Source organism: Streptomyces sp. NPDC034103, from assembly GCF_055575395.1.
Map to the genome: position 1 here is coordinate 111750 of NZ_JBVISS010000020.1, position 53568 is coordinate 165317.

General features: G+C 72.2%; 57 protein-coding genes and 4 pseudogenes (2 of these 61 running past the window's edge). 37 read left to right on the forward strand and 24 right to left on the reverse strand.

What is annotated here, in order from left to right:
* The 6 genes from ACZ56U_RS35890 to ACZ56U_RS35915 all read left to right on the forward strand — a co-directional run.
* Positions 1-326, forward strand: the end of a protein-coding gene (locus ACZ56U_RS35890; RefSeq protein WP_469088117.1) for a bifunctional aldolase/short-chain dehydrogenase. The gene continues 1714 nt to the left of window position 1, outside the view; 326 of the gene's 2040 nt are visible here — the last part of the coding sequence; the start codon falls outside the window, past its left edge; its stop codon occupies positions 324-326.
* A 5-nt stretch (positions 327-331) separates the two neighbouring features.
* Positions 332-1771, forward strand: coding sequence for a rhamnulokinase (locus ACZ56U_RS35895; protein WP_469088118.1), 1440 nt, complete (start codon positions 332-334; stop codon positions 1769-1771).
* A 104-nt stretch (positions 1772-1875) separates the two neighbouring features.
* Positions 1876-2631, forward strand: coding sequence for a (Fe-S)-binding protein (locus tag ACZ56U_RS35900; protein ID WP_469088119.1), 756 nt, complete (start codon positions 1876-1878; stop codon positions 2629-2631).
* Positions 2628-4106 carry a LutB/LldF family L-lactate oxidation iron-sulfur protein gene (locus ACZ56U_RS35905; protein ID WP_469088120.1) on the forward strand — a complete coding sequence of 493 codons (1479 nt, stop codon included), beginning with the start codon at positions 2628-2630 and terminating at the stop codon, positions 4104-4106. The genes ACZ56U_RS35900 and ACZ56U_RS35905 overlap by 4 nt, the downstream gene beginning before the upstream one ends.
* Positions 4103-4780 (forward strand): LutC/YkgG family protein, encoded by a 678-nt coding sequence (locus ACZ56U_RS35910; protein ID WP_469088121.1) that lies wholly within the window; start codon positions 4103-4105, stop codon positions 4778-4780. Before ACZ56U_RS35905 ends, ACZ56U_RS35910 begins: the two co-directional genes overlap by 4 nt.
* A 378-nt stretch (positions 4781-5158) precedes the next feature.
* On the forward strand, positions 5159-6313 hold the full coding sequence (locus ACZ56U_RS35915; protein ID WP_469088122.1) for an ABC transporter ATP-binding protein: 1155 nt from the start codon (positions 5159-5161) through the stop codon (positions 6311-6313).
* Positions 6314-6354: 41 nt separating this feature from the next.
* Here ACZ56U_RS35915 and ACZ56U_RS35920 read toward each other — a convergent pair whose 3' ends face one another.
* The 4 genes from ACZ56U_RS35920 to ACZ56U_RS35935 are packed head-to-tail and all read right to left on the reverse strand — an operon-like array spanning position 6355 to position 9266.
* Positions 6355-6948: a hypothetical protein gene (locus ACZ56U_RS35920; RefSeq protein ID WP_469088123.1), complete on the reverse strand. Its 594-nt coding sequence runs from the start codon at positions 6946-6948 to the stop codon at positions 6355-6357.
* Positions 6949-6985: 37 nt separating this feature from the next.
* The gene (locus tag ACZ56U_RS35925) at positions 6986-7921 is read right to left on the reverse strand and encodes an ABC transporter substrate-binding protein (RefSeq protein ID WP_469088124.1); all 936 of its coding nucleotides are present in this window, start codon (positions 7919-7921) and stop codon (positions 6986-6988) included.
* Complete coding sequence (locus ACZ56U_RS35930; RefSeq protein ID WP_469088125.1) at positions 7918-8589, reverse strand: ABC transporter permease; 672 nt, start codon at positions 8587-8589, stop codon at positions 7918-7920. Before ACZ56U_RS35930 ends, ACZ56U_RS35925 begins: the two co-directional genes overlap by 4 nt.
* Positions 8586-9266 (reverse strand): ABC transporter permease, encoded by a 681-nt coding sequence (locus tag ACZ56U_RS35935; RefSeq protein WP_469088126.1) that lies wholly within the window; start codon positions 9264-9266, stop codon positions 8586-8588. The genes ACZ56U_RS35930 and ACZ56U_RS35935 overlap by 4 nt, the downstream gene beginning before the upstream one ends.
* Positions 9267-9426: 160 nt before the next feature.
* Here ACZ56U_RS35935 and ACZ56U_RS35940 point away from each other — a divergent pair, with 160 nt between their 5' ends.
* Together ACZ56U_RS35940 and ACZ56U_RS35945 are read left to right on the forward strand one after the other, a co-directional pair.
* Positions 9427-10218 (forward strand): ABC transporter ATP-binding protein, encoded by a 792-nt coding sequence (locus tag ACZ56U_RS35940; RefSeq protein ID WP_469088127.1) that lies wholly within the window; start codon positions 9427-9429, stop codon positions 10216-10218.
* Between the two features lie 3 nt (positions 10219-10221).
* Positions 10222-11535, forward strand: coding sequence for an FtsX-like permease family protein (locus ACZ56U_RS35945; RefSeq protein WP_469088128.1), 1314 nt, complete (start codon positions 10222-10224; stop codon positions 11533-11535).
* 77 nt (positions 11536-11612) lie between these two features.
* Here the strand turns inward: ACZ56U_RS35945 and ACZ56U_RS35950 are convergent, their stop codons facing one another.
* Complete coding sequence (locus tag ACZ56U_RS35950; RefSeq protein WP_469088129.1) at positions 11613-12188, reverse strand: dihydrofolate reductase family protein; 576 nt, start codon at positions 12186-12188, stop codon at positions 11613-11615.
* Between the two features lie 181 nt (positions 12189-12369).
* On the opposite strand from ACZ56U_RS35950, the gene ACZ56U_RS35955 reads away from it, so the two are divergent.
* Together ACZ56U_RS35955 and ACZ56U_RS35960 are read left to right on the forward strand one after the other, a co-directional pair.
* The gene (locus tag ACZ56U_RS35955; RefSeq protein ID WP_469088130.1) at positions 12370-13227 is read left to right on the forward strand and encodes an AAA family ATPase; all 858 of its coding nucleotides are present in this window, start codon (positions 12370-12372) and stop codon (positions 13225-13227) included.
* On the forward strand, positions 13224-14576 hold the full coding sequence (locus tag ACZ56U_RS35960; RefSeq protein WP_469088131.1) for a vWA domain-containing protein: 1353 nt from the start codon (positions 13224-13226) through the stop codon (positions 14574-14576). Before ACZ56U_RS35955 ends, ACZ56U_RS35960 begins: the two co-directional genes overlap by 4 nt.
* Positions 14577-14653: 77 nt before the next feature.
* On the opposite strand, the gene ACZ56U_RS35965 is transcribed toward ACZ56U_RS35960, so the two are convergent.
* The 4 genes from ACZ56U_RS35965 to ACZ56U_RS35980 form a co-directional block, all read right to left on the reverse strand.
* Complete coding sequence (locus ACZ56U_RS35965; RefSeq protein ID WP_469088132.1) at positions 14654-15013, reverse strand: cupin domain-containing protein; 360 nt, start codon at positions 15011-15013, stop codon at positions 14654-14656.
* Between the two features lie 139 nt (positions 15014-15152).
* Positions 15153-16130 (reverse strand): pyridoxal-phosphate dependent enzyme, encoded by a 978-nt coding sequence (locus ACZ56U_RS35970; protein WP_469088133.1) that lies wholly within the window; start codon positions 16128-16130, stop codon positions 15153-15155.
* Between the two features lie 75 nt (positions 16131-16205).
* On the reverse strand, positions 16206-16931 hold the full coding sequence (locus tag ACZ56U_RS35975) for a helix-turn-helix transcriptional regulator (RefSeq protein ID WP_469088134.1): 726 nt from the start codon (positions 16929-16931) through the stop codon (positions 16206-16208).
* A 73-nt stretch (positions 16932-17004) separates the two neighbouring features.
* Positions 17005-17970 carry a pirin family protein gene (locus ACZ56U_RS35980; protein WP_469088135.1) on the reverse strand — a complete coding sequence of 322 codons (966 nt, stop codon included), beginning with the start codon at positions 17968-17970 and terminating at the stop codon, positions 17005-17007.
* 110 nt (positions 17971-18080) lie between these two features.
* On the opposite strand from ACZ56U_RS35980, the gene ACZ56U_RS35985 reads away from it, so the two are divergent.
* From ACZ56U_RS35985 to ACZ56U_RS35995, 3 genes are read left to right on the forward strand one after another with little or no spacing between them, the layout of a single operon-like run.
* On the forward strand, positions 18081-18560 hold the full coding sequence (locus ACZ56U_RS35985; RefSeq protein ID WP_469088136.1) for a MarR family winged helix-turn-helix transcriptional regulator: 480 nt from the start codon (positions 18081-18083) through the stop codon (positions 18558-18560).
* 8 nt (positions 18561-18568) lie between these two features.
* Positions 18569-19051 (forward strand): MarR family transcriptional regulator, encoded by a 483-nt coding sequence (locus tag ACZ56U_RS35990; RefSeq protein ID WP_469088137.1) that lies wholly within the window; start codon positions 18569-18571, stop codon positions 19049-19051.
* A 50-nt stretch (positions 19052-19101) separates the two neighbouring features.
* Entirely contained in the window at positions 19102-19455 is a 354-nt protein-coding gene (locus ACZ56U_RS35995; RefSeq protein ID WP_398835214.1) for a tetratricopeptide repeat protein, read from the forward strand.
* Between the two features lie 57 nt (positions 19456-19512).
* On the opposite strand, the gene ACZ56U_RS36000 is transcribed toward ACZ56U_RS35995, so the two are convergent.
* Positions 19513-20910: a PepSY-associated TM helix domain-containing protein gene (locus ACZ56U_RS36000; RefSeq protein ID WP_469088138.1), complete on the reverse strand. Its 1398-nt coding sequence runs from the start codon at positions 20908-20910 to the stop codon at positions 19513-19515.
* A gap of 139 nt (positions 20911-21049) precedes the next feature.
* On the opposite strand from ACZ56U_RS36000, the gene ACZ56U_RS36005 reads away from it, so the two are divergent.
* Positions 21050-21700: a peptide deformylase gene (locus ACZ56U_RS36005; RefSeq protein WP_469088139.1), complete on the forward strand. Its 651-nt coding sequence runs from the start codon at positions 21050-21052 to the stop codon at positions 21698-21700.
* A gap of 165 nt (positions 21701-21865) precedes the next feature.
* On the opposite strand, the gene ACZ56U_RS36010 is transcribed toward ACZ56U_RS36005, so the two are convergent.
* Complete coding sequence (locus ACZ56U_RS36010; RefSeq protein ID WP_469088140.1) at positions 21866-23293, reverse strand: dihydrolipoyl dehydrogenase family protein; 1428 nt, start codon at positions 23291-23293, stop codon at positions 21866-21868.
* Between the two features lie 121 nt (positions 23294-23414).
* Here ACZ56U_RS36010 and trxA point away from each other — a divergent pair, with 121 nt between their 5' ends.
* Complete coding sequence (trxA, locus tag ACZ56U_RS36015) at positions 23415-23801, forward strand: thioredoxin (protein WP_469088141.1); 387 nt, start codon at positions 23415-23417, stop codon at positions 23799-23801.
* Positions 23802-23826: 25 nt separating this feature from the next.
* On the opposite strand, the gene ACZ56U_RS36020 is transcribed toward trxA, so the two are convergent.
* Genes ACZ56U_RS36020 through ACZ56U_RS36030 form a run of 3 tightly spaced genes read right to left on the reverse strand, consistent with a single transcriptional unit; the run spans position 23827 to position 26799 of the window.
* A complete protein-coding gene (locus tag ACZ56U_RS36020; RefSeq protein WP_469088142.1) occupies positions 23827-25005 on the reverse strand; it encodes a 4-hydroxybenzoate 3-monooxygenase in 1179 nt (392 codons plus the stop codon).
* A 39-nt stretch (positions 25006-25044) separates the two neighbouring features.
* Positions 25045-26079: a LacI family DNA-binding transcriptional regulator gene (locus tag ACZ56U_RS36025; RefSeq protein ID WP_469088143.1), complete on the reverse strand. Its 1035-nt coding sequence runs from the start codon at positions 26077-26079 to the stop codon at positions 25045-25047.
* Between the two features lie 39 nt (positions 26080-26118).
* Complete coding sequence (locus tag ACZ56U_RS36030; RefSeq protein WP_469088144.1) at positions 26119-26799, reverse strand: TetR/AcrR family transcriptional regulator; 681 nt, start codon at positions 26797-26799, stop codon at positions 26119-26121.
* 99 nt (positions 26800-26898) lie between these two features.
* Here ACZ56U_RS36030 and ACZ56U_RS36035 point away from each other — a divergent pair, with 99 nt between their 5' ends.
* Positions 26899-27462 (forward strand): NAD(P)H-dependent oxidoreductase, encoded by a 564-nt coding sequence (locus ACZ56U_RS36035; RefSeq protein ID WP_469088145.1) that lies wholly within the window; start codon positions 26899-26901, stop codon positions 27460-27462.
* An 89-nt stretch (positions 27463-27551) separates the two neighbouring features.
* On the opposite strand, the gene ACZ56U_RS36040 is transcribed toward ACZ56U_RS36035, so the two are convergent.
* Positions 27552-28457, reverse strand: a complete 906-nt coding sequence (locus tag ACZ56U_RS36040; protein WP_469088146.1) for a LysR family transcriptional regulator — start codon at positions 28455-28457, stop codon at positions 27552-27554.
* 240 nt (positions 28458-28697) lie between these two features.
* On the opposite strand from ACZ56U_RS36040, the pseudogene ACZ56U_RS36045 reads away from it, so the two are divergent.
* A pseudogene (locus ACZ56U_RS36045) lies at positions 28698-28907 on the forward strand (hypothetical protein); the annotation flags it as partial.
* Here ACZ56U_RS36045 and ACZ56U_RS36050 read toward each other — a convergent pair.
* Both ACZ56U_RS36050 and ACZ56U_RS36055 read right to left on the reverse strand, forming a co-directional pair.
* Positions 28883-29764, reverse strand: coding sequence for an LLM class F420-dependent oxidoreductase (locus ACZ56U_RS36050; protein WP_469088147.1), 882 nt, complete (start codon positions 29762-29764; stop codon positions 28883-28885). The pseudogene ACZ56U_RS36045 and the gene ACZ56U_RS36050 sit on opposite strands and share 25 nt — an antisense overlap.
* 168 nt (positions 29765-29932) lie before the next feature.
* A complete protein-coding gene (locus ACZ56U_RS36055) occupies positions 29933-30895 on the reverse strand; it encodes a TerC family protein (RefSeq protein WP_469088148.1) in 963 nt (320 codons plus the stop codon).
* Positions 30896-31297: 402 nt separating this feature from the next.
* Here ACZ56U_RS36055 and ACZ56U_RS36060 point away from each other — a divergent pair, with 402 nt between their 5' ends.
* The 3 genes and pseudogenes from ACZ56U_RS36060 to ACZ56U_RS36070 all read left to right on the forward strand — a co-directional run bounded on the left by ACZ56U_RS36060 (position 31298) and on the right by ACZ56U_RS36070 (position 32863).
* Positions 31298-32488, forward strand: coding sequence for a CaiB/BaiF CoA transferase family protein (locus ACZ56U_RS36060; RefSeq protein WP_469088149.1), 1191 nt, complete (start codon positions 31298-31300; stop codon positions 32486-32488).
* Positions 32489-32504: 16 nt separating this feature from the next.
* Positions 32505-32609 (forward strand): annotated as a pseudogene (locus ACZ56U_RS36065) (hypothetical protein); the annotation flags it as partial.
* Between the two features lie 143 nt (positions 32610-32752).
* Entirely contained in the window at positions 32753-32863 is a 111-nt protein-coding gene (locus tag ACZ56U_RS36070) for a hypothetical protein (protein WP_469088187.1), read from the forward strand.
* A 173-nt stretch (positions 32864-33036) separates the two neighbouring features.
* Here the strand turns inward: ACZ56U_RS36070 and ACZ56U_RS36075 are convergent, their stop codons facing one another.
* From ACZ56U_RS36075 to ACZ56U_RS36085, 3 genes and pseudogenes are all read right to left on the reverse strand, one after another.
* On the reverse strand, positions 33037-33609 hold the full coding sequence (locus ACZ56U_RS36075) for a PadR family transcriptional regulator (RefSeq protein WP_469088150.1): 573 nt from the start codon (positions 33607-33609) through the stop codon (positions 33037-33039).
* Between the two features lie 18 nt (positions 33610-33627).
* A complete protein-coding gene (locus ACZ56U_RS36080; RefSeq protein ID WP_469088151.1) occupies positions 33628-34431 on the reverse strand; it encodes an SGNH/GDSL hydrolase family protein in 804 nt (267 codons plus the stop codon).
* 472 nt (positions 34432-34903) lie between these two features.
* A pseudogene (locus ACZ56U_RS36085) lies at positions 34904-35362 on the reverse strand (SRPBCC family protein); the annotation flags it as partial.
* 174 nt (positions 35363-35536) lie between these two features.
* On the opposite strand from ACZ56U_RS36085, the gene ACZ56U_RS36090 reads away from it, so the two are divergent.
* From ACZ56U_RS36090 to ACZ56U_RS36100, 3 genes are all read left to right on the forward strand, one after another.
* Positions 35537-35764, forward strand: coding sequence for a DUF6480 family protein (locus ACZ56U_RS36090; RefSeq protein WP_469088152.1), 228 nt, complete (start codon positions 35537-35539; stop codon positions 35762-35764).
* 591 nt (positions 35765-36355) lie between these two features.
* Positions 36356-36856 (forward strand): hypothetical protein, encoded by a 501-nt coding sequence (locus tag ACZ56U_RS36095; protein ID WP_469088153.1) that lies wholly within the window; start codon positions 36356-36358, stop codon positions 36854-36856.
* Complete coding sequence (locus tag ACZ56U_RS36100) at positions 36853-38028, forward strand: zinc-dependent alcohol dehydrogenase (protein WP_469088154.1); 1176 nt, start codon at positions 36853-36855, stop codon at positions 38026-38028. Before ACZ56U_RS36095 ends, ACZ56U_RS36100 begins: the two co-directional genes overlap by 4 nt.
* A 9-nt stretch (positions 38029-38037) precedes the next feature.
* Here ACZ56U_RS36100 and ACZ56U_RS36105 read toward each other — a convergent pair whose 3' ends face one another.
* Positions 38038-38721: a HemK2/MTQ2 family protein methyltransferase gene (locus ACZ56U_RS36105; protein ID WP_469088188.1), complete on the reverse strand. Its 684-nt coding sequence runs from the start codon at positions 38719-38721 to the stop codon at positions 38038-38040.
* A 353-nt stretch (positions 38722-39074) separates the two neighbouring features.
* On the opposite strand from ACZ56U_RS36105, the gene ctaD reads away from it, so the two are divergent.
* The 6 genes from ctaD (at position 39075) to ACZ56U_RS36135 (ending at position 44623) form a co-directional block, all read left to right on the forward strand.
* Positions 39075-40787: an aa3-type cytochrome oxidase subunit I gene (gene ctaD, locus ACZ56U_RS36110; protein WP_469088155.1), complete on the forward strand. Its 1713-nt coding sequence runs from the start codon at positions 39075-39077 to the stop codon at positions 40785-40787.
* Between the two features lie 153 nt (positions 40788-40940).
* Entirely contained in the window at positions 40941-41417 is a 477-nt protein-coding gene (locus ACZ56U_RS36115; RefSeq protein WP_469088156.1) for a DUF2243 domain-containing protein, read from the forward strand.
* On the forward strand, positions 41414-42253 hold the full coding sequence (locus ACZ56U_RS36120; protein ID WP_469088157.1) for a cytochrome c oxidase assembly protein: 840 nt from the start codon (positions 41414-41416) through the stop codon (positions 42251-42253). The genes ACZ56U_RS36115 and ACZ56U_RS36120 overlap by 4 nt, the downstream gene beginning before the upstream one ends.
* Positions 42254-42429: 176 nt before the next feature.
* Positions 42430-42555, forward strand: coding sequence for a hypothetical protein (locus ACZ56U_RS36125; protein ID WP_469088158.1), 126 nt, complete (start codon positions 42430-42432; stop codon positions 42553-42555).
* 64 nt (positions 42556-42619) lie between these two features.
* Positions 42620-44143 (forward strand): FAD-dependent oxidoreductase, encoded by a 1524-nt coding sequence (locus ACZ56U_RS36130; protein WP_469088159.1) that lies wholly within the window; start codon positions 42620-42622, stop codon positions 44141-44143.
* 30 nt (positions 44144-44173) lie between these two features.
* A complete protein-coding gene (locus ACZ56U_RS36135; protein ID WP_469088160.1) occupies positions 44174-44623 on the forward strand; it encodes a DUF6098 family protein in 450 nt (149 codons plus the stop codon).
* 94 nt (positions 44624-44717) lie between these two features.
* Here the strand turns inward: ACZ56U_RS36135 and ACZ56U_RS36140 are convergent, their stop codons facing one another.
* Both ACZ56U_RS36140 and ACZ56U_RS36145 read right to left on the reverse strand, forming a co-directional pair.
* Entirely contained in the window at positions 44718-45608 is an 891-nt protein-coding gene (locus ACZ56U_RS36140; protein WP_469088161.1) for an SDR family oxidoreductase, read from the reverse strand.
* A gap of 125 nt (positions 45609-45733) precedes the next feature.
* Positions 45734-46132, reverse strand: a complete 399-nt coding sequence (locus tag ACZ56U_RS36145; RefSeq protein ID WP_469088162.1) for an SseB family protein — start codon at positions 46130-46132, stop codon at positions 45734-45736.
* Positions 46133-46329: 197 nt separating this feature from the next.
* Here ACZ56U_RS36145 and ACZ56U_RS36150 point away from each other — a divergent pair, with 197 nt between their 5' ends.
* Positions 46330-46821: a DUF1360 domain-containing protein gene (locus tag ACZ56U_RS36150; protein ID WP_469088163.1), complete on the forward strand. Its 492-nt coding sequence runs from the start codon at positions 46330-46332 to the stop codon at positions 46819-46821.
* Between the two features lie 124 nt (positions 46822-46945).
* Here the strand turns inward: ACZ56U_RS36150 and ACZ56U_RS36155 are convergent.
* Positions 46946-47170, reverse strand: a pseudogene (locus ACZ56U_RS36155) (HoxN/HupN/NixA family nickel/cobalt transporter); the annotation flags it as partial.
* Between the two features lie 102 nt (positions 47171-47272).
* Here ACZ56U_RS36155 and ACZ56U_RS36160 point away from each other — a divergent pair.
* From ACZ56U_RS36160 to ACZ56U_RS36190, 7 genes are all read left to right on the forward strand, one after another.
* The gene (locus tag ACZ56U_RS36160; protein WP_469088164.1) at positions 47273-48211 is read left to right on the forward strand and encodes a metal ABC transporter solute-binding protein, Zn/Mn family; all 939 of its coding nucleotides are present in this window, start codon (positions 47273-47275) and stop codon (positions 48209-48211) included.
* The gene (locus tag ACZ56U_RS36165) at positions 48208-49059 is read left to right on the forward strand and encodes a metal ABC transporter ATP-binding protein (RefSeq protein WP_469088165.1); all 852 of its coding nucleotides are present in this window, start codon (positions 48208-48210) and stop codon (positions 49057-49059) included. Before ACZ56U_RS36160 ends, ACZ56U_RS36165 begins: the two co-directional genes overlap by 4 nt.
* Complete coding sequence (locus tag ACZ56U_RS36170; protein ID WP_469088166.1) at positions 49056-49934, forward strand: metal ABC transporter permease; 879 nt, start codon at positions 49056-49058, stop codon at positions 49932-49934. Before ACZ56U_RS36165 ends, ACZ56U_RS36170 begins: the two co-directional genes overlap by 4 nt.
* A gap of 116 nt (positions 49935-50050) precedes the next feature.
* Complete coding sequence (locus tag ACZ56U_RS36175) at positions 50051-50650, forward strand: acyltransferase (protein WP_469088167.1); 600 nt, start codon at positions 50051-50053, stop codon at positions 50648-50650.
* Between the two features lie 262 nt (positions 50651-50912).
* Positions 50913-52085, forward strand: a complete 1173-nt coding sequence (locus tag ACZ56U_RS36180; RefSeq protein ID WP_469088168.1) for a hypothetical protein — start codon at positions 50913-50915, stop codon at positions 52083-52085.
* Positions 52082-52852, forward strand: coding sequence for a WecB/TagA/CpsF family glycosyltransferase (locus ACZ56U_RS36185; protein WP_469088169.1), 771 nt, complete (start codon positions 52082-52084; stop codon positions 52850-52852). Before ACZ56U_RS36180 ends, ACZ56U_RS36185 begins: the two co-directional genes overlap by 4 nt.
* Positions 52852-53568: the 5' portion of a nucleotide sugar dehydrogenase gene (locus ACZ56U_RS36190; protein ID WP_469088170.1), read on the forward strand. The gene runs 543 nt beyond the window's last position; the window shows 717 of its 1260 coding nt (coding positions 1-717); it begins with the start codon at positions 52852-52854; its stop codon lies off the right edge, out of view. Before ACZ56U_RS36185 ends, ACZ56U_RS36190 begins: the two co-directional genes overlap by 1 nt.

Here is a 53568-nt window from a genome sequence, read left to right on the forward strand (position 1 = left end):
CCAAGGCCGACCAGGCCCACCAGGTCCGCCTGCTCGCCGCCGAACTCGGGGAGCACGGCATCCGCGTCAACGGGGTCAACCCGGACGGTGTGGTGCGCGGCTCGGGGATCTTCGCGGCCGGCTGGGGTGCCCAGCGCGCCGCCGTGTACGGGGTGGAGGAGGAGAAGCTGGGCGAGTTCTACGCGCAGCGGACCATCCTCAAGCGCGAGGTGCTGCCCGACCACGTGGCCAACGCCGTCTTCGCCCTGACCGGCGGGGAGTTGACCCACACCACCGGTCTGCACATCCCGGTCGACGCCGGCGTCGCGGCCGCCTTCCTGCGGTGACGGGCGTGAAAACGTACGCCGCGGTCGACCTCGGCGCGTCCAGCGGACGTGTCATGGTCGGCCGCGTCGGGCCGGACAGCCTGGAGCTGACCGAGGCGCACCGCTTCGCCAACCGGCCGGTGCGCACCCCCGAGGGACTGCGCTGGGACATCCTCTCGCTGTACGCCGGTGTCCTGGAGGGCCTGCGCGCGGCCGGGCAGATCGACTCGGTCGGCATCGACAGCTGGGCCGTGGACTACGGCCTCCTCGACGCGGACGGGGCGCTGCTCGGCAACCCGGTGCACTACCGGGACGCCCGCACCGAGGGCGTCGCCGAGAAGGTGTGGGCGACCGTGCCCGCCGAGGAGCTGTACGGGGCCACGGGGTTGCAGTACGCGCCCTTCAACACCCTGTACCAGCTCACCGCGGCCCGCTCGTCGGCGCAACTGGCGCATGCCCGGAGGCTGTTGCTCATCCCCGACCTCCTGACGTACTGGCTCACCGGCGAGCAGGGCACCGAGCTCACCAACGCCTCGACGACCCAGCTCATCGATCCCCGCACGCGCGCGTGGTCGTACGACATCGCCGCGCGGCTCGGGATCGACCTGGACCTCTTCGCGCCGCTGCGGCAGCCCGGTGATCCGGCCGGTGTGCTGCGGCCGGAGGTGCTGGAGGAGACCGGGCTCACCGGGCCCGTGCCGGTGACGGCGGTCGGTTCGCACGACACGGCGTCCGCGGTGGCCGCCGTGCCCGCCGCCCCCGGTGAGCGGTTCGCGTACATCTGCACCGGCACCTGGTCGCTGGCCGGTCTGGAACTGGACGCGCCGGTGCTGACGGAGGAGAGCCGGGCGGCCAACTTCACCAATGAGCTGGGGCTGGACGGCACGGTCCGGTACCTGCGCAACATCATGGGGCTGTGGCTGCTCCAGGAGTGCGTACGGGCCTGGGGCGAACCGGAGTTGGGGACGCTGCTGCGGGACGCGGCGAAGGCGCCGGCGTTGCGGTCGGTGGTGGACGCGGGGGACGCGGCGTTCCTCGCCCCGGGGCGGATGCCGGAGCGGATCGCCGAGGCGTGCCGCACCTCGGGGCAGCCGGTGCCCGTATCGCCCGGCGAGATCACGCGGTGCATCCTCGACTCGCTGGCCCTCGCCCACCGCAGGGCCGTCGCCGACGCGCGACGGCTCGCCGACCGTCCCGTCGACGTCGTGTACGTCGTCGGGGGCGGCACCCGCAACGCGCTGCTGTGCCAGCTGACCGCCGACGCCTGCGGGCTGCCGGTGGTGGCGGGCCCGACGGAGGCGGCGGCCCTCGGGAACGTCCTGGTCCAGGCCCGGACGCACGGGCTCGCCGGTGACCTGGCCGGCGCGCGCGGGCTCCTCACCCGTACCCAGCCGTTGACCCGGTACGAACCCCAGGGAGACACCGCGCCGTGGCGCGAGGCGGAGGCCCGGCTCGCCGTCCGGTGAGCGGGGTCTCCCCCGCTCCGCGCCGCCCCACTACTCCCCCACTACGCTGAACGCGTGGGGGAGGGCCCCCACACCCATCCGATGATCGAACGCAAGGAGCCGCGATGCGTGTCGCCCTGTTCCTGACCTGTGTGAACGACACGCTCTATCCGGACACCGGGCGCGCTGTGGTGAAACTGCTGACCAGGCTGGGCGTGGAGGTCGACTTCCCGATGGCCCAGACCTGCTGCGGACAGGCGCACTACAACACCGGCTACCGCCATGAGGCCGAGCCGATGGCCCGGCATTTCTCCGATGTCTTCGGGGAGTACGAGGCGATCGTCACGCCGTCCGGGTCGTGCGGGGCGATGGTGCGGGAGCTGTATCCGCGGATGGGCGAGCGGGCCCGGGCCGAGGGGCGGGGGGACGGCCTCGCGGCCACGCTGGCGCCCGTGGTCCCGAAGACGTACGAGCTGACCGAGTTCCTGGTGGACGTCCTCGGGGTCACGGACGTCGGCGCCTGCTACCCGCACAAGGTGACCTACCACCCGACCTGTCACGGACTGCGCGGTCTGGGACTCGGCGAGCGGCCGCTGCGGCTGCTGCGGGCCGTCAAGGGGCTGGAACTGGTGGAGCTGCCGGGGGCGGAGGAGTGCTGCGGGTTCGGCGGCACCTTCGCCCTGAAGAACGCCGATGTCTCCGCGGCGATGGGCGCGGACAAGGTGCGCAACGCCGAGTCGACCGGCGCCGAGGTGCTGTGCGCCGCCGACAACTCCTGCCTGATGCACATCGGCGGCACGATGGCCCGGCTGAGCACCGGCATGCGGCCGGTGCACATCGCGGAGATCCTGGCGAGCACGGAGGAGGAACCGGCCGTATGAGCGGGACGTTCGTAGGGATGCCGGCCTTCCCGAAGGCCGCGCACGAGGCGGTGGCCAACGAGACCCTGCGCGGGAATCTGCGCCACGCCACGCACACCATCCGCGCCAAGCGCGAGAAGGCCGTCGCCGAGGTCTCCGACTGGGCGGAGCTGCGCGAGGCGGGCAAGCGGATCAAGGACCACACACTCCGTCATCTCGACCGTTATCTCGTGCGGTTGGAGGAGTCGGTGACGGCGGCGGGCGGCACCGTCCACTGGGCCGCCGACGCCGACGAGGCCAACCGGATCGTGACCGAACTGGTCAGACGGACGGGCGAGTCGGAGGTCGTCAAGGTCAAGTCGATGGCCACGCAGGAGATCGGGCTCAACGAGGCGCTGGAGGAGGCGGGGATCCGCGCCTACGAGACCGATCTCGCCGAACTCATCGTGCAGTTGGGCAAGGACCGGCCCTCGCACATCCTGGTCCCGGCGATCCACCGCAACCGGGGCGAGATCCGGGACATCTTCGAGCGGGAGATGAGCGAGTGGGGCCGCCCCGCCCCCGAGGGGCTGACGGACACCCCCGCCGAACTGGCCGAGGCCGCGCGCCTGCACCTGCGCGAGAAGTTCCTGCGCGCCAAGGTCGGCGTCTCCGGCGCCAACTTCATGATCGCCGAGACCGGCACCCTGGTGGTCGTGGAGTCCGAGGGCAACGGGCGGATGTGCCTGACCCTGCCCGAGACCCTGATCTCCGTCGTCGGCATCGAGAAGATCCTGCCGACCTGGCGGGACCTGGAGGTCTTCCTCCAGACGCTCCCCCGGTCCTCGACGGCCGAGCGCATGAACCCCTACACGTCCACCTGGACCGGCACCACGGACGAGGACGGACCGCGCGCCTTCCACCTGGTCCTGCTCGACAACGGCCGCACCGACACCCTCGCCGACGAGGTCGGCCGCCAGGCCCTGCGCTGCATCCGCTGCTCGGCGTGCCTGAACGTCTGCCCGGTCTACGAGCGGGCCGGCGGCCACGCCTACGGCTCGGTCTACCCGGGCCCGATCGGCGCCATCCTCAGCCCCCAACTCCGGGGCACGGCAAGCGAGATCGACGCCTCCCTGCCGTACGCGTCCTCCCTGTGCGGGGCCTGCTACGAGGTGTGCCCGGTCGCCATCGACATCCCCGAGGTGCTGGTGCACCTGCGCGAGCGGGTCGTGGAGGGCGGGCCGGTGACCCGGGAGGGCAACAAGGTCGTGCTCAAGCCGGCCAAGGGGCACGCCGCCGAGCGTGCGGCCATGCGGGCGGCCGGCTGGGCGTTAGCCCGCCCCGGCGCCCTGCGCGCCGGCCAGCGGCTCGCCTCGCGCACCCGGCGGCTGCATCCGCGCAGGCTGCCGGGGCCGGGAAAGGCGTGGAGCGGCACCCGGGACCTGCCGCCGCTGCCGGCGGAGCCGTTCCGGGACTGGTGGCAGCGCACCAACGGCGGAAAGGACGGCGCCAAGTGAGCAGCAGGGAACGGATTCTGGGCCGGGTGCGGCGCGCGCTGGCCGACGTGCCCGGCGAGGACGCCCCGATCGAGCGCGCCTATCTGCGGGAGCACGGCGACCGCAGCGTCGAGGAGACCACCGACCTGCTGGCCGAGAACCTCGCCGACTACCGGGCGATCGTGCACCGCTGCACCGCCGGCGACCTCGCCCCGACGATCGCCGGGATGCTGGCCGCCCGGGGTGCGAGGACGGTACTCGTGCCGCCGGGCCTGGAGCCGTCGTGGCTCGCCGAGGCGGAGGCCGACCAGGTGCCGGACCGGGCGGAGAGCACCCCGCACGAACTGGACCGGGTCGACAGCGTGGTCACGGCGTGCGCGGTGGCGATCGCGGAGACCGGCACGATCGTGCTCGACGGCTCGCCCGACCAGGGCCGCCGCCGTATCACCCTCGTGCCCGACCACCACATCTGTGTCGTACGGGTCCCGGAGCAGGTCGTCTCCTCCGTCCCTCAGGCGCTCGAACGTCTCGACCCGGCCCGCCCGTTGACATGGATCTCCGGTCCTTCGGCGACCAGCGACATCGAGCTGGACCGGGTCGAGGGGGTGCACGGTCCGCGCACCCTGGAGGTGGTCCTGGTGGGCCCTCAGCCGAGCGCGGAGGCCAACTCACAGCTCCCGCAGGGCAGTCGGTAGGTCGTGACGCCGTCCGTGAAGCCCGCGTACCCACCCCCTCGACACGGGGCGTCGATGGGGATGCGCGGGGTCGCGGTGCTGTTGGCGGGAGCGGTGGCCGATCGCCTGGCTCGCGGTCCGTCCTCGACCACGCGCTGATCCTGGACGCGGTGCACCGGCCGAACCTCGGGCGCCGCGCGTCGACGCCGAGCGGGTTCGTGCGGTGCTCGACCGTGAGGCCCTCGACGGCGGTGCGGTCGCCGACGGGGGCGGCCGAGGCCACTCCGGCACCGTCGGCACCACCGGCACCACCGGCACCGTTCGCCCAGGCGCGGCACTGGCCGGCCAGGGGGACCTCGTGGGAAGGCGCCGTGCGGCACACGCCGTTAGCGTGTGGACATGATCCGGTTCGAGCAGGTCAGCAAGCGGTATCCGGACGGTACGAGGGCCGTGGACGAGCTGAGTTTCGAGGTGTCCGAGGGCGAGCTCGTCACACTCGTGGGCCCCTCCGGCTGCGGCAAGACGACCACCATGATGATGGTCAACCGGCTGATCGAGCCGACCTCGGGGCGGATCCTCGTCAACGGCGACGACATCGCGGACGTCGACCCGGTGCGGCTGCGACGGCGGATCGGTTACGTCATCCAGCAGGTCGGGCTCTTCCCGCACCGCACGATCCTCGACAACACGGCGACCGTGCCGGCGCTGGTGGGCTGGAAGAAGGCGAAGGCCCGGGCGCGCGCGGCCGAACTGCTCGACCTGGTGGGCCTGGACCCGAAGCGGTACGGGCCGCGCTATCCCGACCAGTTGTCCGGCGGGCAGCGCCAGCGGGTCGGCGTGGCCCGGGCGCTGGCCGCCGATCCGCCGGTGCTGCTGATGGACGAGCCGTTCGGGGCGGTCGACCCGGTGGTGCGCGAGCAGTTGCAGGACGAGTTCCTGCGGATGCAGGCCGCGGTGCGCAAGACGGTGCTGCTGGTCACGCACGACATCGAGGAGGCGGTGCGGCTGGGTGACCGCATCGCCGTGTACGGGCAGGGGCGGATCGAGCAGTTCGACACGCCCGGGACGGTCCTGGGGGCACCCGCGACGCCGTATGTGGCCGAGTTCGTCGGCGCCGACCGTGGGCTGAAGCGGCTGTCGGTCACCGACATCGAGGCCGACGACCTGGAGCAGCCGCCGCTGGCCCGCCTGGACGAGGCGGCCAGCGCCGCGGCGGAGCGGCTCGGTGCGGACGGGGCGCGCTGGGCGGTGGTCCTGGACGACGCCGGCGAACTCCACGGCTGGGTCGGCGTGGACGACCTCGGCGCGGGCGGCACGGTCGGCGACCACACCCACCGGATGAACGCCTGGGTGCCGGTGGGCGCGCCCCTGAAGCAGGCCTTCGGTGTGATGCTCCAGCACGACGCGGGCTGGGTCGCGGTACTGGACGGCGCCCGGTTCCTGGGCGTCCTGACCCCGGCGAAGCCCCACGAGGCACTACGGCGCTCGGTGGACGCGGACGCGCTGGGGGTGCCTCGGGATCAGGTGCGGTTCGAATCCGTGGCGGACGCGTAGGCCCGCCGGACGCCCTACCCCTCGCCCGCCCGGCCGTCACGTCAGCTGTAGACGATGGGGCAGCCGTGGCGCAGGGAGTACTGGGCGGCGCGCAGATGGAGCCCCACGTAGAACGCCGCGTCCAGGTCGTCGGCCCACGGGCCGGGCCGGGTGGCGGCGGTCTCTTGCGCCGAGCCGTCGAGCAGCCATCGGGTCAGACCCAGATGCGGGCTCTCCACCGGCAGCACGGGCGGCAGCCCGATCGCCCAGGCCAGCCGCTGGGCGAGGGCGAGTACCTGGGGCGCTCCCGCGATCACGGTCTCGTCCGTGTAGGCGGAGCCGATCGGCAGGCGTATCTCCTCGTCGAGCGAGATCGGCACCAGCACCGACCAGTCGCACAGCCGTTCCTCCTCCTCGCGCGTCAGGTGCGTGCCGCACAGCGCGACGAAGCCGTCCATGGAGGGGCTGAGCTTCTCCGAGAAGGCGAGGTCGTCGCTCTCCGGGGGCACCGACTCGTACGGCGGCAGCCCGCGCCGCCGCAGCTCCTCGTTCAGCCCCGAGGCGATGGCGCCGAACCCGGCGTCCTCCTCCTCGTCGACGTCCTCCCCCTCGTCGAACCACTCCTCGGCACCGACGCTCGTCAGGTAGATCCCCATGCCCGGAACCTACAACCCCCCACTGACAACGCCCGCCTCACGTCAGCAGGTCCTTGTCCTCCAGATAGGTCCGCGCCACGTCCTTCGCCAACCGGCGCCAGCTGTCGACCTGTTGGTTCATCGACGCCAGGTCGGCCGTCGTCAGGACGTCGTTGAGCCTGCCGAGCGCCTTGGTGACCCCCTCACCGCCGGCGCGGGAGCGGTTGACGACGGGGACGACGTAGTCGGCGTTCTGAAGGTGCTTGTCGTCGGCCAGGATGACCAGGCCGAAGTCGCTCAAGGTGGCGTCGGTGGTGGTGGTCAGCACCATCTGGTCGCGGCCGCTCTGGACCGCCCGCTTGGCCTGGGTGGTGCCGACCCCCTTGGGGTCGACGCCGGTGATGTCGATGCCGTAGGTCTTCCTCAACCCCGGTGCGCAGTATGGACGTCGAACGCACTCGTCGCCCGCGGCGAGCCGCACCTTCAGGCCGGAGGCGCCCAGGTCGCTGAGGGTCTTCAGGTCGTGCTCGCGGGCGTAGGAGGCGCTCACCGCGAAGGCGTTCTGGTCGACGGCTCGGCCCGGGTCCAGCACCGTGAGGCCGCGCGGGGTGGCCAGTCGGCGCAGCGCCTTCATCGTGGCGTCGAGGTCGGGTGAGCCGACCGGGGGCGCGCCGGCTCCGGCGGTCTTGGCGTTGAGCCAGTCGGCGAAGGTCGCCGCGTACTCGGGCACAACGTCGATCTGGCCGGACTCCAGGGCCGGTTCGTACAGTTCGCGGTTGGCGACCGTGAGCAGAGAGGTCTGGTAGCCGGCCTGGTCCAGCAGCAGCGCGTACATCTGGGCGAGCAGGTCGCTCTCGGTGAACCCGGCTGATCCGACGGTCAGTTGGTGGCTGTCGCCGGGCGCCGCGGTGACCGCGCCCTGGTTCTCCAGGGACGGACCCGTCGCACATCCCGTCAGCAGCAGCGCGAGGAGCACACCCAGGCGTCGCCTCATCGCGTGCCCCTCGCCCAGTGGGGCGCCAGCCGCTCGGCGATCTCGAAGACACCCTCGACGAGCAGCGCGAACGCGGCGACGAGCACCGCTCCGGCCACCACCTGGGGCGTACTGGCGAGGTTGAAGCCGGCCGTGATGATCCGGCCCAGTCCGCCGCCGCCCGCGAGCGCGGCGATGGTCGCGGTCGCGACGAGCTGGACGGCGGCGATCCGCACCCCGTTGAGCACCAGGGGCAGCGCCAGCGGCAGTTCCACGCGGAGCAGCGTCTGCCGCCCGGTCATCCCCATGCCCCGGGCCGCCTGGACGACGCCGCGGTCCACCTCGCGCACGCCGACGTAGGCGTTGGTGAGCAGCGGCGGTACGGCGAACAGCACCAGGGCGACGATCGTCGGGCCCTCCCCCCAGTCCCCGACCGGGGTGAGCAGCAGCAGGACCAGGACCGCGAAGGTGGGGACCGCCCGGCCGACGTTGGAGATGTTGACCGCCAGGGCGCCGCCCTTGCCCAGGTGGCCGAGGACGAGCGCCACGGGGAGGGCGATCAGGCAGCTGACGACCAGGCAGACGACGGTGAGGAGGAGGTGCTGGAGCAGCCGGTGCCAGATGCCGTCGTCGCCCGCCCAGTGGGCGGGGTCGGCGAGCCAGTCCCAGGCGTCGGTGAGGGGCGTCATCCGCGGCCCGCCCTCGTCCACGGGGTGAGCAGCCGCTGTACGCCCAGGAGCAGTACGTCGGCCACCACGGCGATCACGACGCACAGCACGGAGGCCGTGAGGACCTGCGCCTTGAAGTAGGTGTTCATGCCCGCGTAGATGAGGTTGCCGAGTCCGCCGAAGCCGACGATCGCGCCGACCGTCACCAGGGACACCGCGGAGACCGTGGCGATGCGCAGGCCGGCCATCGCGGCGGGCAGGGCGAGGGGCAGTTCGACGGTGAGCAGCAGGCGGACGGGGCCGTAGCCCATGCCGCGGGCGGCCTGCCGGGTGTCCTCGGGGACGGCCCGCAGCCCGGCGAGGATGTTGCGCACCAGCAGGGTGAGCGAGTACAGGACGAGTCCGGCGACGACCAGGGCCGCGGAGAGCCCGTACACGGGCAGGAGCAGGGAGAACATCGCGAGCGACGGGATCGTGTAGAGGACCGTCGTGAGGGCGAGGACCGGTCCGGCCGCCCAGCCCCAGCGGCGCGCCAGCACGGCGAGCGGCAGGGCGATGACGAGGCCGATGAGCACCGAGAGCGAGGTCAGTTGCAGATGTTGGAGGACCGCGTCCCACAGGATGTGCCGGCGGGTGCTCAGGTACGCGCCGCAGATCCACTCGTTGCGTGCGAGGCAGTCGTCCGGTGGGGCGGTCACGACTCCATTGCACCGGCCGCCGCGGGGGGTGGCGCGTTGGGGTGACCCGTACGGGGTGTCGTTGGGTACACCTGCCGATACGGGCTCTGGGCCCCATGTGCTCGCCCCGCCGTCTCCGTACCTTCGCTGTCAGGGCACAGGGAGTGCCGACGAAGAGGTGATGACGGTGTTTCGCACCCGTTCGCGACGTACGCACGACACGGGCCCCGCCGCCGAGGCACTGCGGCTGGTGAAGGTCTCCAAGACCTACGGCAGCGCCGACAGCGCGGTGACCGCCCTGGACGGGGTGACGTTCAGCCTGCCCCGCGCCACCTTCACGGCGGTCATGGGGCCGTCGGGCTCCGGCAAGTCGACGTTGCTGCAGTGCGCGGCCGGGCTCGACCGGCCCGACAGCGGGATCGTCGCCGTGGACGGTACCGAGCTGACCGGTGGCGGTGAGGCCGAGTTGACGAGGTTCCGGCGGGGCCGGATCGGGTTCGTGTTCCAGCAGTACAACCTGCTGGAGACGCTCACCGTCGCGCAGAACACGGTGCTGCCGCTGAAGCTCGCCGGGCAGCGCGTCGACCGGGGGCGGGCCCGGGAGGTCCTCGCCCAGGTCGGTCTCGGTGACCGGCTCGGCCACCGTCCCGACCAGCTGTCCGGCGGTCAGCGCCAGCGGGTGGCGATCGCCCGCGCCCTGGTCACCGAGCCGCGGGTGATCTTCGCGGACGAACCGACGGGCGCCCTGGACACCCGCAGCGCCCGCGATGTGCTGCGGCTGCTCCAGGAGGCGGTGCGGGTGCACGGGCGGACCGTGGTGATGGTGACGCACGACCCGGTGGCCGCCGCCTACGCCGACTCGGTGCTGTTCCTCGCCGACGGCCGGCTGGCCGGCGGGATGACCGCGCCCACCGCGGACGCGGTCGCCGAACGCCTCGCCCACCTCGGCGACGACCTGACAGCGGGGGTGTGAGCGATGCTCGTACTGGCCCTGCGGTCGATCCGGCGACGGCCCGGACGGTTCCTCGCGACGCTGCTGTCGGCCTTCCTGGGCGCGGCGATCATCATGACGTTCAACTCGCTGCACGACACGGCCGGGCGGAGCGGCGTCGACTCGGTGAGCGCGGGCACGCTGACGACGGCGGCGAGCGTGGTCGGCGGGTACGGCTCGTTGCTGGTGTTCTTCGCCGTGGCCTCCACCCTCACGGTGAACGTGCGCCGGCGCGCCGGCGAACTGGAGCTGCTGCGCTGCTCGGGGGCGACCCCGGCGCAGCTCAGGCGGATGGTCGTCGGTGAGGCGCTGGCCGTCGCGCTGGCCGGTGTGGTGCTGGCCGTCGGCCCGGCGGTGCTCGGCGGGCGGGCGCTGCTGGGGGTGTTCCACGACAGCGGCCAGGTGGCGGACACGGTCGATCACGTCTTCGGCCCGATCGCGCTGGTGTCGGGTCTCGCCATCACGCTGTCGGCGTCGGTGGGCGCCGCGTTCCTCGCGCTGCGGCGGGTGACGCGTGGCGCTCGGCGACGAGGCGACCGGGCGCGGCGGTTCCTGACGTACGCCGCTCTGGTGGCCGGTGCCGTGTCGGCGTGCTCCACTTTCGCCTTCTCCGCCACGGACGAGGCGCTGATGGCACCGCCGGCGTACGGGGCGATCCTGCTGTCGGTGGGGTTCGCGCTGCTGGCGCCGCGGTTGCTTCAGGGGGTGCTCGACCGGCTGCGGCTGTCGGGAGCGGCGGGGTGGCTGGCCGTGCGCAACCTGCGGGAGCGGGCCGGGGAACTCGCCGGGATCCTGATGTCGCTGATCCTGTTCACGGCGGTGTCGACGGTGACGCTCACCGTGCAGACCGTGGAGAGCGACGCCGTCGAGGCCTCGGGACTGGTGAAGTCGGTGGATGCCAAGAACCTGGAGACGCTGAACTTCACGGTCGTCGGGATCATCGTGGTGTTCGTGTGCGTGATGCTGGTCAACTCGCTGTACGCGGCGACCAGTTATCGCAGCCGGGAGTTCGGGCAGCAGCGGCTAGCCGGGGCGACGCCGGGCCAGGTGCTCGGGGTGGTCGGGGCCGAGACGCTGGTCCTGACGGTCACCGGGGTGTTCCTCGGGACCGTGGCCGCGCTGGCGGGCGTCGTCCCGTTCACCGTGGTCCGCACCGATGCCGTGCTGCCGGATCAGGCCTTCGGCGTCTGGCTCGCGGTGGTGTCGGTGGCCGCCGCGGTGACGCTGGGGACGAGCCTGGCGACGGCACGGAAGGTGCTGCGGACCCCGGCGACGGACGCGGTGGCGCTCGCCTCCTGACGAATGGCCTGACGAGCGGCCCGACAAGCGGGATGTGCGAGGAGGGGCGGCCGTTCCAGCGGCCGCCCCTGTCGTTCTCAGGACGCGGAGGGGCGCGCCACGCGGTAGCGGAGGTAGACCACCCTCGAACGGAAGGCCCGGGTCTCGACGCGTTCGAGGTCCACCCGGCGTTCGCCCCCGGGGAAGAACGGGATGCCGCCGCCGACCAGCACGGGGTAGATCCTCGGCCGGTACTCGTCGATCAGGTCCGCCGCGGCCGCCTGGGCGGCGAGGGTGGCCCCGCCGACCGCGATGTCGCCCTCCCCCGGCTCGGCTCGCAGCCGCTCGATCTCCTCCGCGAGGCTGCCGGACGCCAGGCGGGCGTTGCCGCGCACCTCGGAGAGCGTGGTGGAGAACACCACCTTGGGCAGCCCGTTCCAGAGCGCGGCCCACTCGAGCTGCGCCTCGTCGAGCGAGGGGTCCTGCTCGGCGTTCTCCCAGTACAGCATCGTCTCGTACAGCCGTCGCCCCAGCAGGTAGACGCCGACGCCGCGGGTCTCGTCGATGTGGGACCGGAAGACCTCGTCGTCGGGGCCTCCCCAGTCGAAGCCGCCGTCCGGTCCGACGATGTAGCCGTCGAGCGAGATGCTCATCGAATAGGTCACGCTGCGCATGCGGGTCCTCCTCGGTGCCGGGTTCGCCACTATGACCGCCGGGCGCCCCGCAACTCATCGTGACTCCCCGAACGAGGTCTCTTACGTCCCGGAACGCGTCGGAATCAGGGGTGACAGGGATGCTGAACAAGCGCTTAGATAGGTCGACTGTCCTCGCCGATACCGCCGCCTGGAGGCACTGTTGTTCACTTCCGTCGACGACGTCTCCGCGCGCCTGGCCGCGACCGGATACCTCGCCTCGCCCGCCGTCGCCACGACCGTCTTCCTGGCCGCCCGGCTCGGCAAGCCGCTCCTGGTGGAGGGCCCCGCCGGGGTCGGCAAGACGGAGCTCGCCAAGGCCGTCGCGCAGGTCGCCGGGGCCGAGCTGGTGCGCCTTCAGTGCTACGAGGGTGTCGACGAGTCGCGGGCGCTGTACGAGTGGAACCACGCCAAGCAACTGCTGCGCATCAGCGCGGGCCGCGACGAGACATGGGACGAGACGCGCACCGACATCTTCAGCGAGGAGTTCCTGCTCCCCCGCCCGCTGCTGACGGCCATCCGGGGCGACGACCCGAAGGTCCTGCTGATCGACGAGACCGACAAGGCCGACGTCGAGGTGGAGGGCCTGCTCCTTGAGGTGCTGAGCGACTTCCAGGTCACGGTGCCCGAACTCGGCACGATCACCGCCACCCGCCGTCCGTTCGTCGTCCTCACCTCCAACGCCAGCCGCGAGCTGTCCGAGGCCCTGCGCCGCCGCTGCCTGTTCCTCCACATCGGCTTCCCCGAGGAGGAGTTGGAGCGCCGGATCGTCGCGCTGAAGGTGCCCGGGCTCGACGCCGCGCTCGCCGCGTCGGTGGTCCGGGTGGTGGGCGCGTTGCGCGCGATGGACCTGCGCAAGGTCCCCTCGGTCGCGGAGACCGTCGACTGGGCGCACACCCTCCTCGCGCTCGGCGCCGACACCCTCGACGAGAGCGTGGTGCGCGACACCCTGGGGGTGCTCCTCAAGCACCAGGACGACATCCTCAAGGCGGCCGCGAAACTCGACCTGGACGCCCTGTGAGCACGTCGGTCGCCGAGCGGCTCACCTCGCTCGTCGCCGCGCTGCGCGCCCACGGCATCCGTGTCGGCACCGGCGAGACCCTGGACGCGGCCCAGGCGGTGGAGGTTCTCGGTCTCGCGGACCGGGAGCTGCTGCGCGAGGGCCTGGCGGCGACGCTGCTGCACGGCACCGCCCAACGGCCGGTGTTCGACCCGGTCTTCGACCTGTACTTCCCCCGCGCCGTCGGCGCACCCGAGGCCGGCCCCGCCGACCGCGACGACCTGCGGGACCGGCTCGCGGCGGCCCTGGCCGCGGGCGACGAGGCGCTGCTGGCCCGGTTGGCGGTCGAGGCCGTCGACGGCTTCGGCGGCTACGGTGCCTCCCCGGCGTCGGACGGCTGGTCGTCGTACCAGACCCTCGACCGCGTCCGCCCGCAGACGCTGCTCGCCCGGGTCCGCGCCGACGTCCGCGCGCAGGGCGGGAGTTCGGGGTTCGCGGACCGGCTGCTGGACGACGAGATCCGCCGCCGGATCGAGACCTTCCGCGCCCTGGTGGCCGGTGAGGCGCGGCGCCGGGTCGCCGAACGGCGCGGCCGGGACGAGATCGCCCGGCGCGCGGTGGCGCCGACGGCCGACCGGGTGGACTTCCTGTTCGCGGGCAGGGACCAACTGGCCGAGCTGCGCAGGACGGTTCAGCCGCTGGCCCGCAAGCTGGCCACCCGGCTGGCGGCCCGTCGCCGCCGCGCCACCCGGGGCACGATCGATCTACGGCGGACCCTGCGCGGCTCGTTGTCGACCGGCGGGGTGCCGATGCGGCCGGTGCTCCGCAGGCGCCGTCCCGTCCGGCCCGAACTGGTGCTGCTGTGCGATGTGTCGGGCTCGGTGTCCGGTTTCTCCGACTTCACGATGCTGCTGGTGCAGGCGCTGCACGACCAGTTCAGCAAGGTCCGCGTGTTCGCCTTCGTCAACCGCGTCGACGAGGTGTCCCGGCTGCTGGTGCACGGTACCGCCGACGCGGCCGGACTCGGCGCCCGCATCCAGTCGCAGGCGGAGCTCACGGGCTGGCACGGCAGCAGCGACTACGGCGTCGCGCTGGGCGAGTTCGCGGAGCGCTACGCCGACGCGGTCGGCCCGCGCACCACCGTGTTCGTCCTCGGCGACGCCCGTACGAACATGAGCGACCCGAACCTCGCGGCCGTCCGGCAGATCTCCGAACGGGCCCGCCGTGTCTACTGGTTGAACCCCGAGCAGCGCACCCAGTGGGGCACCGGGGACTCCGCGGCGCCGGAGTACGCCGGCCTCGTGGAGATGTACGAGTGCCGCAACGTCCGGCAGCTGGGCGCGCTGGTGGGACGGCTGCTGCCGATCTGAACGGTGCCGCGCCGGCGTATGGACGCGGTGACGTCGACCGATCCGGCCGCAGCCGAGCAGGCCCAAGTGGCAAGCGGTCAGTCGGGCTTGGCGAACTCCCTCGCCGTCTGTCCCTGGAAGTCGTAGAGGATGACCTGCTCGTCCCCCACCACCCAGGCGTCATGTCCGGGCGAGGCGACGAAGACGTCACCCGGTCCCACCTCGGCCTCGCCGCCGTCGTCCATGCGGATGTGCATACGACCTTGCAGGATGTAGCCGTTGTGGTGCATCTGGCAGCTGTCGGTGCCCGCGAGCGGGCCCACGGACTCGGACCAGCGCCAGCCCGGCTCCATCGTTCCCACGGCGAAGTCGAGGTCCGTCATGTGGACGGCTTCCAGGTGGCCGCGAGGGAAATCGCGCCGCTCGTCCGGCTTGTCGAGCGTCTTCACTTCCAGCATGACGCACTCCCTTCCGGCCGCGCCGACCGCGACCGGGGCCGGACCTCCCGGTGGTCCTGTGCACCACCGTCAGCGGTCGGCCCTTACCACTCCATCGTCCGCCCGGCCACCCGGCACCGCCATTCGACGGACCCCTGGCTCAGGGGCGCTCCCCGCAGAGCTCGGCGAAGCGCGCGGCGTCGATGTTGCCGCCGGAGACGATCACTCCGACCCGCCCCGACAGCTCCCCCACCCGGCCGGACAGCAAGGCCGCCAGCGGGGTGGCACCGCTCGGCTCGACGACGATCTTCAGGTGCTCGAAGGCGAACCGCATCGCGTCCCGGATCTCGTCGTCGGTGACCAGCGCGATCGCGTCGACGAGCCGCCGGTTCACGGAGAACGTCAGCTCACCGGGCGTGGGCAGTGCCTGGCCGTCGGCGATGGTGCGCGGCACGGGGACGGTGACGCGCCGACCGGCCTCCAAGGACCGCTTGGTGTCGTCCCCGGCCTCGGGCTCGACCCCGACGATCCGGATGCCGGGGTACAGCCCCTTGGCGACCGTGGCACTCCCGGCGATCAGCCCGCCACCGCCCACGGGCGTCAGCAGCGCGTCCAACTCACCGACGTCCTCCAGGAGTTCAAGCGCGGCGGTGCCCTGTCCCGCCATGACGTGCGGATGCTCGTAGGGCGGGATGACGGCGAGCCCCCGCTCGGCGGCCAGGGCTTCGGCGAGCGCCACGCGGTCGCCGGTGTAGCGGTCGTACGTCACGATCTCGGCGCCGTAACCGGCGGTGGCCTCCCGCTTGGAGCGCGGGGCGTCCTCGGGCATGACGATCACCGCGGTGCTGCCGAGTTCACGGGCGGCCAGGGCGACGGCCTGGGCATGGTTGCCGGAGGAGTACGCGACGATGCCCCGGGTCAGTTGCCCGGGAGTCAGCCGGGAGGCCGCGTGGTAGGCCCCGCGGAACTTGAAGGCGCCCATGCGCTGGAAGTTCTCGCACTTCAGGAGCACCTCGGCACCGACGCGGGCGTCGAGGGTGCGGGAGCGGAGCACGGGGGTGCGGTGCGCGACCCCCTTGAGCCGCTGGGCCGCGTCGCGGACGTCGTCGAGGGTGACGGGCGGGGGCGAGGTGGTCACTGGGGTTCCTCCGTCGGGAGTCGGCATCGGATGCGTGCCTCGGTGGTCGGCACGGGCGCCCGCGTTCGGCGGTTCTCACTCGGCGTGGGCGTCCGCGACCGCGGTCCCGTCCAGGGGGGTGTCCGAGCCGGTGGGCGCGTTCGAGCCCTCGGTCGTGGCGCGGGACCGGGAGAGGTAGTGGTAGGCGGAGGCGCGGGAGATGCCGAGGCGGGCGGCGACCTGTTCGACGGCTCGGCGCACGGCGAAGACGCCGCGGTCGTCGAGGCTGCGGAACAGTTCCAGGCGCCCGGCGCGGTCGAGGGCGCCCCACGGCTGGTGGCGGTGCGTGTCGAGGATGACATCGACGACCGAGTCGATGTCGTCGCCGAAGGTGGTCACGGGCAGTTCGGCGGGGGCGGCGGCGATCCCGGCCAGGGCGCCGAGCAGGGCGTGCGCCTCGCTCGCGGCGGTGACGTCGAGGTTGACGCACAGGGCGCCGAAGACCGCGCCCGTGGAGTCCCGCAGCACCATCGTGGAGGACTTGACCGTCTTCCCGGTCCCGGTGCGCGTGAGGTAGTTGAGCTCGTCGGCCGCCCCGTCCCCGCGTGCGACGATCCGCAGGCCGATCTCGCTCATCGCCCCGCCGACCGCGCGCCCGGTCACCGAGCCGGCGAGGGCGACGACGGAGTTCTCGGGGTCCCGGTAGTCATGCAGGACCACCTCGCACACGGGGCCGAACGTCGCCACCAGCCCGTCCACGACAGGCGTCAACGCGGCGACGATCGCGTCCCGCTCCGCTTCCAGATCCGGTCCGGACGGCATGCCGCACCCTCCCCGCTCGCATTCCCGGCGACCAGGGTATCTGGACCAGTGGTCCAGAGTCTAGACGTACGGTCTAGCGCGTCCGACCCCGCGGCTTCAGGGGCAACGGCGGCAGCTCCGGAGCCGGCAGGGGCGCGCCGCCGTAGCCCTTCACCTCACCGAAGCGGCTTCCGGTCATCCAGTCGCTACGGGCCTGCTCGATCTCCTCCTGGGACCGCCCGATCCAGTTCCAGAACATGATCAGTTCCTCCTCGAAGGGCTCACCGCCCAGGAGCATCAGCGAGGCGTCCGACGCGGCGCGCAGCGGGAGTTCGGTGCGGCCGCAGCCGAGGTAGAGCATGGAGCCGGGCAGGACCGGGACGCCGTCCACATGGGCCTCGCCGGACATGGACAGCACGGCGTACTCGAAGTCCGGCTCCAGGGGGAGACGTACGTCCGCGCCGTCGGTGAGGGTCAGGTCGGCGCCGACGATCGGGGTGTACGTCGTGCCGGGCGAGGTCGCTCCGTCGAGGTGGCCGAGGATCAGCGTGGCGGTCACACCTGGCGCGGTGACGAGGGGCAGCTCGGCGTGGTGCTCGAAGCGCGGGTCGGTGTGACGGTGGCTGTCGGGAAGGGCGACCCACAGCTGGGCGCCGTGCAGGAAGCGGGCGTGCGACTTCGGGCTCTCCTCGGAGTGGCTGATGGCCCGCCCGGAGGTCATCAGGCCCAGCTCGCGCGGGCGGATGGTCTGGAGGCTGCCGGTCGAGTCGCGGTGCAGCACCTCGCCCTGGTGCAGCCAGCTGACCGTCTGCAGGCCCATGTGCGGATGCGGCGGCACCTGCATGCCGGGCTCGTCGGCGATGTCGTCGGGGCCGTAGTGGTCGACGAAGCACCAGGCGCCGACCATGCGGCGCCCCAGGTTGGGCAGCAGCCGGCGGACCTCGGTGGCTTCGCCGAGCCTGACGGTGCGGGGGCTGAGGAGTTCGCGCACGGGTTCGGCCACCACGAAGCCGCGGCCGCCGCACAGGGCGGGAGCCGGCTCGCGATCAAGATTGCTCATGGCGCCCAACCTAGCCCCGCCGACGAGATCCCGTCAGTCCGTCCCCATGGCCGTCGCGAGGAGCCGGAATATAGTAGCCATGTACATAATAGCTATGTACCGTATCTGTCATGAGCAACGGTTCCGAGAAGGCGACACCCGGTTTCCTGGTGTGGCGGCTGTCGATGAAATGGCGCACCGCGGTGGACCGCGCACTGGCCCCGCTGGGCCTCACCCACGCGCAGTACTCGCTGGTGGCGTCCCTGTACGGCATGCAGCGCGAGGGCGCGCGCCCCAGCCAGCGCCGCCTCGCCGACCACACCGGACTCGAGCCGCTCTACGTCTCCAAGCTGGCCCGCTCACTGGAGACCGCGGGCCTTCTGGAGCGCACCCGGGATCCGCGCGACCCCCGCGCCGTGCAGCTGGCCCTCACCGAGGAGGGCCGCGTCTCGACCCGGCGGGCCATCCAGGTCGTCCAGGGACTGCTGGAGCAGTTGCTGGCACCGCTCGGCGGTCTCGACAGCCCCCGCACCCGGGAGTTCAGCCGCGAACTCGCGACCCTGCTCGACGCACCTCTCGACCCGCTCGCCGACGCCGGCGAGTCCGACTAGGAGCAGCCATGACCACCACCACCGCACCCCTGCTCAACCCCCGGACCATAGCCCTGGCCCACTACGCCGCCCGCGCGGTTCTCGAACAGGTGCTGGCCCGCCACGGGGTGACGTTCCAGCAGTCCGTCACCCTCCGCCCGGTCGCCGTCGCCGACGGCCCGATCGGGCGGGACGCGCTCGTGGGCAGCGTGGTCGGCTCGTTGAAGATCGACGCCGCCGAGGCGCACGCTGGGGTCGACGAGTTGATCTCCGCGGGGCTCCTGGCCCCCGAGGAGCCGTCCCTGATCCGGATGACGCGGGCCGGGCGCGAGCTGTACGACCGGACGACCACCGAGGCCGCCCCCCTCACCGCCCGCGTCTACGCCGACATCCCGGCGGAGGACCTGGCCACGGCCGGACGGGTACTGACCCTGATCACCGAGCGGGCCGACGCCGAACTGGCCGCCCTCACCGACTCGGCGGCCGCCACCACCACACCCTCCACCGAGTAGTGGAATATTGAACAACCCTTCCCCGTTGACGGCGTCGAAGGAGGTCACGAGTGGAGACGACGTACTACGACCACGGAACGCCGGCGGAGCGCTGGGAGCGCGCGCTGATGTTCTTCGACGCCAAGGACTACACCGCCGCGGCGCGTGTCCTGGACGGGCTGGTCGAGGAGGTGCCGGAGCAGACCGGGCCGCGGCTGCTGCTGGCGCGCTCCTACTACCACTCGGCCCAACTGCGGCGCGCCGAGACCCAGTTGCGCCTCATCGTGGAGCGCGACCCGGTCGAGCAGTACGCGCGTCTGATGCTGGGCCGCACCCTGGAACGGCAGGGCCGCGGCGAGGAGGCCGAGCCGCACCTGCGCCTCGCCTCCGCACTCGCGGGTGACTTCGACCTCGACGAGCGCTGAGCACCACGACAGGGGCCCGGTTCCGTGACGGAACCGGGCCCCCGCGCCGTCGTACGGTCAGGCCGCCGCGGCGGAGCGCTTGCCCCTGCGGTGGTCGATCTCCCCGAGGACCACGTCCAGGACGAGGAACGCGGCCAGCGGGATGCCGAGCAGCGGGACGTAGTAGCCGAGGGCGGCGACGGCCGCCACGCACGGCAGCAGGATCCGCGCCGGTACCTTCTGCCAGGCCCCGCGCGGGATCGGGCGGCCGAAGGCGGAGCCGCGGCCGCGCTGCCACCACATCCGGTAGCCCCACACGATCAGCAGGATCAGGGAGAGCGCGAGCAGCATCAGGGCGATCTGGTTGACCAGCCCGAAGAGGGTGCCGGTGTGCAGGTCGATGCCCCAGCGGGTCAGCTTGGCGAGGACCGGGTAGTCGGCGAACCGCAGCACGTCGGTGACCTCCCCGGTGGTGGGGTCGATCGCCACCGAGTCCTGCTTCTCCGGCCAGCTGCGCTGCACCTGCTTCACGACGTACGTCGACGAGGCGTCCGCGGGCGGGACGATCTCGACCGGGTCGCCGAGCCCCTCGGCCCGGGCCGCCGCGAGCACCTTGTCGAGGCCGACGCCGTGCTCGGCGTCCCCGGCCGATGCGGACGCGCCGTGCCCGGAGTGGTCGCCGCCCGCGGCCGCGGAGACCGAGGGGGTGGACTGGCCCAGCTCGCTGCGCAGGACGTCGATGTTGGCACCGGCGTAGGTGGACCAGGTCAGACCCGTCACCGACAGGAAGAGGAACCCGGCGGCGGCCCACGCGCCGACCCCGCCGTGCAGGCCGAGGGTGCGGCGCCGCCCGCTGGTGCCGCGCAGCTTGCGCCGGGCCCGGCGGCGGGTGAACCACAGCACCAGGCCGGCGCTCGCTATCACCCACAGCCAGCTCGCGGCGAACTCGCTGTAGAGGCGTCCGGTCTCACCGAGGTGCAGGTTGCGGTGCAGTTCCGAGATCCAGGTGCGCAGCGGCAGCGCGCCGGTGGAGCCGTACTGCTCCAGGGCGCCCTCCACCTTGGCGGTGTAGGGGTCGACGAAGACGGCGAGGGTGTGGTCGGCGTCGACGCCCTCGACGCCGGAGAGCAGGACCCGGGTGGTCGCGTCGGCCTGCGGGGAGGGGCGGACCGCGGCGACGGTGCCCTCGGGGTGGGCCTCGCGGGCGGCGTCGACCTGCTGGGAGATGGGCAGCTTGGCGTCGCCGACCTCCGAGACGGTCATCTCGTCGGCGTAGAGGATCTTCTCGGCCTGGAAGGAGGCGGCGTACAGCAGTCCGGTGCAGGCGGCCACGAGCAGGAACGGCGCGACGAACAGCCCGGCGTAGAAGTGCAGGCGCAGCACCAGCGGGCGCAGGGGCGCCCAACTGCTGCGTGACGGCTTCGGATCGACGGCTTTCGGGGCCTCGTCCGTGGTCGTCGTGAGAGCGGAGGTCATCGGCGGTTCTTCTCCGGGGCAGGGGACGGTTCTCGGCGGTACCGGTCCAGTAGTCGGGCGAGGAGGCCGCCGAGTTCCCGGCGTCGGAAGTGGCCTGCGTCACACAGGGGCGGAGTGGGGTGCATGGCATCCTGACGCGATGGCAACTCCCCGTCATCACACGCCCCTTGCGGAACTGGTCGAGGAACTCCTGGCGGCCGGGGGACCGCTGCCGATCGTCGCGGCCGGCGAGCCGGTGCTGCGGCGCGGCACCGAGCCGTTCGAGGGACAGCTGGACGCGGCGCTGCTGGCCCGGTTCGTCGAGGCACTGCGCGTCACCATGCACGCGGCACCCGGCGTGGGTCTGGCCGCGCCGCAGGTCGGTGTCCCCTTGCGGATCGCGGTGATCGAGGACCCGGCGCCGGTGCCGGAGGAGATCCGGCTGGCGCGCGGCCGGGTGCCGCTGCCGTTCCGGGTGCTGGTCAATCCGGTGTACGAGCCCGTGGGTGCCGCGCGTGCCGCGTTCTTCGAGGGCTGTCTGAGTGTGCCGGGCTGGCAGGCGGTCGTGGCCCGGCACGCCGAGGTGCGGCTGCGGGGCGAGGACGAGCACGGGCGAGAAGTGGACGAGGTGTTCGCCGGCTGGCCGGCGCGGATCGTGCAGCACGAGACCGACCATCTCGACGGGACGCTCTACCTCGACCGGGCGGAGCCGCGGTCCCTGTCGTCGAGTCAGGCGATGGCGGAGCGCTGGGCGCAGCCGACGCCGGAGCGGGCCGCCGAGTCCCTGGGCTTCGAGCTGCCCGGGCAGTGAGGCGAAGGCGCCGGCACCGGCGCCTTCCCTGTCTCCCCCGGCGGCCGCGTCTCGTGACGGCGCCGCGCCCGGACCGTGCCCTGCCGCGGCCCGCTGCCCGCTGCCGGCGTCCGAGAAGGACCCGTGGCACGAGGAACCACCCCGAGCTCCTCGTGCCCGCGTGCGTCAGTTGTCCCGGTAGCTCTCCAGCAGCCGCAGCCAGACCTCGCTGATCGTCGGATAGGACGGCACGGCGTGCCAGAGCCTGCTGATCGGGACCTCGCCCGCGACGGCGACGGTGGCGGAGTGGATGAGCTCCCCCACCCCCGGGCCGACGAACGTGACCCCGAGGAGGATCTCGCGCTCCAGGTCGACCACCATGCGGGCGCGCCCGCGGTAGCCGTCGCCGTACAGGCTCGCGCCGGCCACGTTCGCGAGGTCGTAGTCGACCGCGCGGACCCGGTGGCCGGCCTGTTCGGCCTCCGCCAGAGAGAGACCGACAGAGGCGGCCTCCGGGTCGGTGAAGACGACCTGGGGAACCGCCGAGTGGTCGGCGGTCGCGGCGTGCGCGCCCCAGGCGTCGGTCTCCAGCAGGGGGGTGCCGGAAGCGCGGGCGGCGATGGCGGCGCCCGCGATCCGGGCCTGGTACTTGCCCTGGTGGGTGAGAAGGGCGCGGTGGTTGACGTCGCCGACCGCGTAGAGCCAGTCGCTGCCGGTCACGCGGAGGCTGTCGTCGACCTCCAGCCAGGAGCCGGGTTCGATGCCGACGGTGTCCAGACCGATGTCGTCGGTGCGCGGGGCGCGGCCGGTGGCGAAGAGGATCTCGTCGGCCTCGATACGCTCCCCCGCGTCGGTGACGACCACCACGGCGCCGTTCTCGCGGGTCACCGACTCGACCGCGGTGCCGGTGCGCACGTCAACGCCCGCCTCGCTGAGGGCCTCGTGGATCAGCTCGCCGACGAAGGGCTCCATGCGGTTGAGCAGGCCCTTGCCTCGGACCAGGAGGGTGACCCGGGAGCCCAGGGCCTGCCAGGCGGTGGCCATCTCGGTGGCGACCACGCCGCCGCCGACCACGACCAGGCGGCCGGGCGCGGCCTTGGCGCTGGTGGCCTCCCTGCTGGTCCAGGGCTTGACGGTGTCGAGTCCGGGCAGGTCGGGCAGGACGGCGCGGGTGCCGGTGCAGACGGCGACGGCGTGCCGGGCGGTGAGGACCGTGTCGCCCACGGTGACCGTGCGGGGGCCGGTGAGGCGGCCGTGGCCGCGGTAGAGGTCGGCGCCGACGCCCTCGATCCACCGGACCTGGCCGTCGTCCTTCCAGTGGGAGGTGAACTCGTCCCGGCGGGCGAGGACCGCGGCCGCGTCGAGGGGGCCTTGCACAGCGGGTGCGAGGCCGGGCAGGCGTCGGGCGTCGGCCTGGGCGATCACCGGGCGCAGCAGGGCCTTGCTGGGCATACAGGCCCAGTAGGAGCACTCACCGCCGACCAGCTCGCTCTCCACGACCGCGGTGGAGAGACCGGCCGCACGGGTGCGGTCGGCGACGTTCTCCCCCACGGGCCCGGCACCGAGCACCACTACGTCGTAGGTGCTGTACACAGTGGATTCCGTTTCCGTCATGGGGTCAGTCTGGTGGGTGGTGTGCGCTCGGGCCACATGGGTACGCGCGCGGAATACCCACTAGGTCCGCCGTGTTTGTTCCGACGGCTTCGCCCCGACATCAGGAAGAGGGATTCACGCCATGAGCAAGACCGTGGAACTCACCAAGGAGAACTTCGACCAGACGGTCACGGACAACGACTTCGTCCTGATCGACTTCTGGGCGTCCTGGTGCGGGCCGTGCCGTCAGTTCGCGCCCGTCTACGACAAGGCCGCCGAGGAGAACCCCGACCTGGTCTTCGGCAAGGTCGACACCGAGGCGCAGCCGGAACTGGCCGCCGCTTTCGGCATCCAGTCGATTCCCACGCTGATGATCGTCCGTGACCGGGTGGCGGTGTTCGCGCAGCCGGGCGCGCTGCCGGAGGCGGCGCTGGCGGATGTCATCGGGCAGGCCCGGAACCTGGACATGGACGAGGTCCGCAAGTCGGTCGCCGAGCAGCAGGCCAACGCCGAGCAGGACGGCCAGTAGGCACAAGGGACGTGGCCTGGAGGGCTCACCACTCCAGGGGAAGTCCCGTGTAGTTGGCGGCCAGTTCGGCGGCGGCGTGCCGGGACGCGGTGATCCGGCGGAGCCGGGCGAGCTGGAGGCGGTGCTCGAAGGGGTCGGCGTCGGGCCGGGTGTGCAGCATGGTCGTCATGTCGTACGAGAACCGGGTGGCCTGCCAGACGCGGGCGAGGCTCGCCCGCGGGTAGGTGTCCAGGAGCCGTTCGGAGCCGGTGCGGTGCAGTTCGGTGAAGGCACGGCCGAGGAGGCAGACGTCGGACACGGCGAGGTTGAGGCCCTTGGCGCCGGTCGGCGGGACGATGTGGGCGGCGTCGCCGGCGAGCAGGAGCCGGCCGTGCCGCATGGGTTCGTGGACGTGACTGCGCATCGGGGTCACGGACTTGGCGGTGATCGGGCCGCGGCCGAGGTTCCAGTCGGCGTCGATGGCGAAGCGGGCGGCGAGTTCGTCCCAGATACGCTCGTCCCCCCAGTCGGCCGGATCGGTGCCGTTGGGGACCTGGAGGTACAGCCGCGACACCCGGGGCGAGCGCATGCTGTGCAGGGCGAAGCCCCGCTCGCCACGGGCGTAGATCAACTCGTCGCAGGACGGGGCGACATCGGCGAGGATGCCGAGCCAGGAGTACGGATAGTCGTGCTCGTACGTCCGGCTGATCGCGGCCGGGACGGCGGTGCGGGAGATGCCGTGGAAGCCGTCGCAGCCCACCACCCAGTCGCAGCTCAGCGTCTGCTCGCTCCCCTCGTGCACGAACCGCACAAGGGGTGTGTCCGACTCCGGTCTCTCGACGGCGAGCGCCTCGGCCTCGAACAACAGCGGTGGGTCGTCGGCAAGTTGGAGGGCGACGAGGTCCTTGACGATCTCGGTCTGGGCGTAGATCGTGACGGTGCGGCCGCCGGTGAGGGCCGGGAAGTCGATGTGGTGCCGTTCCCGGTCGAAGCGCAGTTCGATGCCCTGGTGGACCAGTCCCTCCGCGTCCAGACGCCGGGCCGCGCCGCAGGCGCGCAGGGCGTCGACCGTGCCCTGCTCCAGCATCCCGGCGCGCTGGCGCTGTTCGACGTACTCCCGGGTCCTCGCCTCCAGCACGACGCAGGCGATGCCCGCGCGGTGCAGCAGACGGGCCAGGAGCAGTCCGGCGGGGCCGCCGCCGATGATGCCGACCGTCGTGCGCATCGCACGCCTCCCCTGGGTGACAGCCTGGGGCACAGGCTCTCAGCTGGAGTCGCGGGGCACCACCGTGGCCGCGAGGACCTTGTGCGTCTCGGGAGCGGCGCCGGGGTCGCGCACCGCCCGGTCGACGAGCTCGGCGAGGTCGCGGCCGGAGGGCAGGTCCAGGTGGACCGTGCTCAGCCGGGGCCGCAGGAGGCGGCCCAGCATCAGGTCGTCGGCGCCGATCAGCGCCGTCTCGCCGGGCACGTCGATGCCCTGGTCCTGGAGGGCGCGCAGCAGCAGCATCGCGTATTCGTCGTTGTAGGCGAACACGCCGTCGAGGCCGAGTGTGCGCCAGCGGGCGGCGAGCCGGGCGCCGGCCTCCTCGGTGCAGGCCAGGGGGAGGCGGGTGACGGTGGCGTCGGTGCCGCTGAGGGCGTTGCGTACGCCCGCCAGGCGGGGCAGGGAGAAGGCCTCGAGGCCCGTCTCCTCGGGGACAACCACGCCGATGCGGCGCCGGCCGCGCTCGTAGAGGTGGGTGGCGGCGCGGTGGCCGACGGCCTCGTGGTCCATGAGCAGGGCGTGGGCGCCCTCGACGGTCTCGGGGCCGAGGGTGACCACAGCCCGGGCGCCGGAGCGCTTGAGGATCGCGACGCCGTTGGGACCGAGCCCGGCGCCGGGCACCAGGACGGCGACCGGGCGCAGTTCGGCCCAGGCGCGGGCGGCCTCGTCGCCCTGGAGTCCGACGCTGCCGTGCTGGACGACGGTGTAGTCGAGGCGGCTGAGGGCCCACTGGAGTTCGCTGATGAACTGGCCGTAGAGCTGACCGACGGGGACGGTCGGGGCGGGCATCAGGACCAGGCGGCTGTGTCCGGCGCGCAGGCTGCGGGCGGCCGCGTGCGGCACGTACCCGAGTTCTTTGGCGGCCTCGTGGACCCGGCGGCGGGTGGGCTCGCTGATCCTGACGGCACTGGTGTTGTTGAGGACGTAGGAGACGGTCGCGCGCGAGACGCCGGCCAGCCGGGCCACATCGGCGCTCGTGGGCACGGAGCGCGGTGCGGGCGACGCGGGGGCGGGCGTTTTCGGTATCTGCACCATGACGTCTGGCATCTTCGCAGAGCCGGTGCGAGCCGCCCCTCAGCGGGTCGCCGCGGTGCCCGTCACACGGGCCACCAGATCGACCCAGCCGTCCTCCAGCCGTTTCATCGGCATCCCGCACTCCCTGGTCAGGTGGTGGATCAGGGCGGGGTCGAGGTATCCCAGCAGCGACCGCGCCAGCAGTTCGCAGTCGGCGTCCGGCACGATCTGGCGCAGCAGGACCGTGACGTGCAGGGCGAGCGCGCGGTGCGAGGGATGGGAGAACCGGCGGGTGGGCTCCGGCTCGGCGGCGAGCTGGAGGTCCAGCTGTTCGTCCGAGCGGTACAGCAGCGCCACGCCGAACGCCCGCAGCCGCTCCAGCGGCGGTGCCCCGGGACCCAGGGGCGGCGGGCCGGCGAGGAGGTCCTCCTGAAGCTTCCTCGCCGAGTGGTCGAGGAGCGCCATCAGCAGGCCGGTGCGGTCGCCGAAGCGGCGGAAGACGGTGCCCTTGCCGACCTGGGCCGCGGCGGCCACCGCCTCCATGGTGACCCCTGCGGCGCCGTGCTCGGCGATCAGCCGGGCGGCGGCCTCCAGCAGCCGGGCCCGGTTGCGCGCGGCGTCGGCGCGCAGGCAGGGCTCGTCACCGGACGGGCCGAGCTGGAGCAATTCGGCCTCGCCCGAGGGGCCCTGAGGCCTGGGAAGGGGCGGCAGAGAGGCGGGCATGAAGACAGCGTAAAGCATCAGGAATGAAACTGGACCGCGGTCCGGTTAGAGTGATAGAACGTAAACGGACCTCGGTCCGGATATCTGACGGCAGTGTTTCAGCATCTTGGAGTTCGTATGTCTGTTCGCATCCTTGCGCTCGTCGGCAGCCTTCGGGCCGGTTCGCACAACCGCCAGCTGGCCGAGGCGGCCGTCAAGTTCGCCCCCGAGGGTGCGACGGTCGAGGTCTACGAGGGCCTGGCCGACATCCCCTTCTACAACGAGGACATCGACGTCGAAGGCAGCGTCCCGCCCGCGGCCGCCAAGCTGCGTGCGGCCGCCCAGGCCGCCGACGGCTTCCTGTTCTTCTCCCCCGAGTACAACGGCACCATCCCGGCCGTCCTGAAGAACGCCATCGACTGGCTGTCGCGCCCGTACGGCGCCGGCGCCTTCGGTGGCAAGCCGGCCGCCGTGGTCGGCACCGCCTTCGGCCAGTTCGGTGGCGTCTGGGCCCAGGACGAGACCCGCAAGTCGCTCGGCATCGCCGGTGCCACGGTCCTGGAGGACGTCAAGCTCTCCATCCCCGGCTCCGTGGTCCGCTTCGCCGAGACCCACCCGGCCGACGACGCCGAGGTCGCCGAGCAGCTCACCGAGGTCATCGCCCGGCTGCACGGTCACGCCGGCGAGACCGTCGCCGCCTGAGGCGTCACCTCACGGTGAGGGGCTGGAGCTCATCGAGCTCCGGCCCCTTCCGCCTGTCCTGAGACAGCTCAGACGCAACGACCTCTCGTTCAGGCCACCGCGCCCGGCGCCAGCTCGCGCAGCTCCGTCAACGCGGCCTCGACGGCGGGGCGTTCCCGTCCCCCGCGGCGCGTGCAGGTGAGCAGCTTGCGGTGCGGGTCGCCCGTGCACGGGACGCGGATGATGGCCAGGTGCGGGGCGAGCTGGGCCAGCCGTGGGATGAGCGCGACGCCGAGCCGGTGGGCGACGAGTTGGGCGGTGACGTTCCAGTCCACGGCCTGGTGGACCACGGCGGGGCTGAACCCGGCCTCCCCGCAGGCCGACACGATGTGCGTATGGCAGGGACTGTCCGGCATGGGGGCGATCCAGTCCTCCTGCGCCGCGTCCGAGAGGTCGACGCGCTTCCTGCCGGCCAGCGGGTGACCGGTGGGTACGACCAGGTCGAACGGGTCGTTCAGAAGCGGCTGTTGGTCGAAGCGGGCGTCGTTCAGCGGCGGGTTGTGCGGGGTGGCCTCCACGATGGCGAGGTCCGCCTCGCCCTCGAAGAGCAGGTCGAAGCTCGTCGGCACGTCCGCCTCCTGGATGTGTACGGCCAGGCGCGGATGCCGTTCCTGCAGCCGGACGGCCATCGGCGCCAGCAGCACCGAGATCGCCACCGGGTATCCGCAGACCCGCAACGGCCCCGCGGGGGCGCCCTGTTCGGCGCGAAGGTCGAGCTCGGCCTGTTCCCAGCGGGCCTGGATGGCGTCGGCGTGCGCGAGCAGGCTCTCGGCGGCCGGGGTGAGACGGACGCCCCGGCCCTGGGGTTCGAGGAGTGCCACGTCGAGGTCGCGGGCGAGCTGACGGATCTGCTGCGAGGCGGCGGACGGGGTGAAGTGCAGGGCGCGGGCGGCCGCGGTCACCGTGCCGTAGTGCGCGACCGCGCGCAGGACGTGAAGCCGGCGGAGGTCAATCATGAAGCCCACGCTTCAAGGTCAGGTCCGGAAAGTCAACCTGGACGTGCACGGTGGCGGCGACGCACCCTGGAGGTGTCGCGACGGTCAACCAGCCACGGCGTACGAGGAGTTCAGATGACCAGCCCGACCAGCCGGACCGGCACACCCGGGACGACCGGCACACCCGGGACGACCGGCACACCCGGGACGACCGGCACACCCGGGACGACCGGCACACCCGGAACGACCGGCGCACCCGGGACGACCGGGTCCGCCTGCCCGCACTGCGGGTGGCCGGACGGCGCCGAGCCCTTCCAGGTGGTGTCCCGGCACGCCACCGCGGCGGGTCGCACGGTGTGGACCCGCTGCGGCTGCGGTTCGCTCCAGGTCCGCGTGGTCGACGACCGCGGGATGCGGATCGTCTCCCGCAGCGGGCCCGCCGCCCCTCAGCCCAGTCCCGCCAGCCGCTGAACCGCCGGGGCCGCGAACCGCTCGATGAACCGCGCTGGCTCCCCCGTGCGCGGGGACAGGATCACGGTGTCGATGCCGAGTTCGGCGTACCCGGTGATGTCCTTGGTGAAGGCGTCGAGGTCGCCCGTGGCGAGCGGTTCCCCGGAGTAGGCGACCGTCTTGCGGATCGTGTCGTAGTCACGGCCCTCGGTGTCGCAGTGGCCGCGCAGGACGTCCAGCTTGTGCGCGACCTCCTCGGGAGTGGTGGTGAAGAGGTTGCACGCGTCGCCGTACCGGGCGACGAGGCGGAGCGTCTTCTTCTCGCCGCCACCGCCGATCATGATCTCGGGGCGCGGATCACTGACCGGCGCCGGGACGCAGAGGGTCTCGGCGAGCCGGTAGTGCGTGCCCTCGAACGGGCCGTCGTCGTCCGGGTCCCACATCTGGAGGCAGATCCGCAGGGTCTCCTCCAGCCGCTCGAAGCGTTCCGCGACCGGCGGGAACGGCACCCCGAGACCCGCGTGCTCCCGGTCGTACCAAGCGGCGCCGATCCCGAGGGTGGCCCGGCCGCCGGACAGCACGTCGAGCGTGGTGGCGATCTTGGCGAGCAGCCCGGGGTGACGGTAGGTCACGCCGGTGACCAGGGCGCCGAGCTGGACCGTCGAGGTGCGGCCGGCGAGATAGCCGAGGGTCGTGTAGGCCTCCAGCATGGGGTCCTCGGCCCGGTCGTTGAACTCCATCTGGAAGTAGTGGTCCATGACCGACAGCCAGCCGAGCCCGGCGGCTTCGGCGGCGGCACCCGCGGCGCCGAGCTCGGCGGCGAGCGCGGGGCCCCCTCCGGGGTGGTCGAACCGGTTGATGTGTACGCCCACGCGCATGGTCGTCTCCGTTCACCAGGGCCTCATCGACCCTGGTGACGCTAGATCTTCGAGCGCTCTCGAAGTCAAGAGGCGCCACCGCGCCACCGCGCGAGCCCAGACACCACCACCGCGCGAGCCTCGGGCCGCCGCCGTACTGACGGCCCCGGACCGCCGCCGTACGGTCCGCTAGGCGGCCCGCTCCGCCTCCCGCTGCCTCTTGGTGGCCCGCAGGCTCGTGAACGTGGTGACGGCGAGGACCAGCACGATGAAGCCCAGCGAGAACGGGATGCTGATCTCCGGCACGTGGACGCCGGACTCGTGCAGCGCGTGCAGCACCAGCTTGACGCCGATGAAGCCGAGGATGATCGACAGGCCGTAGCTGAGGTGGACCAGCCGCTCCAGCAGGCCGCCGATGAGGAAGTACAGCTGGCGCAGACCCATCAGCGCGAACGCGTTCGCCGTGAAGACGATGTACGGGTCCTCGGTGAGGCCGTAGATGGCGGGGATCGAGTCGAGCGCGAAGAGGACGTCGGTGGAGCCGATCGCCAGCATGACGACCAGCATCGGGGTCATGACCCGCTTGCCGTTCTCCTCGATCCACAGCTTGGTGCCGTGGTAGCGGTCGGCCACGCCGAAGCGCCGCTCGACCATCTTCAGCAGCTTGTTCTCCTGGTACTCCTCCTCGTGGCTCCCCTTGCGGGCGTCCTGGACGAGCTTCCAGGCGGTCCAGATCAGGAAGGCGCCGAAGAGGTAGAAGACCCAGGAGAACGTGGAGATGATCGCCGCGCCGGCCGCGATGAAGGCGGCGCGCAGCACCAGGGCCATCAGGACGCCGACCATCAGGACGCGCTGCTGGTACTGGGAGGGCACCGCGAACTTCGCCATGATCAGCACGAAGACGAAGAGGTTGTCGACACTCAGCGACTTCTCGGTGATGAACCCGGCGAAGAACTCGCCGCCCGGCTTCGCGCCGCCGAAGACCAGCAGGCCGATGCCGAAGAGACAGGCCAGCACGACCCAGACGGCCGTCCAGATGCCGGCTTCCTTGATCGACACGTCGTGGGGCTTGCGGCCGATGAAGAAGTCGACGGCGACGAGCGCGCACAGCGCGGCCACCGTCAGCAGCCAGACGGACACGGACACGTTCACTTGTTACTCCTGGTACTGGTGGGCCTCACAGCGTTCTCTCATGTCCTGACATCCTTCCACCTACGGAAGGTGAACAAAGAGTGAGGACATGGCAAGGCCACCGGGTCCGCCGCGCCCCACCCGCCGAACGGCGGGCAGGTTCCGCCGGACGGCGGCGCCCCGGACAGCGGTCGCCCGGTCGTAGGCGCGGCCCCCGGACCGGACCGCCTGGCCTGATCACGCGCGGTGGCGAGGGAGGGCCGGGTCTCCCCACCGGCGACGGCCCGCACGCGGCGCGTCCTCGACGCCCACCTCCGGCCGGTGCAAAGGGGAACGCCCCGGCTGGACGGCCCGCCCCCGGTACGCACGAATGACCTGGATCACTTTGACGAGCCCGCTGATGTGGCCGTACGAATAGGCCGTATGAGCGTCCCGCAGTCACCCTTGTCCGGGATCACGGTCGTCAGCCTGGAGCAGGCGGTGGCCGCTCCCTACGCCACCCGGCAGTTGGCCGACCTCGGCGCCCGTGTCATCAAGGTGGAGCGACCGGGCGGCGGGGACTTCGCCCGCCGGTACGACACGACGGTGCACGGTCACTCCAGCTATTTCGTCTGGCTGAACCGCTCCAAGGAATCCCTCACCCTGGACCTCAAGGACCCGCGCGGCCTGGAGATCCTGCACCAACTCCTGGACGGCGCCGACGTCTTCGTGCAGAACCTCGCCCCCGGCGCGGTCGACCGCCTCGGCCTCGACACCGCGGCGCTCACCGGACGCCGGCCCCGGCTCATCCCGTGCACGATCTCCGGCTACGGCACCGACGGACCGTGGGCCGACCGCAAGTCGTACGACCTGCTGGTGCAGTGCCAGACCGGCCTGGTGTCACTGACCGGCACCCCGGAGGAGACCGCCCGGGTCGGGATCTCCGTCGCCGACATCGCCGCCGGGATGTACGCCTACAGCGGAGTCCTCACCGCCCTCTACACACGCGCCACCACCGGCAGGGCCCATCCGGTGGAGGTCTCCCTGTTCGAGGCGCTGGCCGAGTGGATGGGCCAGCCCGCCAACTACACCCGCTACGGCGGCAGTCAGCCCCCGCGTCTGGGCACCCAGCACGCCACCATCGCGCCCTACGGCACCTTCACCGCCGCCGACGGCAACGACGTGCTGTTCTCCATCCAGAACGAGCGCGAATGGGCCGTGCTGTGCGCGCGGTTCCTCGGCGACGCCGGGCTCACCGACGACCCGCGCTTCGCCACCGGCTCCGACCGGGTCGCCCACCGCGATGAGGTGAACGTCCTCGTCGCCGAGCGCTGCGCCCGCTCCGACGCCGCGGAGATCCTCAAGGACCTGGAGGCGATGGGCATCGCCTGCGCCGGGGTCAACGACGTCGCCGCGTTCCTCGACCATCCCGTGCTGGCCGCCCGGGGCCGCTGGCGCGAGGTGGGCGTGCCGGGCGGCACCGTGGAGGCCCTGCTGCCACCGGCCGACCTCGCGGGTCTGCCCGCGCGCATGGACCCCGTACCGGCGGTCGGCGAGCACACCGACGCCATCCTCACCGCACTCGGCCACAGCCGCGACGACATCGAGGCGCTCCGCACCGACGGCGTCGTCTGATCGCGGGGTGCCGACGATGCTCGAACAACCCCAGCGGGAGAGCACCTGCCTGAAGCTCGCCCGCGAGCTGCGCACCGCGATCCTGCGGCACGACTACCCCGAGGGCGTACGGCTGCCGACGGAGGCCCAACTGGCCGAGGAGCGCGGCATCAGCCGGCAGACCGTGCGCCGCGGCCTGAACACCGACCGTGTGCACCGGTCGCGGAGGCCACCCCCGAACTCGCGGGGCACCTCTGCTGCGAGCCGGGCCGCGCGCTGCTGCGCATCGACCGGGTGTACCAGTCGGACGCCGGACAGCTCGTCGAGCTGGCGATCAGCCACTTCCTGCCCGAGCGCTACTCGTACCGCGTACGGCTGCGGCGCAGCGGCCGATGACGCCGTATGCCGAACTGTCGAAACGTCCGAAGAGGACCAACCGCCGCGAGTCTGAGGATCCTTGTCATGGCGAGGACGCCATGAGCAGGTCGGCGGAGTACCTGCCCACCGCTGCGGCTCAGCAGTTCACCGGCCCGGCAGCGCAGCGTCCGTTGTTCTTCGAGCCGGTGGCGTCAGGTCTCGTCGGCGGTGCGGGACCGCTGGGCGAGCCTCTTCAGGGCGGTCTCGCCCCACTGGAGGTTCGACCGTTCGAAGGCCATGCCGCCGAGGAGGGTGAGATAGGGGCCGATGCGCTCGGCCTCGGCGAAGTACTCGTCCTCGGTGCGGCCGGCCAGCATGCGCTCCCGCATCCGTTCGTAGCGGGCCAGCTTGGCGGTGGACCGTTCCACCCGTTCGACGATCGCGGTGCGTACGGCGTCGGTGTCGCCGATGTCGACGCACTGGACCTTGACCATCAGCTCGTCCCGGATGGCCGTCGGCTTCGCGGGCACCTCGGCGATGTAGTCGCGCAGGACCTCCAGGCCGGCCTCGGTGAGGGAGAACAGGCGTTTGTTGGGGCGGCGCTCCTGCTGGACGACGCGGGCGGAGACGAGACCGTCGGCCTCCATGCGCTCCAGTTCGCGGTACAGCTGCTGCGGGGTGGCCATCCAGAAGTTGGCGACGGAGGCCTCGAAGCCCTTGGCGAGGTCGTATCCGGAGGCCTCGCCCTCCAGGAGGGCGGCCATCACCGCGTTGCGCAGAGCCATGGGCCCCAACCTAATTGATTACTCAAGGTGAGAGGTACCGGCGGGCAGGAGCACCGGAAGCAGTTCGGGGCGCTTGGCCTGCCGATCGTCGCCGGACGACCGGCCTCGGACCCGTCGCAGGAGCCAGGGCCCGAGGAAGGAACCGGCCCAGCGCAGCTCGTCGCCGATAGCGCGCAGGCCTGAGGCGGTTCGCCGGTCGGCGGGCAGGGGCAGGGTCCAGCTGTCGTCGCCACCCGGCAGTGCGAGGGCCTCGGCCACCGCGGCGGCGATCCGGGCGTGGCCGAGCGGACTGGCGTGCAGCCGGTCCGGGCTCCACAGACGCGGGTCGGTCACGACCGGGTGATGGGAGGTCTCGGCGACCACGACGCCGTGCCGTGCCGCCGCCCGGCGGATGCGGTCGTTGAGGGCGAGCACGCGGGGGCGCAGTGGTCGCGCCAGCGGGGTGATCCGGGCTACGTCCGGGAAGGTCACCGTGGCCACCCGCGTGCCCCGCGCGGTGAGCGCGGCGAACATCGCCTCCAGGTGTCCGGCCACCTCGTCGGCGTCGAAGCCCGACCGCAGCAGGTCGTTGACGCCGGCGACGACGGTGGCGAGGTGAGGCTCCAACGCCAGGGCGGGCGCGAGCTGTTCGGCCCGCACCTGTCCGGCGAGACGGCCCCGGACGGCGAGGTTGGCGTAGAGGACCTCCGGGGTGCCCTGGGCGAGTTGCTCGGCGAGCCGGTCCGCCCAGCCGCGCAGTCCCCGCACGTCGTCGCCGTCGCCGCAGCCCTCGGTCTGGCTGTCGCCGAGGGCGACGTATCTCAGGGGACCGCTCTCCGCCATGCCCGACCGCCTCACTTGGACAAGGAGTCACCTACTCACTTTGTTGAGTATAACGTCACGGCTCGGGGCGCCATGCCGCCGAATTCATGGACCTGTCGATTTTCAAACCCTCAGCGCTCCGGAGGGCCCCGGGCGTCGGCCGAAGAGCCCGCCATGCGCGACGATGCCGACGCCCGGCTCTCGAGCCGGGACCGCCTCGTCCTCAGGCACACCGAGCCGAGATGCGGCGCGGCCGTCGTCCGTTTCGCGCCCCAGACGCGAGCCGCCCCGGGCGGACCGCTGATGTGCGGATCCACCCGGGGCGTTCATGTCCCTGGCGTGCTCGAGCGTGTCAGATGAGCGGCGTGCCGCCCGTGCCACCGGCGCCACCGGTGTTGCCCGTGCCGCCGAAGCCACCGGTACTGCCAGTGCCACCGGTGCTGCCAGAGCCTCCGATGCCACCGATGCCCGGGGTGCCGCCGAGGCCACCGGCCTCGTCGGGGCGGATGCGGCCGCGCCAGGCGCCCGTCTCGCCGCCCTGCTGCTCGATGTACTCCTTGAAGCGGCGCATGTCGCCCTTGACCCGACGGTCGAGCACTCCGAGCATGTCGGCGCTCTTCTCGGCGAGACCGCTGGGCTCGACGTCCATGGTGAGTTCCACGCGCGTGTGCGTGTCGTCCAGCCGCTGGAACCGGACCGTGCCGCGCTGCTGGACGTCGCCCTCGACGACCCGCCAGGTGATGCGGTCGTCCGGCAGCTGGTCGACGATCTCGGTGTCGAACTCCCGGCGCACACCACCGATCTTGGTCGTCCAGTGGTTGTGCTTGTCGTCGACCTGTCGCACCTCCTCGACGCCTTCCATGAAGCGCGGGAACTCCTCGAACTGAGTCCACTGGTTGTAGGCGGTGTGGACGGGGACCTCGACGTCCACCGATTCCTTGACGGTGCTCATCAGTCGTCCTCCTCACTGCTTGTGGTGGCGGCCGGGTACCCGGCGGAGCGGGGTCAAGACCCCCGAACATGTGAAGAACACCTCGTTCGGCGGGCCCCTTGGTGGGGATCGCGCGCGTCCGGGTACTCGGACCGGGCGACGGTCGTTCCCGGTTCGAGGAAAGGAGCGTGCGTCATGACCAGTCCCGATCCGGAGCCGCGGCAGAGTCCGGGACTCGAACCCGGCGCAGGGGTGCCGCCCGGCGAGACCCCGCCCGGGGAGACGGGCATCTCCGGCATCTCCCATCCGGAGCCGCCCGAACTGCGCAAGGGGTGGGGCGCGATGCCCATCACCGTGATCATGGTCGTGGTCGCACTCGTGGCGATCGGGTTGATCGCCATGATGGTGGAGCTGATCGCCTGAGAATGCGCCCCGGACCAGCTCCGGGCGCCTGAGAACGCGCCCCGGACCGGCTCGGGGCGGGCTGAGAACGGCCCCGAACCCGCTCGGGGCGGGCTGAGAACGGCCCCGCTCGGAGCGGCCGCCGCCCGTCACGGCCGCGCGCCCCTGTCGGCCGCGCGGGATCACCGAGCGGGCGGGGCACCTCACCGGATGCCGCCGCCCGTGGTGTCTGCCTTCTGGATCGATTCCGTCCGACGGTCGCCGGACGGCCGCACGCGTACCCGGCGGGTCGGCGGGAGAACGCCCGCTCCGGCACCGGCATGGCGACCGGGTCGCTCGTCGGCCGGAGACGGGGGTGACGGCAGGGGCCCGAGTGACACAGCGGGCCGGGGCGGGCGAGGGGCGGGGGCGGGGGTGCCCCTGGGTCGGGTGGGCGGGCACCACTACGGCCGGAAGTGCACGCCGCCGGATCGGCCCGACACACACGCCTCTGACCTGGGCGAATAGCCCATACGGCCGGGTCGGCGCCCCGCCCTGCGGCCTGCGCGGCGGGGTTTTCGCGGACCGGCGGGGGGCACTCGCGCGCCGCTGTCGGACGAAGGAGTGAAGGACATGCGAAGGAAGAGTGACACCCGGGGGAAGCGGACCCTCGGTCTGTGGGCGGCGGGGGCCGTCGCGGCCGCGGGCGGGTCCGTGGCCGTGGCCCGCGCGAAGGGCCGGGCGAGCGGTGGCGCCGAGAAGTCCGAGGAAGGGCGCTGGCATGTGATCACCGTGGGGCGGCCGCGCACCGAGCTGATGCCGGACGGCAAGCTCCCGCCGCCGCTGGACGGCCTGGGCGACCACGTGGAGATCAGGGCCGCGGACGCGCCGGGAGGGCGCGGTACCGAGATCGCCGCCCGGCGCACCGGAGCACGGGACGACGTCGAGGGGCTGGAGAGCGAGGCGGGCGCGTCGACGGACGAGCGGATCCGCGAAGCGCTGCGGGAGTTCAAGCAGCTCACCGAGACCGGCGAGGTGCTGCGGACCGAGGGACAGCCCGCCGGGAAGCGCAGGCCGGGTGGGATCCCGCTGGCCCGGGCCTCGCGCCGGGCCCGGAAGGAGGGCCTGCTGTGAAGGCGTTGTGCTGGACCGGGGTCGGGAAGCTGGACGTGCAGAACGTCCCGGAGCCGAAGATCCTCAACGACCAGGACGCGATCGTGAAGGTCACCGCCAGTTCGGTGTGCGGCTCCGACCTCCATCTGCTCAACGGATACATCCCGGCCATGCGGGCCGGCGACATCATGGGCCACGAATTCGTCGGCGAGATCGTCGAGACCGGGCCGGGCGTGCACCAACACCGCCCCGGGGACCGGGTGGTGGTCTGTTCCATCCTCGGCTGCGGCCGCTGCCGTCAGTGCGAGGAGGGCTGGTGGGCGCTGTGCGACAACTCCAACCCCCAGCCCGCCTTCACCGAGACCGCCTACGGCAGCCCGACCGCCGGCATCCTGGGCTACTCGCACGCGATGGGCGGCTTCGCGGGCAGCCACGCGGAGTACGTTCGCGTCCCCTTCGCCGACCACGGCGCCTTCACGGTCCCGGACGGACTGGCGGACGAGGAGGCGGTGTTCGCCTCGGACGCGGTGCCGACCGGGTGGATGGGCGCGGAACTCGGCGGGGTACGGCCCGGTGACGTGGTGGCCGTGTGGGGCGCGGGCGGCGTCGGCCAGATGGCGGCGCGTGCCTCGGCCCTGATGGGTGCCGAGCGGGTGGTGGTGATCGACCGGGTCCCGGAGCGGCTGGAGCAGGCGGAACGCCACTGCGGGGCCACGACCCTCGACTACACCGACGTCGACGTGGGTCCCGCGCTGCGGGAGCTGACCGGCGGCCGCGGTCCCGACGTGTGCATCGAGGCCGTGGGCATGGAGGCCCACAAGAAGGGCCCGCAGTACCTGTACGACCGGGTCAAGCAGGGCCTGCGGCTCCAGACGGACCGCTCGGTCGCCCTGCGTGAGGCCATCCACGCCTGCCGCAAGGGCGGCACGGTGTCCGTCCTCGGCGTGTTCGGCGGCGTCCTCGACAAGTTCCCGTTCGGCGCGGCCATGAACAAGGGGCTGACGTTCCGCATGGGCCAGCAGCACGGCCAGCGGTACATCCCGATGCTCCTGGACCGCATGGCGGCCGGTGAGATCAGGACCTCCCACCTGGCCACCCACCCGATGCCGCTGTCCGAGGGACCGCGCGGCTACCGGATGTTCCAGGACAAGAGCGACGGCTGCGTGCGGGCGGTACTCCTGCCGCAGGAGTGAGCGGTCGCGTCACGGCCGTACGGCGCGGACGACCACCAGTTCCTCCCGGTCGTCGTCCGCGTCGACCAGCCCCTGCCGCACCAGCCACGACCGCCGCGAACGCAGCACGGGGCCGTACGGCACGACCGCGCGGTCGGCGACCGAGGCGCTCAGCCCCTGCTCCGTCAGCCGGCGCAGTGTCTCGTCCGTCCCGCACAGGCCGGAGTGCACGATCAGCAGCACCCCGCCCGGACGCAGCACGGTGGGAGCCGCCGCGCAGATCCGGTCCACGAAGACCCGGCCGTCGGCGCCCGCATCCCAGGCCCGCGCCGGGCCCCGACGGGGCAGCCGGTCGACGGGCGAGGGCACGTAGGGCGGATTGCTGACCACCAGGTCGTACGACTGTCCCGCGACGGCCGTCGTCAGGTCGCCGTGCCGGACGCGGACCCGCCGGCCGGCCAGCAGCGCGTTGACGCGCGCGGTGACCACGGCCAGCCGGGAGACGTCCACGGCGGTCACCCGGGCACCCAGCCGGGCCGCGTGCACGGCGACCGCGCCGCTGCCGGTCCCGAGGTCCAGCACCTCGGTCGCGGCGTCGATGTCCTCCCGGCCCAGGGCCTGCATCAGCAGCCCGGTGTCCCACTGCGGGGCGTACACGCCCGGCGGGGTCAGCAACCGCGCCGGCGGCGCCGGCATCAGCGTCTCCGCCACCATGGGCATCTCCGTTCCTCGCCCCCAACAGCTGTTTCTGCCGTCACTCTGGGTGCCCCGCCGCCGGTGATCCATTCACAGCACCCTCCCGCACGGCCGTGACCTGGCGATTTCCGCGTCCGAGGTGGCGTACGGAGCGGAACGGCGGGAGTGGGGTACCGGCCGCGACCCGCCGTGCCGCCCACGGTGGCTCCCCCACCGGGCGGGGCGGGGATACGGTGACATATCGGCAGGCATAGCTCCCGCCGGACTGGTTACACGCTGCGCAACCGAGGGGCCGGGAGAGCGGCAACCACCGGTGCCTCAGCCGCCCGCGTGACCGTCTGCGCACCGACCGCTTCCGAGCGAGGACACCCATGGCGACACGTACGGAACCCGTGGCCCCGGTCCCGGCGGCGGGGCGCCGCAGCAAGGGCCAAGTGATCGTTTCCTGGCTGACCACCACCGACCACAAGAAGATCGGCCATCTCTACCTGATCACGTCGTTCGGCTTCTTCCTCGTCGGCGGGGCGCTGGCGATGCTCATCAGGGCGGAACTGGCCCGGCCGGGCCTGCAACTGCTGTCGAACGAGCAGTACAACCAGTCGTTCACGATGCACGGCACGATCATGCTGCTGCTGTTCGCCACCCCGACCTTCGCCGGGTTCGCCAACGCGATCATGCCGTTGCAGATCGGTTCCCCGGACGTCGCCTTCCCGCGGCTGAACATGTTCTCGTACTGGCTGTTCCTGTTCGGCGGTCTGATCGTGCTCAGCAGCTTCCTCACGCCGCAGGGCGCCGCCGACTTCGGCTGGACCGCCTACACCCCGCTCAGCGGTCCCGTCCGCAGCGGTTATGTCGGCGGGGATCTGTGGATCATGGGGCTGGCGCTGGCCGGGTTCGGCACGATCCTCGGCGCGGTCAACTTCATCACCACCATCATCTGCATGCGCGCCCCCGGTATGACCATGTTCCGCATGCCGATCTTCACGTGGAACGTGCTGCTCACCTCGGTGCTGGTGCTGCTGGCCTTCCCCGTGCTGGCGGCTGCGCTGCTCGCGCTGGAGGCGGACCGCCGGTTCGGCTCGCAGGTCTTCAACGCCGAGAACGGCGGACCGATCCTGTGGCAGCACCTGTTCTGGTTCTTCGGCCATCCCGAGGTCTACATCCTTGCCCTGCCGTTCTTCGGGGTGATCAGCGAGATCATCCCGGTGTTCGCCCGTAAACCGATCTTCGGTTACATCGGGCTGATCGGCGCCACCATCGCCATCACCGGTCTGTCCGTGACGGTGTGGGCCCACCACATGTTCGCCACCGGGGCGGTGCTGCTGCCGTTCTTCTCCTTCATGAGCTTCCTGATCGCGGTGCCGACGGGCGTGAAGTTCTTCAACTGGATCGGCACCATGTGGAAGGGCTCGATCTCCTTCGAACCCCCGATGCTGTGGGCGACCGGCTTCCTCGTCACGTTCCTCTTCGGCGGCCTGACCGGCATCATCCTGGCCTCCCCGCCGATGGACTTCCACGTCCACGACACCTACTTCGTGGTGGCGCACTTCCACTACGTCCTGTTCGGCACGATCGTCTTCGCCATGTTCGGCGGATTCAGCTTCTGGTGGCCGAAGATGACCGGCACCATGCTCGACCACCGCCTGGAGAAGATCCACTTCTGGACGCTGTTCGTCGGCTTCCACACCACGTTCCTCATCCAGCACTGGCTCGGCGCCGAGGGCATGCCCCGCCGCTACGCCGACTATCTGGACGCCGACGGCTTCACCGCCCTCAACACCGCCTCCTCCATTGGCGCCTTCCTCCTCGGGCTGTCCACGCTGCCGTTCCTCTACAACGTGTGGAAGACCGCGCACCGGGGTGAACGCGTCGAGGTCGACGACCCCTGGGGGTACGGCCGTTCACTGGAGTGGGCCACCTCCTGCCCTCCCCCGCGCCACAACTTCACCACCCTGCCCCCCATCCGATCCGAGTCGCCCGCCTTCGACCTGCACCATCCCGAGATCGTGCGGCACGACCCGAAGGAGCAGACCGGCAAGCGCGACGTCCTGGACGCCGCGGGCCACGAGGGCGAACAGGGGTGAGGCACGCGGCTTGTCGCGTCGGCGCGTGAGCACGGCCATCGGTTGTGGGCCTCCCCGCGGGGCGGCGGTCCGACATCAAGCGTGACAACCGGGCGCAGGGTGCCATGACGACGTCCGAACCCCGACCGCTGCCTATGACGGGAGACCGGCCCCATGGATGAACCAGCCCGTTCCGAGGTTCGTCGGTCGACGGCCGTGTGCGCGCTGGTCGGGGCGGCGCTCATGGCCGCGGTCGACGAGATCGTCTTCCACCAGCTCCTGGGCTGGCACCACTTCTACGACCGTTCCACCAGCGGCGTCGGCCTGCTGTCCGACGGACTGCTGCACACGGCCGAGTTGCTGGCCCTGGTCGCCGGCCTGTTCCTCTTCGCCGATCTGCGCCGCCGCGGCGCCCTGGCCCCGGCCCACGCGCGCGCCGGCCTGTTCCTTGGCCTCGGTGCCTTCCAGCTCTTCGACGGCGTCGTGGACCACAAGCTGCTGCGCCTGCACCAGATCCGCTACGGCGTGGACGTCACTCCGTACGACTGGGCCTGGAACATCGCCGGGCTGATCCTGCTCCTCGTCGGCGTGGCCCTGGCGGTGCGCGCGGGACGGCGACCCGGCGTCGGCGGGCCCGGACCGGCGGCATGACGCTCGCCCACGTCCATCCGGGCCCGGCCGCGGGCCCCGGCACGGCCGCGACGGTGACCGCCGTGGCCGCGCTGCTGCTGGTGCTCGCCTATCCGGTGGCCGCCCGGCGCCTGCGGCGGCGCGGGGACGCCTGGCCGCTCGGGCGGGACGTGTCGTTCACCGTGGGCGGCCTCGCCGCGGCCTGGGCCGTGTCGGCGACACCGCCGGGCGGCCCGTTCACCCAGCACGTGCTGCGGCATCTGGTCCTCGGCATGGCGGTCCCGCTGCTGGTGGTCCTGGCCCGCCCCCTCACCCTGGCCCTGCGTGCCCTGCCACCCGGTCGCCCGCGCCGTGGCCTGCTGGTCCTCGCGCACTCCCGCCCGGCCGGCCTGCTCCTGTCGCCACCGGTGGCGGCTGTGGTGGACGTCGGGAGCCTGTGGCTGCTGTACCGCACCGACCTGTTCGCGGCCATGGCGGACCGGCCACCGCTGCACGGGGTGATGCAGGCACACATGGTGGCCGCCGGTCTGCTGTTCACCGCCGCGGTGTGCCAGCTCGACCCGGTGCGCCGCCGCTGGAGTCCCGGCGTGCGCGCCGCGAGCCTGCTGGCCGCCGGTGCCGCGCACGGCGTCCTGGCCAAGACCCTGTACGCGCAGCCGCCGCCCGGCACCGCCTTCGCCCCCTCCGACCTGCACAGCGGGGCCCGCTGGATGTACTACGGCGGCGATGCCACGGAACTCGCCCTGGCCGTGGTGCTGGGGCTGAGCTGGTACGGGACCCGCCGTGCTCCGCGCGGGCGCGGCGGGGACACACGGCGACCGCCGCGGGCAGGTGCCGCCCGAACCACCGCCGCGTGACCGCAGTGCAGGGGTCGGCATCGATCCGGCCATCGTCCGACAGCTGCCCGGACCCCAGTCCGCTCCGGCCCCTCCCCGCGCAACTCACCGGCGTCGGCAGCGTGTTCGGGGCAGGAGGCTCCGGTCGCCGGGGGTGCCGGTCTGGCGGCGCCGCCGCGCTCCGGTCGGCCGAGGCGGTGGCCCCGACCCACCCCCACCCGGGTACCGAGTCCGCGGCCAGGAACCTCACCCTCGGCCCGCTCACGGCCCTGGTCGACCGCACCCGTGACGCGGTCCGCAAGACGCAGGGCAAGGACGGCTGACCCGGACGGCACAACCTGGGGTGACGTGTGCTTCATGGGGACCGCTCGGGGGAACCCGGCCCCCATGAGCGCACTCGCAGGTGATCACCAGTCGTACTGGATCGAGACCGCACCCCCCGGGCCCCTCCACCAGCCCCTGGACGCCGATCTCGCGGTCGACGTCGCGGTCGTCGGTGGCGGCATCGCCGGTCTGAGCACCGCCTGGGAACTGGCGCGGGCCGGCCGGCGGGTGGCCGTGCTGGAGGCGGACCGCATCGCGGCCGGGGTCACCGGCCACACGACCGCCAAACTGAGCGTTCTCCACACCCTCGTCTACGCCCGGCTACGACACTCACGCGGGCCCGAGGCCGCGAAGCTGTACGCACAGTCCCAGACGGACGCGGTCCGGCACGCCGCCGAGGTGGCGGGCCTGCTCGGCGTCGACTGCGACTGGGAGGACACGGCGTCCTACACCTACGCCCAGAAGCCGTCGGCGACCCAGGAACTGAAGGACGAGGCCGAGGCCGCGCGTGAGGCGGGGCTGCCCGCCGAGTACGTGACCGAGACCGGGCTGCCGTTCCCCGTCGCGGGCGCCGTCCGGGTGGCGGAGCAGGCACAGTTCCATCCGCGCAAGTACCTGCTCGCCCTCGCCGAGGACCTGGTCCGGCAGGGCGGGATCATCCATGAACGGACCCGGGTCGTGGATCTGAAGGAGGGCGAGCCCTGCACCCTGCTGACCGAAGGCGGAGCCCGGGTGCGGGCCCATGACGTCGTGGTCGCCACGCACTACCCCATCTTCGACCGGGCCATGCTGTTCACCCGCCTCTCGCCGCGCCGGGAGCTCGTCCTGACCGCGCCGATCCCCGCCGCCCTCGATCCGCACGGCATGTTCATCACCACCGAGCAGGGCACCCGCTCGGTGCGCACCGCCCCCTACGACGACGGCCGGCGGCTGCTGATCGTCACCGGTGAGCACTTCACCCCCGGCACCGCCGACGTGGAGGCCAGGTTCGACCGGCTCGCCGGCTGGGCGGGCGAGCACTTCGGCGACCTCGACTTCACCCACCGGTGGGCCACCCAGGACAACGACTCCACCGACTCCGTACCGCTCGTCGGCCCCCTGCACATGAGGAGCCGGCACACCTACGTCGCCACCGGCTTCGGCGGCTGGGGAATGAGCGGCGGCATCATGGCCGGCCGCCTACTCCAGCGGCTGATCACCGGGGAGAAGTCGGCCTGGAGCGACCTGTACGACCCCCGGCGCATCCGCACCGTCGTCAGTGAGGCCCCGACCTTCCTCAAGAACCAGGCCAAGGTCGCCCGGCACTTCGCCGGGGACCGTCTGACGGCGGCGGGGGGCTCGGTCGACGACATCGAGCGCGGGGACGGCGCCGTCGTACGGGTCGACGGACACCGCTGTGCCGTGTACCGCGACGAGGACGGCGAGCTGCACGCCGTCTCGGCCCGCTGTACGCACCTGGGCTGTCTGGTCGCCTTCAACTCCGCGGAACGCGCCTGGGAGTGCCCGTGTCACGGGTCCCGGTTCACCCCTGACGGGGAGATCGTCCAGGGGCCGGCCGTGCGGCCGTTGGAGAAGCGGGACATCTGACGCCCGCACGGGACGGAAAGTGACGACGTGATGAGGTCCCCCGAGCGGCTGCCGGTTCTGCGTACCCTCGACGAACTGGCGGCACTGGTGGAGCGCTGCCCCCGCCTCTATGTGCGCTGGTCGCGCGGCCCCGAGGCCGACCGGGAGCTGAGCGAGAGCCGCGACGGCCTGACGGGCATCCGCATGTCCGGGCTGTCGGCCAACCCGCTCGCCGTCGAGCCCTGGTGGGAAGGGCGCCCGGTCGAGCTGTGGGTGGCCCGGCGGCTGTACGACTACTCCCACCTGCCCCGGGAGAAGGGCGACGGGGTGCGCCCCTACGTGCTGCGCGGCCGTGAGAAGGGGCGCGGGCCCGACAACGAGCCGTTGGTCCAGGACGTGGAGCCGATCGGCTGGATCGACGAGAAGGTCATCGAGGAGGCCGTGGCCGCGGTGATCGGGCAGGCGGGGCCGTGGGGCACGATGCGACGCCACGGCCCGTGAGCCGCCCGCCCCCGCGGCTCCTGACGCGAGCGCCGGGTGTGCGGTGCCCTTCCGGGACCGCACACCCGGCGCCGTAGCGCGTCCCTCACCTCGCCTACGGCAGCGGCGTGCCGCCCGTCACGTTGAGGATCTCCGCCGTGACGAAGCCGGCCTCCTGGGAGGCCAGGAACACGTAGGCCGGGGCGAGTTCGGCGGGCTGCGCCGGCCGGCCCAGGGGGCTCTGCTTGCCGAACTCCGCGGTGTCGGGCATCGTCGCGGGGATCAGCGGTGTCCACACCGGCCCCGGCGCGACGGCGTTGACGCGGATGCCGCGCTCGGCGAGCATCTGGGCCAGCCCCTGGGTGAAGGTGACGATCGCGCCCTTCGTCGTCGCGTAGTCCAGCAGGTGCGGACTGGGCTGGTAGGCCTGCACCGAGGTCGAGTTGATGACGCTGCCGCCCGCCGGGATGTGCGGCACGGCGAACTTCGTCAGCCAGAACATGCCGTAGAGGTTGGTGCGCATCACGCGGTCGAACTGCTCGGTCGAGATCGCCTCGATGCCGTCCGGCTGCGACATCTGGTAGGCCGCGTTGTTCACCAGGACGTCGATACGCCCGAACTCCGCGACCGCGCGTTCGATCAGCGCCCGGCACGCCTCCTCGTCGCGGATGTCGCAGGGGACGGCGACGGCCTTGCGGCCGGCGTCCTCGACGAGCCGTGCCGTCTCCCGCGCGTCGTCCGCCTCTTCCGGGAGGTGGGTGAACAGGACATCGGCGCCCTCCCGGGCGTAGGCCAGCGCCACCGCCCGTCCGATGCCGGAGTCGCCGCCCGTGATGACGGTCGCCCGGCCCTCCAGTCGGCCGCTGCCCCGGTAGCTGTCCTCCCCGTGATCCGGCGGCGGGTCCATCGGACCGGTCCAACCGGGGTGCTGCTGTTCCTGCGACGGGAAGTCGGGGCGCGGGTGCCGGGTCACCGGGTTCTGCCGGTCGTGCTGCGAATCGGTCACGTCGGTCTCCTGACCACTGGAGCGGGTGTGCGGAAGCCGGGTTCCCCGCGTGCGACGACCGAAAAGTCGAGGTCCGGAGCGCGATCAGCACTCCTGGCGCCGCCCGGCGGAGCGTGGCCGGCCCGTCATCCGGCGCCGCGGTCGAGGAGTTCCCTCACTCCCTGGGCGGTGAGGGCCAGCTGCTCGGGGGTCCCGGCGTCGATGACGAGCGACAGGTCTTCCGAGGGCCACTCGTGGGCGAGGGCGCCGAGCAGCACGCTGCGGTGCCGCCGGGTCTGCGGCAGGGCGCGTTCCATGCGGGCGCGTGTGGTGAAGACCGGCACCAGTTCGGTGCCGTCCTCCTGTTCGTACACGGGCAGGCTCAGGGCCATGGGCCCCGGACCCTCCCCGTTCAGCACCGCGGGAAGCAGGACCTCGGTACCGGCGAGCGTGCTCAGTGCCGCCTCGTCCGCACCCTTGTCGACGACGGTGCGCAAGGCCCGCTGGGCCGCGACGGCGGCACTCTCGGGAGGGGGCTCGGTCATGGTTCTTCCCGTCGCCGTGGTGGTCCCGGCCACCGGACAGGGCCGGAAGGAGGCAGACCGAGTACCCGCGTCCGGGGTGCGGATGTGCGAGACGGGCCCCGGTCGGGCGAACGGGATGGTCGGCGCGTGTCACCACGACCGGCGGGGGAACCCGGGGCCGGCCGGGAACGGACCATCGCGCTGTGCAAGGAGACCTCATGACGACCGACGCCGCTCGCTACGACGAGCAGGGCGACACGCCCCTCACGGGCTACGCGGTGCTCGCCGGCACCTTCACCGCCGGGGTCGCGGCGTTCGCGGCGGTGGCCCGTCGTCGTGGGGTACGGCTGCCCGCCCACGTACCGCTCGCCGACGTCGCCCTGCTGGGCGCCGCGACGTTCAAGGCGTCCCGGCTGCTGACCCGGGATAAGGTCCTCAGTCCGCTGCGCGCCCCCTTCACCCGCCGCCGGTCCCAGGGCCCGGGCGGCGAGGTCATGGACGAGGCCCGGGGCCACGGCGCGCGCCACGCGATCGGTGACCTGGTGTCCTGCCCGTTCTGCAGCGCGGTGTGGGTGGGTGGCGCCCTGATGTGCTGTTACGTCGCCGTCCCCCGGGCGACGCGGGTGGTCAGCGCGGGCCTCGGCGCCGTCACGATGGCTGACTGGCTCCACTACGCGTGGAGCTGGACCCAGGAGTCGGCCGAGGGGTGAACCGGGCGGGCCTCGGCCTGTGCGACCCGGGCCCTTTCGCAGGCCGGGGCTCAGTCGGTGACCGTGGCCTCGGTGGCGGCGCCGCCCGCCGCCCGTGACCGGCGGCGCGTGGTCCGCCCGGCGGTCACCGACCCGCGCTCGCGCCCTCGGGCTTCGCACCCGCGCGCGGGGCAAGCGCCTGGGTCCACTTCTCCTCGATCCGGCCGGCCTTCCAGATCAGCAGGGCCACCGCCCAGGTCACGAAGAACAGACCTACGACGACGTAGCCGACGATGTTGAGGTCGAGGCCGGAGACCCAGTCCCAGAACGGGCCGTGGAGGTGGGCCTGGTCGGCGATCAGGCCAAGTATTGGCAATGGTTTTCACATGGAACGGACGCAAACGCACTTCTGACATTCATTTTCATCTAGCGTGACGGGCGTCCCCCTGTTCCACCCCTTCGCGGAGGATCCATGTCCACGCCCCCGTCCCGGCGCCTCGCCGCCTTGATCACCGGCGCCTCGCTGGCCCTCCTCTCGGGCTGCGGCGGCTCCTCGGACTCCGCCGACGCCACGAGTGCCGCGCAGAGCCCGGCCGCCGCGTCCGCGATACCGGTCGTGGCCTCCACCAACGTCTACGGCGACATCGTCGGCCGGATCGGTGGGACCAAGGTCGACGTCACCTCGATCATCAGCGACCCGGACCAGGACCCGCACTCCTACGAGGCCAACACCCAGAACCAGCTGGCCCTGTCGAAGGCGAAGGTCGTCGTCGAGAACGGCGGCGGTTACGACGACTTCCTCGACCGCATGCTGAAGAGCGGCAACTCCTCCGCCGAGGTGGTCAACGCGGTCAAGATCTCCGGCCGGACCGCCCCGAAGGGCGGCGAGCTCAACGAGCACGTCTGGTACGACTTCCCGGCCGTCGCCAAGATCGCCGACAGCGTCGCCGCCGCCCTCGGCAAGGCCGACCCGGACGACGCCGCCACCTTCACCGCGAACGCCGAGACCTTCAAGGCGCAGCTCAAGCCGCTGGAGGCGAAGGAGGCGCGGATCAGGAAGGAACACGCCGGCGAGGCGGTGGCCATCACCGAACCGGTACCGCTGTACATGATCGAGGCGAGCGGTCTGAAGAACGCCACCCCCGAGGAGTTCAGCGAGGCGATCGAGGAGGGCAGCGACGTCTCCCCCAAGGTCCTCCAGGCTGCGCTGGCACTGTTCTCCGGCAAGAAGGTCGAGGCGCTGGTCTACAACGAGCAGACCTCCGGCCCGCAGACCGAGAAGGCCGAGGCCGCGGCCAAGGCGGCCGGCATCCCCGTCGTACCGGTGACCGAGACCCTGCCCAGCGGCAAGGACTACCTCGGCTGGATGACCTCCAACGTCGACGCGCTCGCCGGCGCGCTGGACAAGTGAGCGGCCCGGCCCCGATCCCGGCCCAGGGCGGCAGCGCACCGGTCGTCAGCCTGCGCGGGGCCGCGCTGTCGTACGGCGACCGGGTCGTCTGGCAGGACCTCGAACTGGACGTGCGCCCCGGGGAGTTCATGGCCGTGCTCGGCCCGAACGGGGCCGGCAAGACCAGCTTCGTACGGGCCCTGCTGGGGCGGCAGCCGCTGTCCGCCGGGACCCTGACCGTGCTGGGCCGCCCGCCGCGGGAGGCCGCGCGGGAGATCGGATACGTGCCCCAGCAGGCGGAGTCGGCGGCCCAGTCCCGCCTGCGCGCCCGCGACCTGGTGCGCTTCGGCATCGACGGGCACCGCTTTGGACCGCGCCCGCGCACCGGAGCCACCCGGCGGCGGGTGGCGGAGATCCTCCAGGCGGTCGGGGCGTCGGCGTACGCGGACGTCCCGCTCGGCCTGCTGTCCGGTGGCGAGCGCCAACGCGTGCGCATCGGGCAGGCGTTGGCGACCGATCCGCGGCTCCTGCTGTGCGACGAACCACTGCTCTCGCTGGACCTGCACCACCAGCGGGCCGTCACCGAACTCGTCGACGCCCGGCGCCGTTCGCACGGCACGGCCGTGGTCTTCGTGACCCATGAGATCAACCCGGTGCTGGGTCTGGCGGACCGCGTGCTGTACCTGGCCCGGGCAGGTCACCGGGTCGGTCCGCCCGAGGAGGTGCTGACCTCCGCGTCCCTGTCGGAGCTCTACGGGACACCGGTCGACGTGGTGCGCGTGCGGGGCCGGGTCGTGGTCGTCGGCGCCCCGGACGAGACGGCCGCACCACCCCATCACCCCTCCCCCACCGAGGAAGTGCGCAGATGACGTTCGCCGAGGGGGTTTGGCAGCAGATCTTCAGCTTCGACCACTACGGCGAACTCCTCGCCCTGGTCCGCAACTCGCTCGTCGCGGGGGCCGCGCTGGGCCTGGTCGGCGGCCTCGCCGGGGTGTTCGTCATGATGCGCGACCTGCCCTTCGCGGTGCACGGCATCAGCGAGTTGTCGTTCGCGGGGGCTTCGGCGGCGCTGCTGCTGGACGCCAACATCGTGGCGGGCTCGATCGTCGGCTCGCTGCTCGCGGCGGGCACGATCGGGGTCCTGGGGGCGCGGGCCCGGGACCGCAACTCGGTGATCGGCATCATCATGCCGTTCGGTCTCGGGTTGGGGGTGCTCTTCCTCGCGCTCTACAAAGGGCGGGCGGCCAACAAGTTCGGCCTGCTGACCGGGCAGATCGTCGCTGTCGACACCCCGCAGATGGCGTGGTTGCTGGGCACTTCGGCGCTGGTCGTGGTCGCGCTGGCGGTCATGTGGCGGCCGCTGTCCTTCGCCAGCGCCGACCCGGACGTCGCCGAGGCCCGCGGAGTGCCGGTGCGGGGCCTGTCGTTCGCGTTCATGCTCGCGCTGGGGCTCGCGGTGGCCCTGTCGGTCCAGGTGGTCGGGGCGCTGCTGGTCCTGAGCCTCGTCGTCACCCCGGCCGCGGCCGCCGCGCGCGTCACGGCGTCCCCGGTGCTGCTCCCGGCGCTCAGCGTGCTCTTCGCCGTGCTCTCCATCGAGGGCGGCATCCTGCTCGCGCTCGGCAGCTCCATCCCGATCAGCCCGTACGTCACCACCGTCTCGTTCACGATCTACGTCGTGTGCCGGGTGGCGGGCCGTCGACGCGTACGGCGCTGGGGAGTTCGGGGGACGGCCGCGGCCGGGTAGGGGTCGGGCAGCGGCGAAGATCCGCGGACCGCCGCGGAATCCTTTCGCCCATGAGCGGGACGTACGTATGGTGATCCCGTCACGGCACTCTCCTGTTGTCGGAAAGGTTCAGCCTGATGAGCTCCAGGATCCAGCCGACCGCCCAGGTCGACGAGACGGCCACGCTCGGCGACGGCACCACGGTCTGGGACCTGGCCCAGATCCGGGAGGACGCCCGGCTGGGCAGCGGATGCATCGTGGGCCGGGGCGCGTACGTCGGTCCCGGCGTGCGCATCGGTGACAACGTCAAGCTCCAGAACTACGCGCTGGTCTATGAACCCGCGGTGCTCGCGGACGGTGTCTTCGTCGGCCCCGCGGCGGTCTTCACCAATGACCACTTCCCCCGATCCGTGGACCCGCAGGGCAAGTTGAAGCGCGGCGACGACTGGAAGGCCGTGGCCGTCGTGGCGGCGGAGGGCGCCTCGATCGGGGCCCGTGCCGTGTGCGTGGCCCCCGTCCGCATCGGCCGCTGGGCACTCGTCGCGGCGGGCGCCGTGGTCACCCGGGACGTGCCCGACTTCGCTCTCGTGGCGGGGGTGCCGGCGCGCCGGATCGGCTGGGTCGGCCGGGCCGGCGTACGGCTGGTGGAGCGGGAGAGCACACCGGGTACCTGGGAGTGCCCCGAGACGGGTGAGTCGTACGAGGAGAAGGACGGCGAACTGGTTCCCCGCGTTTGAGGGCCGTTTTCCTAAAAACGTAAATCCTCGAACATCTATAGCCATAACGTGTGTGCGGTCTGTGCAGACCACGCACAATGAGCACATGAACCGGTAGTACCCAGGGGGGGTTACGGGGTGGGGACACCTATGCCTGCTGCCAGGAGTCGAGACCACTCCTGCGCCTGACTCTGCACCTTTGCGCCGCACGGCCGTCGAGCGCCGCGGCGATCACCAGTCTGCGCGAAAACAGGACCCACAGGGGGGTTGGTGTGCCCAGAAGATGACCAACACACGCCTGGCGGCCCTAGGCCGAGACGAACCGGCGCTGCTCTCGCTGGCCCAACGGCTTTTGTCTGTCGCCGAGTTGGGGCTTCCGGAGATGCTGCTCCCGGGTGGTGAAGCCTTCTCCTTCACCATGTCCGGGCGCAAAGCCCCGGACGGTTCCTGGACGTTGGAGCGGCGCGGTACCAGCACCCGCTACGCGGCCATCACCGCACTGGGGGTGGAGTTCCTCCCCGAGGACCGCCAGCGCGCGGTGCTGGCGGGGCGCACCGCCCAGGAGTTCACCGGTCTGCTGATCGAGTCACTGCCCGCGGTGACCAACCTCGGGGACGCGGCGCTGATCGCCTGGGCCGCCGCCGAGACCGGACACCCCAAGCTGTCCGACGCCCTCGCCCGTGTCGAGGCCCTCGACGTGGAGGGGCGGCCGCAGTACACCGTCGAGGCCGCGTGGGTGCTGTCCGCCCTCGCGGCGGCGCGCGGCACGGTCGACGTGGAGAGACGTTTCAGCGCAGCTCGCGACCGCCTTCTGCGCGCCCGGATCGGCGACAGCCCGCTCTTCCCGCACGCCACCGGACCCGGTCTGGTGCCCTGGTACCGGGCGCATGTGAGCTGCTTCGCCGACCAGACGTACCCGCTCCAGGCCCTGGCCCGCGCCCACGCCAGCGACGACCAGGGCGGCGACCCCGAGGCGCTGGCCGCGTCCGAGCGTTGCGCGGCGCGCATCTGCGAGCTCCAGGGCGCGGGCGGGCAGTGGTGGTGGCACTACGACGCGCGCACCGGCGGGGTCGTGGAGGGCTACCCCGTCTACAGCGTCCACCAGCACGCGATGGCGCCGACCGCCCTGTTCGACCTCACCGACGCGGGCGGAAGCGACTTCGGCGCCGCGATCCGCAAGGGGCTGCGCTGGATGACGGAGGTGCCGGAACTGGCCGAACACCCCGAGCGCCGCGAGCCGTTGATCCTCGACGAGCTCGGCACCACCTGGCGCAAGGTCTACCGGGGCGACCCGAAGAAGGCCGTCCGCGCCGCCCGGGGCCTGGGCACCCGCCTCGTCCCGAGCCTGCGGCTGAAGTCGCTGGACCGGGTCTACCGTCCACTGTCCGTCGACCGCGAGTGCCGGCCGTACGAGTTCGGCTGGATGCTCCACGCCTGGCAGGGGGGCCGGATATGAGAGAGCGTCAGATGCTGTTCGGGGTCGAACTGGACCCGCTGACCATGGACGAGACCGTACGACACTGCCTCGACGCGGTGCGCGACGGGCGCCAGCTGGAGATCGGCGTGGTCAACGCCGCGAAGCTGGTGAACATGCGGCGCGACCCTCGGCTCGCCGAGGCCGTGTCCGGCTGCGATCTCGTGGTCGCCGACGGACAGGCCGTGGTCTGGGCCGGCCGGGTGCTGCGCGCCCCGCTGCCGGAACGGGTGGCCGGGATCGACCTGTTCCTGCGCCTGCTGGCGGAGGCCGAGTCGGCGGGCATGTCGGTGTACTTCCTCGGTGCGCGGCAGGAGGTGCTGGCCGAGATGGAGCGCCGGGTGGCCGACCGCTTCCCCGGCCTGAAGGTGGCCGGCAGCCGCCACGGCTACTTCGACGACTCCCAGCAGGAGGCCGTCGCGGACGCGATCGCCCGCAGCGGCGCCCAGATGCTCTTCCTCGGCATGACCTCGCCGAAGAAGGAGATCTTCACCGCGGCCTACGGCGCGCGCACCGGCGCCCGGGTGGTGCACGGCGTCGGCGGCTCCTTCGACATCCTCGCCGGGGTCACCAAGCGGGCCCCCGCCGCCTGGCAGCGCATGGGCCTGGAGTGGCTCTACCGCGCGCTCCAGGAGCCGCGCCGCCTGGGCCGCCGCTACCTGACCACCAACGCCGCCTTCCTCCTGATGACGGCACGCGAGTTCCTCCGGCCCACCCCGCAGGCCGCTTCCGCGAACAGGAGTCACTGATGCGTGTCGTCGTGGTGGGACAGGGTTACGTCGGACTGCCGCTGGCCGTCCGCGCCGCCGAGGCCGGGCACGAGGTGATCGGCTACGACGTCGACACCCGGCGGATCAAGAGCCTGGCCGCGGGCGAGTCCTTCGTGGAGGACGTCTCCTCCGAGCGGATCCGGGCGGCGCTGGACAACGGCACGTACCGGGCGAGCGATTCGGCCCGGGACTGCGGGGGGTTCGACGTGGCCGTCGTGACCGTCCCGACCCCGCTGCACGAGGGCACCCCCGACCTGCGCTACATCAGGGAGTCGGCGGTCACCCTCGCCCGTTATCTGCGGCCCGGGGCCACCGTGGTGCTGGAGTCGACCACCTACCCCGGCACCACGCAGGAACTGTTCGCCCCGATCCTGGAGGACGGCTCCGGCCTGACCGCGGGCACCGACTTCCACCTCGGCTACAGCCCGGAGCGCATCGACCCCGGGAACGCCGTCTGGGGCTTCAAGGAGACCCCGAAGGTCGTCTCCGGCGTCGACGCGGCGTCCCTGAAGGCCGTCCAGGACTTCTACGACGAACTCGTCGACACCACCGTGCCGGTGAGCTCCCCCAAGGAGGCCGAGCTCGCCAAGCTCCTGGAGAACACCTTCCGGCATGTGAACATCGCGCTGGTCAACGAGATCGCGATGTTCGCCCACCACCTGGACATCGACGTCTGGCAGGCCATCGAGGCCGCC

Bases quoted from the DNA above. Each gene is read 5' to 3' on its own strand.
- ACZ56U_RS35930 (WP_469088125.1), bottom strand. From the start codon at position 8,589: ATGACGCCCCTCACCGACGCCTGGGACTGGCTCGCCGACCCCGCCCAC.
- ACZ56U_RS36105 (WP_469088188.1), bottom strand. From the start codon at position 38,721: ATGGTGGCGGAGACGCTGATGCCGGCGCCGCCGGCGCGGTTGCTGACC.
- ACZ56U_RS36150 (WP_469088163.1), top strand. From the start codon at position 46,330: ATGACGACCGACGCCGCTCGCTACGACGAGCAGGGCGACACGCCCCTC.
- ACZ56U_RS36035 (WP_469088145.1), top strand. From the start codon at position 26,899: ATGTCTGTTCGCATCCTTGCGCTCGTCGGCAGCCTTCGGGCCGGTTCG.
- ACZ56U_RS36130 (WP_469088159.1), top strand. From the start codon at position 42,620: ATGAGCGCACTCGCAGGTGATCACCAGTCGTACTGGATCGAGACCGCA.
- ACZ56U_RS35900 (WP_469088119.1), top strand. From the start codon at position 1,876: ATGCGTGTCGCCCTGTTCCTGACCTGTGTGAACGACACGCTCTATCCG.
- ACZ56U_RS36010 (WP_469088140.1), bottom strand. From the start codon at position 23,293: ATGACGGAAACGGAATCCACTGTGTACAGCACCTACGACGTAGTGGTG.
- ACZ56U_RS36095 (WP_469088153.1), top strand. From the start codon at position 36,356: ATGCGAAGGAAGAGTGACACCCGGGGGAAGCGGACCCTCGGTCTGTGG.
- ACZ56U_RS36135 (WP_469088160.1), top strand. From the start codon at position 44,174: ATGAGGTCCCCCGAGCGGCTGCCGGTTCTGCGTACCCTCGACGAACTG.
- ACZ56U_RS36175 (WP_469088167.1), top strand. From the start codon at position 50,051: ATGAGCTCCAGGATCCAGCCGACCGCCCAGGTCGACGAGACGGCCACG.
- ACZ56U_RS36030 (WP_469088144.1), bottom strand. From the start codon at position 26,799: ATGCTTTACGCTGTCTTCATGCCCGCCTCTCTGCCGCCCCTTCCCAGG.
- ACZ56U_RS36040 (WP_469088146.1), bottom strand. From the start codon at position 28,457: ATGATTGACCTCCGCCGGCTTCACGTCCTGCGCGCGGTCGCGCACTAC.
- ACZ56U_RS35980 (WP_469088135.1), bottom strand. From the start codon at position 17,970: ATGAGCAATCTTGATCGCGAGCCGGCTCCCGCCCTGTGCGGCGGCCGC.
- ACZ56U_RS36180 (WP_469088168.1), top strand. From the start codon at position 50,913: ATGACCAACACACGCCTGGCGGCCCTAGGCCGAGACGAACCGGCGCTG.
- ACZ56U_RS36005 (WP_469088139.1), top strand. From the start codon at position 21,050: ATGGCAACTCCCCGTCATCACACGCCCCTTGCGGAACTGGTCGAGGAA.
- ACZ56U_RS36060 (WP_469088149.1), top strand. From the start codon at position 31,298: ATGAGCGTCCCGCAGTCACCCTTGTCCGGGATCACGGTCGTCAGCCTG.
- ACZ56U_RS35940 (WP_469088127.1), top strand. From the start codon at position 9,427: ATGACGGTGTTTCGCACCCGTTCGCGACGTACGCACGACACGGGCCCC.
- ACZ56U_RS36000 (WP_469088138.1), bottom strand. From the start codon at position 20,910: ATGACCTCCGCTCTCACGACGACCACGGACGAGGCCCCGAAAGCCGTC.
- ACZ56U_RS36025 (WP_469088143.1), bottom strand. From the start codon at position 26,079: ATGGTGCAGATACCGAAAACGCCCGCCCCCGCGTCGCCCGCACCGCGC.
- ACZ56U_RS36170 (WP_469088166.1), top strand. From the start codon at position 49,056: ATGACGTTCGCCGAGGGGGTTTGGCAGCAGATCTTCAGCTTCGACCAC.
- ACZ56U_RS35990 (WP_469088137.1), top strand. From the start codon at position 18,569: ATGACCACCACCACCGCACCCCTGCTCAACCCCCGGACCATAGCCCTG.
- ACZ56U_RS36120 (WP_469088157.1), top strand. From the start codon at position 41,414: ATGACGCTCGCCCACGTCCATCCGGGCCCGGCCGCGGGCCCCGGCACG.
- ACZ56U_RS35915 (WP_469088122.1), top strand. From the start codon at position 5,159: ATGATCCGGTTCGAGCAGGTCAGCAAGCGGTATCCGGACGGTACGAGG.
- ACZ56U_RS36020 (WP_469088142.1), bottom strand. From the start codon at position 25,005: ATGCGCACGACGGTCGGCATCATCGGCGGCGGCCCCGCCGGACTGCTC.
- ACZ56U_RS35905 (WP_469088120.1), top strand. From the start codon at position 2,628: ATGAGCGGGACGTTCGTAGGGATGCCGGCCTTCCCGAAGGCCGCGCAC.
- ACZ56U_RS35985 (WP_469088136.1), top strand. From the start codon at position 18,081: ATGAGCAACGGTTCCGAGAAGGCGACACCCGGTTTCCTGGTGTGGCGG.
- ACZ56U_RS36080 (WP_469088151.1), bottom strand. From the start codon at position 34,431: ATGGCGGAGAGCGGTCCCCTGAGATACGTCGCCCTCGGCGACAGCCAG.
- ACZ56U_RS35965 (WP_469088132.1), bottom strand. From the start codon at position 15,013: ATGCTGGAAGTGAAGACGCTCGACAAGCCGGACGAGCGGCGCGATTTC.
- ACZ56U_RS36090 (WP_469088152.1), top strand. From the start codon at position 35,537: ATGACCAGTCCCGATCCGGAGCCGCGGCAGAGTCCGGGACTCGAACCC.
- trxA (WP_469088141.1), top strand. From the start codon at position 23,415: ATGAGCAAGACCGTGGAACTCACCAAGGAGAACTTCGACCAGACGGTC.
- ACZ56U_RS36115 (WP_469088156.1), top strand. From the start codon at position 40,941: ATGGATGAACCAGCCCGTTCCGAGGTTCGTCGGTCGACGGCCGTGTGC.
- ACZ56U_RS35920 (WP_469088123.1), bottom strand. From the start codon at position 6,948: ATGGGGATCTACCTGACGAGCGTCGGTGCCGAGGAGTGGTTCGACGAG.
- ACZ56U_RS36075 (WP_469088150.1), bottom strand. From the start codon at position 33,609: ATGGCTCTGCGCAACGCGGTGATGGCCGCCCTCCTGGAGGGCGAGGCC.
- ACZ56U_RS35925 (WP_469088124.1), bottom strand. From the start codon at position 7,921: ATGAGGCGACGCCTGGGTGTGCTCCTCGCGCTGCTGCTGACGGGATGT.
- ACZ56U_RS36050 (WP_469088147.1), bottom strand. From the start codon at position 29,764: ATGCGCGTGGGCGTACACATCAACCGGTTCGACCACCCCGGAGGGGGC.
- ACZ56U_RS35950 (WP_469088129.1), bottom strand. From the start codon at position 12,188: ATGCGCAGCGTGACCTATTCGATGAGCATCTCGCTCGACGGCTACATC.
- ACZ56U_RS35975 (WP_469088134.1), bottom strand. From the start codon at position 16,931: ATGCCGTCCGGACCGGATCTGGAAGCGGAGCGGGACGCGATCGTCGCC.
- ACZ56U_RS35945 (WP_469088128.1), top strand. From the start codon at position 10,222: ATGCTCGTACTGGCCCTGCGGTCGATCCGGCGACGGCCCGGACGGTTC.
- ACZ56U_RS36145 (WP_469088162.1), bottom strand. From the start codon at position 46,132: ATGACCGAGCCCCCTCCCGAGAGTGCCGCCGTCGCGGCCCAGCGGGCC.
- ctaD (WP_469088155.1), top strand. From the start codon at position 39,075: ATGGCGACACGTACGGAACCCGTGGCCCCGGTCCCGGCGGCGGGGCGC.
- ACZ56U_RS36160 (WP_469088164.1), top strand. From the start codon at position 47,273: ATGTCCACGCCCCCGTCCCGGCGCCTCGCCGCCTTGATCACCGGCGCC.
- ACZ56U_RS36185 (WP_469088169.1), top strand. From the start codon at position 52,082: ATGAGAGAGCGTCAGATGCTGTTCGGGGTCGAACTGGACCCGCTGACC.